Genomic DNA, 44,301 nt, shown 5'->3' with positions numbered 1-44,301 from the left:
ACAGCCGCTTGGACAACGCTTCGCGTTGCCCACATATCCACAGCCCCGACGACTACGCCGGTTTAATCTATTGAAAAATGGAGAGAAGGCGAGATCGAGAGAGCTAACTTTAAAACATTGAGATAGGCTATGAAGGTAGCGGATATCCAGCCGCTAGATCGGGCTATTGTCCCTCAAATTCCAATCAGGCCACGAAAGCTTCTTAATGTGGCAGTTGCTGCTTTTCTCGGCCTATTCATCGGTCTGGGACTGGCGTTCATAAGAGAGTTCATGGATGTTTCATTTAGGAGTCAGGAAGAAGTTGAAAAGGCGCTTGGACTCCCCATCCTGGGATTCATTCCAAGTATGAAGCGATTCCGCAAGAAACGAGTAGCAAGCAGCGGGGTGAGTTCCAGCATCTGACTTCACATTTGTTCTTGCGCTTTTGCAAACCTTCAGGTGGTGACTTGATTTGCCAACAAAGGAACACCCTGAGAAAACACTTATTGCGTATCATGACCCCAGATCGCCGGTCACCGAGGCATTTAGGACTCTCAGGACGAATCTGCAATTTGCGTCTTTGGACAAGCCCCTAAAGAGCTTGCTTTTGACGAGCACCGGACCCGGAGAGGGGAAAAGCACAGTAGCCGCAAATCTTTCCATTGCTTTCGCCCAGTCAGGAAAGCAGGTAATCCTCGTGGACGCAGACCTGAGGCGACCACGGCTTCATAGCCTGTTTTCCCTGAAAAATGATGTCGGCCTTACCAACATGCTTCTGGGCGGAAACGGTGTGGATGCCCTGCAGGATTCTAGGATTCGTGGGCTCCGTATCCTCACCAGCGGTCCCCTGCCGCCGAACCCGGCGGAACTTCTTGGATCGGGCGCCATGAATTCCGTAATTCAAGCATTGTCTCAAGAGGCCGATATTGTGGTCTATGATACCCCCCCTGTTATCGCAGTGACAGATGCGGCTGTATTGGCCCCCAGGGTTGATGGGGTCCTCCTGGTGCTAAAACTCGGAGCGACTTCCAGGGAGGCTGCTGTCAGGGCCAAGACATTATTGGAGAATTCCCGGGGTAGAATCCTGGGTATTGTGATCAATGACGTAAAGAATGAGGCTTCTTATGGGTATTATTACTATTACTACTATTCCAGCAACAATGAAGGGGCGCGAACTACGCGTTCGTCCTAATATCAATGGCCGGTGATTGAGATGATTGATATACACACTCATATTCTCCCAGGTATCGATGATGGGGCAGATTCAATTGAGACTTCAACGCTCATGGCTCATGATGCCGTTTCTGGAGGCACCGAAGTTGTTGTAGCGACACCTCACATTCTCCCGGGGGGAGCCCTGATAGGGCCGGACATGATCCAGTCTCATGTTAGGGATCTGGGACGGGAGATCTCTAGAAAAGGTATCTATCTCAAGCTGCTGCCGGGAGCAGAGATCGCAATTGATATAGATCTTCTTTCAAGGCTGAAGTCAGGTGAGTATTGCACCATCGGGGGAGCATCGCGTTATGTATTGATAGAGCTTCCCTTTCAAGATATCCCTATATATAGCCAGCACGTGATCTTCAGCCTAGCTTCTGCAGGATATGTTCCTATCATCGCCCATCCTGAAAGGAATGCCAGGATCATGTCTGATCCTGGATCATTCTATGAATTTTTCCAGAGCGGGGCTCTCGGACAAGTCAGCGCAGGGAGCATAACAGGCGAATTCGGTCCTCATGCGCGCAGGGCGGCGGAATTCCTCATCGAGAGCAGATTGGTTCAGATCATCGCCAGCGATGGCCATAATGCTCGTACGCGTCGTTGCAGATTGGATCGAGCCTGGGCCGTAGCTGCCAGGCTAGTGGGCAGGGAGCTGGCAAGGGAGATGGTAGAGGGAATTCCGCGCGCCGTAATCGAGAATAGTGAGGTTGATCGCGGCGAGGTCCGGCTACATCGGCACAGAAGACTATTCTCTTTTGGGTGGGGGAGAGGTTAATCAAGGGGAGCTTTTTGCTTTCACAGTGGCATGACTATCCATCCGGACATGCTTCTGGTATACTTGATGTTGAATTATTCTGTTGATAGCAGTCAAGGCTGGTGCGATACATGGATCATGATCTGGTCATAATTCTCGACTTTGGCTCCCAATACAGCATGCTCATCGCGAGAAAAACGCGAGAACTCGGTGTCTATTCTGAGATTGTAGGCCATGGGATTTCGGCTGAAGAGATAGAACGCAGGCATCCTAAGGGTATCATACTATCAGGCGGGCCGGCTAGTGTTTACCAGGAAGGAGCCCTCCGGTGTGATGGGAGGATCTTTCAACTCGGCATACCGCTCCTTGGGATTTGCTACGGGATGCAACTCATGGCAGTTGAGACCGGCGGCAAAGTTGCGCCTGCCTCCAGGCGCGAATACGGGAAGACGCGGCTCTACATTGATGATGCCTCTGATCTCTTTGCCGGCTTTGCCCCCGAGAATGGTGAATCTCCTTCGACAATATGCTGGATGAGCCATGGGGATTCGGTTATGACACTACCTCCGGGGTTCGAGATCTTGGCTCATACGGATAATACCCCTGCGGCCGCCATGCGGAATAAATCGCGCTGTCTATGGGGGATCCAATTCCATCCAGAAGTTGTGCATACGGAACGTGGCATGGAGATTCTCCGCAACTTCCTTTTCAAGATCTGTGATATCAACCCCACCTGGACTCCTGCGGCATTTGTGGATGAGTCTGTGAAAAGGATCAGGGAGCAGATAGGGAATGGCAGGGCGGTTGTGGCCCTGTCAGGAGGCGTGGACTCGTCAGTTGCGGCGCTTCTCGTTCATAAGGCCATCAAAGATAGGCTGACAGGCATTTTCGTAAATAACGGACTCCTGCGGAAGGGGGAACCTGAGCTAGTTCTATCTAGATTACGAGATCATTTCAAGCTCAACGTGATATATGTGGATGCAGAGGCGCGCTTCCTCTCGGCTCTCAAGGGGGTAAGGGACCCTGAGGAGAAGCGTCGGCGCATTGGTCATGAGTTCATCCGCATCTTCGAGGAGGAATCAGGGCGGCTCGGCGATGTAGAGTTCCTGGTCCAGGGCACGCTATATCCTGATGTCATTGAGAGCACCGCTACTGATACAGGTCCGGCGGCCCGCATAAAGAGCCATCACAATGTGGGCGGGTTGCCGGAGAGAATGAATCTCAAACTTGTAGAGCCACTGAGATATATGTTCAAGGACGAGGTTCGAAGGGCTGCCCTCGAGATAGGCTTGCCGGAGGAGATGGTGTGGCGTCATCCATTTCCGGGCCCGGGGCTTGCAGTAAGGATCATCGGGCCTGTGACTCGCTCGCGACTCAATATACTGAGGGAAGCCGACGCAATAGTAGAAGAGGAGATAAGGAAGGCTGGACTATACCGTGATCTATGGCAATCATTCGCGGTCCTTCCCGCCATACGGAGCGTCGGCGTCATGGGGGACCAGCGGACTTATGCCTATCCCATCGTCATCCGTGCCATCACCAGTGAGGATGGCATGACCGCCGACTGGGCGAGGCTGCCGTATGACCTCATCGAGCGCATCTCAAGTCGTATAATCAGCGAAGTTCCCCATGTCAACCGTGTGGTATATGACGTGAGCTCAAAACCTCCTGCGACCATCGAGTGGGAATAATCGAGATGGCTACCTGAAGTAAAACGATCAGGTAGCCATCTTATATCTTTCTGTTGTCCCCTCTGCACCAGTTTCTTCTAACGCATGATGATGAACCTTATGACGAAGAGAATGGCAAGAATCCACATGGTGAGGCTTACATCTTTCATCTTGCCTGCCAACGTCTTGATGATCACATAGGAGAGGACTCCGAAAACAAGTCCTTCCGCTATGCTGTAGGCAAGAGGCATCATGATTATGGTCAGGAACGCCGGTATCGCTTCTGTGTAGTCGGAGAGGTTAAGCTTTAGCACCGGCTCCATCATGAATAGCCCCACTATGATCAGCGCCGGAGCGGTGGCCGCAGAGGGGATGAGCTTCACAAGCGGCGCGAAGAACAGGGAAAGAAGGAAAAGCACAGCGACCACAGCCGCTGTAAGGCCTGTCCTGCCGCCCTCGGCCACGCCTGCCGCGCTTTCGATATAGGTTGTAACAGTGCTGGTGCCAAAGAGAGCCCCGCCAACCGAACCTATTGAATCTGATATCAGGGCCTGTCCGGATCTCGGGAGTTGACCGTCTTTATCTAAGAATCCGGCTTTTGTGGACACCCCTATAAGAGTGCCGACGGTGTCAAACAGGTCCACGAAAGTAAATGTGAAAATGATGGCAATCAGGCCTATGTTGAGGGCGCCCAGGACGTCCATTTTCAGGAATGTTGGAGCAAGACTCGGCGGCGCTCCGATGATATCTTTTATGCTGCGAGGAAACGGGGTAAGGCCGACTATCATGGCGACCACACTTGTGATCATGATGCCAAGCAGAAGCGCGCCTTTGACCTTTCTTGAAAGCAGGAGCCCTATTACCGCAAGCCCAAATAGCGCAAGCAACACGTTGGGAGAGCTTATTTTGCCAAGTGATACCAGGGTTGCGTCATTTTTTACCACGATGCCCGCCTCCTGGAGGCCAATGAATGCGATAAATAGTCCTATTCCAACTCCCGTAGCGAGCTTCAGTGTCATTGGGACGCTATTTATTATGGCCTGTCGAGCCCTGGTCAAGGTCAGCAGCAAGCAGATTACTCCATCTATGAAGGCGATGCCTAATGCGACTTGCCAGCTTATGCCCATGCCAAGGCAAACTGTAAATGCAAAAAAGGCGTTGAGCCCCATGCCTGGAGCCATGGCAAAGGGGTAGTTGGCATAGAGCGCCATGACAAAGGTCCCCAGGGCCGCGCCAAGACATGTGGCCACAGTGACTGCGCCAATGTCCATCCCTGCCTTGCTGAGGATGTTGGGATTGACTATGATGATGTATGCCATCGTCATGAAGGTAGTGAGTCCTGCGATAACCTCTGTTCGAACAGTAGTCTTATTCTCTCTAAGGTGAAAAAGGCTCTCGAGGAAATCCTCTTTTTTCGCTGCTACGGCGTTACCGTGCGCCATTACACTTCTTACCTCCTCATCGATGAAACCAGGCAAGAAAACAAGATCCAGGGGCTCCAGTCACCCGTCTCCCTATTGAACCCAGCCCCCCTTTCAGCGAGTGATGGCTAAAGTGCCCTGAAAGATCTCCCAAAACCTGGCATATGGATATTAGAAGGAGTCTAAAGCCTTTCTATTCGACATGGCGTATTGAAACCCTTCGATATTCTTTCCGTGCTCTGAAAAGCACTTTATAATAGCTTCCCCAATATATTCGATGTCACTTCTTGAAAGGCCCGGATGCACAGGAAGAGAAAGAATCATGTTCGAGACTTTCTCGGTGACCGGGCAGACCCCTTTTCTATAGTCATCGAGATGCTCCTGGCCAAGAATACCTGAGACAGCCTGTTTGAAATAAGGCTGCAGGTATATGGGAGTCGGGTAATGGACTGACGTTTCGATTCCTGCAGCCGCCAGCTCTCTTGATAGGTCGTCCCGTGTGAACCCCGCCTCGTCAGGATCTACCAGTATGGTATACTGGTGATATACATGCTTCACATAAGGTGGAGAATAAGGAGTTACTAGCCCTGGCAGTCCCTGGAGCATCCTCGTGAGACGAGATGCATTCTCCTGTCGTTTTGCTGTGAGCTTGTCCAGAATAGGGATCTGCGCCCTGCCAATTGCGGCCTGAACCTCCGTCATGCGGTAGTTGAACCCAAAGTGCACATGATTGTATTTTCCATTCTGGCCGATATTCCTGATCATTTTAAGACGCTCTGCCATCCTATCATTTTCGACCGCGATAAACCCCCCCTCCATTGTATGAAGATTCTTTGTGCAGTAAGTGCTGAAACACGCTGCGGTGCCGGATCTGGACCCTCCTATTTTTTCCCCTTTGTATTGAGCCCCTATGGCCTGGGCCGCATCTTCCACGATCCATAGGCCATATTTCGAGGCGATCCTCCTGATTTCATCCATTTCCGCAGGCTGGCCGTAGAGGTGAACTGGCTCTATGCCAACAGTCCTTGATGTGACGAGAGCCTCGATTGAGGCAGGGGAGATGTTATAGGTCCTTGGGTCAATGTCTGCAAACACCGGTTTTGCTCCACAATAGAGGATCGCGTTTGTGCTGGAAGCGAAACTAAAGGCGGTTGTGATGACTTCGTCGCCTGGTTTCAGGTCATATGCCATAAATGCAAGGTGCAACGCGGCTGTGCCGCTGCTTACCGCGACCACATGATTCGCTCCGAGATAGCTTGCGAGTTCGTTTTCAAAACTCGCTACGACCGGTCCGCAGACAAGTCGCTGCGAACGAATGACGGAGATTACAGCATCTTCAATTTCTTTACTATGGTACGGTCGCGCCATCGATATATGCGTATGCGGCCTTGATACTAAGGTGGGTTTTGACGCCATGGGCGGCTTAACTCCTTTCGCATGGTACTCCCTGGAGGCATGGCCATAGCAGACCATCTACATTGCATCACATAACTAAAGAGGCATGTCCCAAGGTACATGGATTCTCCACAGAGGAAACCATTCCTGCCCCTTGCCATTATGGCCTCTATGCCTATTATGCCCTAGCCCTTCATTTGCCAACGCGCCTTCAGGGAGTCAACAAAATAATCCCGTCACTGCAGGAATCTGGCTGACAATGTCCAATAGAATAATTCGTGGGGGCATCATCAAGTTAGCATACCACAAAACCTTTGTCACGAGAAGGGGGGATGTCAGGCCGCCTGGTGTAATTGTCTGCCATTTGGAATAGATCTCGGCAGGACGAGATCCAGTATTCATGTCCCATGAGTGATCCTGCAATTTCTCATTTCTACACTCCGAGATGCCACAGATGATCCTATAGTTCTGCAATCAGCGCCGTGTGGGGGAAGGGTCTCAAAGTGACCCTTTGAAGGGGGAAGAGCTATGATTAGCAGAAGGAGGGAAAGGATCAGGCATTCTGAGCCTTCATTGCGTTTTCAGTATAATAGGCAGTTTCAGAGTCGCGCCAACAGGATCATATTTTTTACTATCATTGGCTCAGCTGCCATTATTGCTTTCCTCACCAAAGCCGCGATGCGTTAGATTATCATATCTTGTATGTGGGTGATCACAATTGAATTGATGAGGCCGGAACTATGATGGAACATTCTGTTCCGGCAGGAGGCTCACTTGGCTCGTTGTGTCTTCCAGGCCTGATTGCACATATTGTTCATCGGGCCACGAACACTATTCATTATGATCCGAGAGGGCCTCCTTTATTTTCAGCATATCAAATTCTTGCAGAAGGGGATTATATGGCCTTTCCCGCCTTTACTTTGGGAGAAGGGCATTGGACGCTTTTTTCCACCTTGCCGATAAAGGAAAATGGAAAACTGTGTGGTATAGGTATATCAGGTGTTAGAGAATTTTAACGGGGTATCAGCTGGAGAGTTCCTCCCCTTATGAGACCGTTGATTGAATATATCCTCGCCAGATCCGATCTGGATTTGTTTGAGAAGGGAGTGCCATGGAGATTCCTCAATTATATGGATACATCAATAGCAGACAGAAGAAAGTTAACTCTGACTCGCGATCGACTAACGGAAATACTCCATCGATGCAAAGCTAAACGGGTGGCTGTTATAGGCGATTTTTGTCTCGATGCATACTGGTATGCAGATATGACGAAATCTGAGCTTTCACGAGAAACCCCGCGTTTTCCGTTGCCGATAGTAAAGGAGGTTTATTCCCCCGGGGGGGCTGGCAATGTCGCCTTGAATCTCACGGCCCTCGGTCTCCGAACCGTGCTGGGAATCACAGTATTCGGACTTGATTGGCGGGGCGAGCTTTTAAGAAAGGCGCTACTAGATCAGGGCATATGCCTTGATTTTAGCCTGAGCCTTCCCGGCAAGGTCACACCTGCCTACATAAAACCTATGCTCCAGGGATATGCCTCGATTCAGGAAGATTCTCGTCTTGATTTTGGGCCTGTTCCGCTTTCAAAAGAAGATGAGGAAGCCCTGCTAAAAAGCATAGGGGATTGCATTCCCGAGGCAGACGTTATAGCTATAGCTGACCAGGTGACTCCAGGAGTGATAACCCCCAATGTGCGCGCGATGCTCACGGAGCTTTCGAGAAGGTATCCGGAAAAGCTCTTTGTTGTAGATTCTCGCAAAAATGTGGGCGATTTTTCTAATATGATCGTAAAGCCCAATGAACTTGAAGCCCTGAAGGCATGCGGCATGGGATCGAATTCGGCTGATATTCCGACCATGCGACAGGCAGCAGCAAGGCTGCACGAGAGGACTTCAAAGCCCGTTTTTGTTACACTTGGTGAAAATGGCGCTCTCTTGATAGAGGATTCTATCTTCTACTTATTGCCTGGGGTAGCTGTTGAACCTCCCGTCGACATTGTCGGGGCTGGGGATACTTTCCTCTCAGCGTTGTGCGCGTCTCTTGCGGGAGGGGCTTCACCATGGGAAGCGGGCATGATAGCCAATCTGGCCTCTTCGGTGACAGTCAAGAAATTGAATACCACTGGGACCGCGAGCCCTGAGGAGATATTAGCGAGATATGATTCCATAAGATCTGAATGGAAAGCGGAGGTCTGGGATGAACCACATGTGCGATAAAGATTATCCATGGCTAGAGATAATCAATCAGGATATCAAACTCGGCAATATCAGACATGCTCTTTTCGATTTTGACGGGACGATCTCCGTTATCAGGCAGGGATGGGAGAATGTCATGATACCTCTAATGGTGGAGATGATCTGTGATGGGAACCCGCCCGATCCAGAGCTGATTAAAGAGGTTGAGGAATATGTAGATAGATCTACAGGGATCCTTACCATATATCAGATGAAATGGTTGGAAGATGCCGTGCGAAGGCACGGGCTATCACGCCATCCTGAGACCGCGAAAGCATATAAGAAGATCTACAATGAACGCCTTCTCAAGCCTGTTCGAGAGAGGCTCGCGAAGTTGGGACAGGGAGAGTCTTCCATTGATGATCTAATGATCATGGGGGCGAGGGCGTTCGTCGCGAGCCTTTTTGAACATGGGGTTACGTTATATCTGGCAAGTGGCACGGATCATGAGTATGTGATGGAAGAAGCCTCTGCCTTGCAGATTACTGAGTACTTCGGACCAAGGATATATGGGGCACTTGATGATACTGAAGAGCATACCAAGGAGCGTATCATTCAGAGAATCTTGGATGAATATGGGCTCAGCGGGGAGTCACTCCTTGTGGTTGGGGATGGTCCGGTAGAGATCAGGAACGCTAAAGAGCGGGGCGCTATAGCATTGGGAGTTGCATCTGATGAGGTGAAACGACATGGGCTCAACCCCAGAAAGAGGCAGCGGTTGCTCGAAGCAGGGGCGGACCTTATGATATCTGATTTTTCGCATCATAAAGAACTGGTCGATCTCCTGACCGGGAGTCATTGATTCTCCTGAATGAAGACAGGGGCATCCACATAAATGAAGATATGGACATCCACATAGTTGAAAGATGGTGATAGAATGCCTTATCCTATGATAGATCTTGGCAAGGTGAAAACTTATCCTATTGTGGAACGCAAGAATCTGGTGAAACTCAGTGACCTTATCCGGCCTGAGTCCCCGCCTCCGGCATTTGATAATCTTGAGCTCCATGAGGTGGCAGGATGGGTGGCATCGGCTCGAAAGAAGGGACGGCCTGTTATCTGGATGATGGGCGCGCATGTCATCAAGTCTGGCCTTTCCCTCATTCTCATAGATCTCATTGAACGTGGAATCGTAACCCATGTGGCCACCAATGGGGCGGGCTCGATTCATGATTTTGAACTGGCCATGATAGGCGAGACTAGTGAGGATGTAGCCACTAGCATCGAGGATGGGACCTTCGGGATGGCTGAGGAGACTGGGGCATTCATTCACCAGGCTCTCAAACAGGGAGTCAGAGATGGTCTGGGCTATGGAGAGTCCATCGGCCGCTTTATGAGTGAACACCCCGAGATCTTCCCTCATCGCGACGTAAGTGTGGCCTATAGGGCCTTTCGACTTGGGGTTCCGTTTACAGTCCATAAGACGATGGGCACTGATATCATAGACCAGCATCCCAAGGCGAATTTCGGGGTGGCAGGATGGGCAACCGGGCAGGACTTCAAGATCTTCTGTTATTCAGTATCTCAGCTACATAATGGAGTCTTCTTGAATTTCGGTTCTGCCGTAACAGGTCCTGAGGTATTTCTAAAGGCTCTATCCATAACCAGGAATCTTGGGTATAAGGTTGAGGCATTCACTACCGCTAACTTCGACCTTATAGCTCTTGGAGATTATCATTCACCGGTAGGCAAGGATCATCCTCATTATTACTACAGGCCCAGGAAAAATATCGTCAATCGACCTGTATCACTTGGCGGACAAGGCTACCATATTACAGGTGACCATGTCAAGACCATCCCCAACCTCTACCATATGATCGTAGGGCTCTTGGGGCAGCAAAAGATAGACCAGCCTCTCAGGGGGAGGGAGACCGGCCATCCAACCGGGAGCCAGGGGGGGTTGGATCTCCCTGAAGCCGCGGGTTCAGTGTTAAGGGGCTTCCTCGAGCGCAATCCTGAGATGTCAGGTCTCGAGCCGGAGCTTGCCAGGGTATACCGCGCTATGGCGAGGTGCGTGGAAGTCGGGGGATGTATCTATATATGTGGAAATGGTGGGAGCATGGCCGACGCGCTTCATATATCCGGCGAGCTTCTGAAATCGTACACCAGGAAAAGACCCTTGGATGAGAAGGATAAAGCCAGGTTCGCCGGATTGCCCGGCGGCGCGGAGGTCGCAGAACACCTCGAAGGCGGCTTCAGGGCGGTGGTTCTTGGAGCAAATCCCGCACTCTCGAGCGCGGTAGATAATGATAATCCATGTCCGCATATGGCTTATGCGCAGGAAGTCTGGGCTCTCGGAAAGCCCGGGGATATTCTCATCGGTATCAGCACGAGCGGCAGAGCCCAGAATGTGCGCTATGCTGTGACCGCGGCAAAGGCCAAAGGACTTACCACTATAGCGCTCACCGGCGCTTCAGGAGGGCCCCTTGCCGAGGTGGCTGATCTCGCCATTTGCGTTCCGGAAAACCGCACGGATCGCGTCCAGGAGCAGCATGTGAAGGTATATCATTGTCTCTGTGAGATGCTGGAAGCAACATTCTATTGCTGAGAGACTGCCCGGTGGCCAGTAGAAAAATCATTTTATTGAGGAGCCGCTTAGGAGGGGAAGGGATATTCAGGGCGAATTATTAATCTTTTGGAAGGATGATTTGCCCCTGGATATCTTTGCCTTGATCCAGGGACAGTAAAAGCTGATGGGCTGCTGTCGGAGGCTGACGATCTTGCGGGTATTATGGCGGGCCGTCATGCCCGGCAGTGTGCCTGCCGTGTCCGTCAGCATGCTATCGTACCAAAGGAAGTCACCAAAAGCCTTGAAGGGGAGTGATATTGTGATCGAAGGGAAAGCGACAGGGTCTGAAGGTGGCAAACTCCTATACGGAATGGTTGGGGGCGGTCCGGGCGCCTTCATCGGCGATGTGCACAGGAGAGCTGCAAGCTTCGATGGAAAGGCGCAGTTAGTAGCCGGAGTGTTTTCAAGGAGTTACGAAAACACTCTGAGCACTGGCAGGAGTCTCGGTTTGGATCCCGGGCGACTGTACAGGGATTTTGAAGAGATGGCCAAAAAAGAAGGCGCGCGAGAGGACAAGATCGATTTCGTCTCAATTGTTACCCCGAATAATGTCCACTATGCGGTTGCAAAGGCATTCTTGACCAATGGGATCAATGTAGTGTGCGACAAACCACTCACTGTTACAGTGGAAGAAGCTGAGGAGTTAGCCAAGATCGCAAAAGAGAAGGGCCTTCTTTTCTGTGTGACATATACATATTCCGGTTACCCTATGGTGAAGCATGCCCGAGAAATGATCCGCCGGGGCGACATTGGAGAGATCCGGGTAGTTATGGGTGAATATCTCCAGGATTGGCTTGCCACTCCCACCGAAAAAGAAGGGAACAAGCAGGCGGCATGGCGGACGGATCCCAAGCAATCCGGTGCTTCCAACTGCGTGGGAGATATCGGCAGTCATATTGAGAATACGGTCGCCTATATAACCGGGCTGAAGATAGATTCCCTCTGTGCGAACCTCGACATCTTCGGTGAGGGAAGGAAGCTCGATGACAACGCCGAGATCCTGGTGAAATATAATAACGGCGCCACCGGCGTTTACTGGTGTTCCCAGGTTGCAATCGGGCATGACAATGGGCTCAGAGTCCGTATCGTCGGCACAAAGGGATCGATCGAATGGGAGCAAGAAAATCCTAACTACCTGAAGGTCGCCTATCTTGGTCAGCCTGTCCAGATTCTTTCTAGGGGGACTGGCTACATATATCCGCAGGCTGCGAAATTCTCGCGTATACCTCCAGGACATCCGGAGGGCTATTATGAAGCCTTTTCCAATATCTATTCAGCTTTTGCCGGAGCTTTGCTGAAGAAGAAGGCTGGGCAGGATCTCACAGCTGAGGATCTTGATTTCCCGAGTGTTGAAGCCGGTGTAGATGGCGTGAGATTTATCAACAAGAGCGTGGAAAGTTCTCATAAGGGTTCTATTTGGGTTTCTCTCCGTTAGATCAGCAATGGATCAACTAGCCATTAGCCGTGGCTGGGCGGCTAGAAAATGGCGAGGATAGACTATATGTAGGTGCTGGCGGAGCCGTCAGCTATGATGGCAGCTGGCCAGGCCAAAAAATGACGAAGGTAGACTATATGGGCTTGTAGCCGGCAATTTCGGGAGGTGTGTAGCAGATGAGACCCATAACTTTGTTTACCGGGCAGTGGGCGGATTTGACCTTCGAGGAGATATGCAAAAAGGCGAGCGAGATGGGATATGATGGCCTGGAAATCGCCTGCTGGGGAGATCATATGGATGTAAGGAAAGCAGCAGAGGATCCCGATTATGTGGCCGAGAGAAAGGCCATCTTGAGCAAATATAACCTAAAATGCTGGGCGCTGGGGGCGCATCTCGCCGGCCAGTGCGTAGGAGATCTTTATGACAAGCGTCTAGACAACTTTGCGCCCGCGTCTGTGAAAGGCGACCCCGCTAGGATCCGTGAGTGGGGAATTGAGGAAATGAAGTATACGGCGCGAGCCGCCAAGAACATGGGGTGTTATGTGGTCACTGGATTCACAGGCTCTCCAATTTGGAAATTCTTCTACTCATTTCCGCAGACCCCAGACGAGATGATCGAGGCAGCTTACCAGGAAATCTTTGAGCTTTGGACTCCCATCCTGGATGAATTCGATCGCAATGGAATCAAGTTCGCCCTCGAAGTGCACCCCACAGAGATTGCTTATGACTTCTATACCACGCAGCGCCTCTTTGAGGTTTTCAATCATCGACCAACACTGGGACTCAACTTCGATCCAAGCCATCTCCTCTGGCAGGGAGTCACCCCACACCTCTTCTTGCGAGAGTTTAGGGATCGTGTCTATCACGTGCACATGAAAGACGTTGCAATTACTTTGGACGGAAGGGCAGGTATACTTGGTTCGCACTTGCCGTTTGGTGATAATCGCAGAGGATGGAATTTCCGCTCCCTCGGGCATGGCAATGTCAACTTCGAGGAGGTAATCCGTGAGCTCAATGCCATGGATTACAGTGGGCCCCTTTCTGTGGAATGGGAAGACAGCGGCATGGACCGTGAGTTTGGAGCAAAGGAAGCGCTGGAATTCGTGAAGAAGCTCTGCTTCACACCTTCAAGGATGGCATTTGATGAGGCAATGAAGAAATAGGCGAGATACGGGAGAATAGGCGAGATGCGGCGAGATGCGGGGGATGAAAATCCGGCATGCATGGGTGATCGCCGGAAGTCTGGTAAGGAGGAATGGCAGATGGCAAGGATACCGATCGGTCTGGAACTATACTCTGTCCGGCATGACTTGGAGAAGGATCTGAGAGGCACCTTGAAGGCTGTAGCGGACATGGGTTACGAAGGCGTAGAATTCGCCGGCTATCCAAAGCATCCTGCGGAAGAACTAAGGGCCCTGTTGGACGAATTGGGTTTGACATGCTGCGGTTGGCACACCCCGTTTGAATTGGTCCAGGACGTTAAACTCGAGGAGACCATTGCATTCAACAAAAAACTAGGTAATCGCTTCATCATTATCCCAGGAATTCCGGAAAACCTACGCACCTCGCGCACTGATTGGCTCAAACTCGCCGACTTTTTCAATCGTCTGGCTGATAAACTGGCTCCGCATGGGATGTTCACCGGGTATCACAATCATTATGTTGAATTCCAGCCCCTCGATGGTGAAGAGCCATGGGATACTTTCTTTTCCAACACCAAGAAGGATGTCATAATGCAGCTTGACATGGGGAATGCGCTATATGGCGGCGCTGACCTGGTGGCGATCTTGAAGCGATATCCTGGCCGAGGAAGGACCGTGCATCTCAAACCCTATTCCAAGCGACTCGGAAAGGACGATCCGCGGAATGGTTATCGCACCATGATCGGCGAGGATGACGTACCATGGAGCGAAATCTTCCATCTATGTGAAACACAAGGTAATACGGAATGGTATATTGTGGAATACGAGAGCGACCTTTATCCGCCGCTCGAAGCGGTGAAGGTATGCCTGGATAGGCTGAGGGCAATGGGGAAATAGGTCTGCTGGGAAAAGATCTGTATGGGACCCCTCGCTTCTATTGCGAGGGGTTCGGCGATTCATGTCAAGCCCCACGATCCCAGTATCCAACGACATTCATTCATCCGATGGAAGACTATCTATATCTTTAGGGGTGATCGGAAGATGGCGAGAGTGAAGCCTGATACAGTGGGCTATGCTGTCATAGGATTGGGAATCGGTAAACTGCATGCGAAGTGTGCGTCGCAGGCTGAGAACTGTAAATTAGTAGCTGTATGTGATATCGACGAGGCACGTCTTCATTCTGTGGCGGAAGAACTTGGTTGCGAGGCCTATACTGACTATAAGAAAATGCTTGAGCGGGACGACATAGATGTGGTGAGTGTGTGCACGCCAAGCGGAATGCATGCTGATATAGCCATAGATGTCGCTAGCGCCGGGAAGCATGTTTTCTGCGAAAAGCCTCTCGATATCAAGCTTGAAAGGATCGACGCCATGATAAGGGCATGCAGAGAGAATGGTGTGATGTTGGGCGCTGTATTCCAGAACAGGATGGCGCCGGCAAATCGGAAGATCAGAGAGACAGTGGCCTCTGGGCGTTTGGGCCGGTTGATTACAGGCAATGCGCAGGTTAAGTGGTACAGGACCCAAGAGTATTACGATGCCGGTGGCTGGCGCGGGACATGGGCAATGGATGGCGGCGGATCTCTCATGAATCAGTCCATCCACACCATAGATCTCTTTCAGTGGTTCATGGGGCCAGTGAAATCTGTCTTCGCCAAGACCGGCATCTTCGCGCATAAGATCGAGACCGAGGACCTTGGCGTGGCCCTGGTGACTTTCAAGAACGGTGCAGTGGGAACAATAATAGGCACCACATGCGCATACCCAGGGCTTGATACCACTGTCCAGATCCATGGTGAAAATGGCAGTATCTATATGACGAACAATAGAATAGTGACTTGGAGGATCAAGGGCGAAAGGGAAAAGGAGGAAGAGCAGGAAGTGCTCTCACAATATGGCACAGGTGGTGGAGCCTCTGGGAGTGCCGACCCAGGAGGAATCGGGAGCAACCTGCATTTTATCCAGATTCAAGATATGGTGAATGCTATTCGAGAAGGCAGAAGGCCTATGATAATGGGCGAAGAGGGTAGGGATGCAGTAAGGATAATCCTCGCCATCTATGAATCGGCCAGAACGGGAAGGGAAATAGAGCTTTCCTGGGCGGAATAGGGGAAAGCCGCTGCTATATGAGCGAGCCTTTCCCAGAAAGGGAGGAGGCAGGATGGCCGTGAGATTCGGGTGCTGCGTGAATCTGGGGCCATATGCGTCGAGAGCTCAGCGAGAACCGAAGGAGGCGGGGCAGGCGCCGGAATTCTCTTTTGAGGAGCAGCTTGACCGACTCAGAAGGCGGATTCTTCATCTCAAGAGGGTGGGTTATGACTTCGTGGAGTTTAGCGTCGGGACTGTTGCCGGTCCCATTTCCGACGATGAATACCAGAAACTCAAGGAAGTCGTCCATGAGGCCGGGCTTGTCCCTGAGGCTTTCAATGGCTTCATCCCCCCGTCCATCAGGCTGGTCGGGCCAGAAGTGAACGAAGAAAGCATCAGAGAATATCTAGAACGCGCAATCCGTCGAGTTGGCGAGATGGGTGGCGAGCGCATCGTGTTTGGAAGCGGAGGGGCGAGGCGGGTCCCTGAGGATTTCAGCCGGGAACGTGCGGAAGAACAGCTTGTCCACTTTCTCAACATGGCGGGCGATATAGCTGCCACTCACGGGATTGTCCTGGCTATCGAGCCGCTTAATAGAAGAGAATCAAACATCATAAATGGGGTCCTAGAGGCTGTTGAGCTTGCGATAAGAGTCAATCGACCTGAAGTCAAAGTGCTTGCTGATTTCTATCATATGGAAGAAGAAAAAGAAAGATTCAGCGTTCTGGAGGCTGCCAAAGGACTCCTGGCACATGTACATGTGGCTGACACCGGACGTCTGTATCCAGGAAGCGGTTCATACGATTACAAGGGCTTTTTCAGCAAGCTTAGATCCATAGGCTATGGAGAGCGGGTGTCCATAGAATGCAGGCTGGTTGATTTCGAGGGTGAAACGGAAAAGGCTATTGATTTCCTGAGAGAGGTCTGGGATTCGACGGCGCCTTGATTATGGAATATCACATGTTGGACAGGTGGCTCCCCTGCATTTATTGGAGCTGGTATGCCAGGTCAGGTGGATGTGAACGGAAAGAGGGACAAATGAGAGTGCTGCCAGTATCTCCTGCCAACCCCACAAGGGGCATTGCTCTTATCTTATCGATTGTCGCTTTATGCTCCCTTCAGTTGACTATAGGTTCTTCCTATCTCAATCGAGATATCATTCACTCACCTTACTCATTAGCTTATCTCGAGGACATGCCTCTTGCCGATAGCCCAGCCCTATCCAGGAATCAAAATCCCACATGGAGGTGGGCCCTATTCAATGAACATGCAGGCCTTCTGGCCCTGTGCATGGTGTCCGGCGAGGACCATCATGAGATCCACCTTTGCTCAAGGTCGGGTCCCTATATCTTGACAACTGCCATGTATTTCCTTGATTCGTATTTCAACCAGAGCAAATATAAACCCCCTGTTGCCGGTAATTCATCGATGATATTCCATCAACTCTATAGGGGGTTTATACAATGGCTAACAAAGACCGTCGGGAAAATAGAACCCGCGCGGAAGATCTTTCACGATCAGCGCAGAATTCCTCACGGTCCGGGGAGAATTCTTCACACTCCAATGAGGGAGCCCCGGATTGGGGAACGATCCTCTTCTTGTCATCCATATTGGTGGGCTTGGCAGGAGTGCTCTGGTGGCTTATAAGGGTCGCTTTCCGATAGTGCATATAAATGTATAGATTGCAGATCGAAAGGCAATAAGGTGCCTAATTGGCGCCACATATCGCTCTAGATATCCCAACGGTGCCGGGTAGGGTGGATCATTGCCCCCTACTCGGCTTTCTTGTTAAGATCTGGCATCGCCCGCTAGGGCTCCTTGTGAGTACTGGGAGCATCTGCTAAACTAATGAGTAGGATGACACTGCAAATAGCCAAATTCGACATCGAAAGATAGCGCCGCCTGCCATGTTTATCTCGTGCGGTCTCCCGGCAGGTTCCTCATATGAAAAATCGCCGGGCGGGCGAAGGACTCTCCACGCTCTCACGGGGACGAAGGGCATTGGCGGCTGGCATTAGGACTATCCCGAAAGGAGAACAGGATCATGGCGGAGCATCTCAAACGCGGCCTGATTCAGGTTTATACCGGGGATGGAAAGGGCAAGACCACGGCTGCATTGGGCCTTGCGCTCCGAGCGGCAGGGTGGGGCCTCAAGACCCATTTCATCCAGTTTTTGAAAGGAGGCAAGGCGACCGGCGAGATAAGAGCCGTTGAGCCTTTACAGCCGAACCTCGTAGTGAGCCAATTTGGGAGCGGGAGATTCATAATAGGAAGACAGCCGGACGAGGAAGAGAAGGCACTTGCCCGCAGTGGCCTCGCAGCTGCCGGTATGGATTTTGCATCTCATTCGTATGATCTCATCGTCCTGGATGAAATAAGTCATGCGGTGAATCTTGGCCTTGTCGGGCTCGAGGATGTGATGACGCTGCTGGCCCAAAAGCCCCCTAAAGTCGAGGTGGTGCTAACAGGGCGGAATATGCCTCCAGCGATAATTGAGCTTGCGGATCTTGTTACTGAAATGGTTCCCATAAAACATCCTATGGATAGGGGGATAGAGGCTCGACGGGGCATTGAGTATTGATATTGGGGTCCACCTTATTTATTCCGAAGTGCGAGCATACAACGAACGCTACCGTCTCGGCCTCTATCTCTTCTGTTCCCTGCTGAGGCCGCCGCTCTCAGGGCCCCGGTGCAGGAGCTCGTGGGCAAGCTCAGACAGGTAACATATCTCAGACTCTACACATATTCTATTAACGCAGAGTCCTGCTAGCTCTGTAACTGTCGCATCGACCAATCCCAGCGGCGTGGTCGAGAATAGAGGGGGATTTATACAATGGAAGAGGTAGAAGTAGGAAACACCGGAGTCTTCACCGAACCGTTACTCAGGGCAATCAAGGAACTCGAGTGTATTGAGGCCTTCGGTGATCCCTTCGATCAGTGCGTTGCCGTCGAATTTGAATGTGACGATTGCTGCAAGAAAGCCCTGAACGCAAGGATCCTGACGATAGTTGATGGGCTTCTGATCTTGGTAGGCTTTAATAATGGATGCATCTTGGTGAAGACAATAAGTGGCGGGGAATTGGTAGAAAAGGAAGTTGTCCGGGCAATTATCATCCCACTTAACAGAGTTTGCAGCGTCGAATTTGGCGCGGTACAGGTAGACCCATAGTGGCTGTCTATGCTGGACTGTAGTCCAGATAGACGCATATAGGTGGGGCGGAGACGCCCATTGAGACAACATAGCGGCAACGCCCTACCTTTTGCTTTAGGTAACGAGTTTTATGCCGATGGTCCTTACCACCAATGAATGGGGTTGACCATTGCCTGACAGGTCAGATACACCTTTGGATGCGTGGTATTTGGGGCAGTCCACCCGTATGGGCTGTCCCTTCTGAATGAGGCTTCAGAATCAAGGACTTTGCCGTGAAAGGTTCACCAACTACCAGGGCTTCTCTGGATCTGTCAAGATCCTCCCGCGAAGTGCAGTGCTGACGCCCTGGTTACTTAGTATAAAAGGCAGCACCGATGAGATATAGTCTTCATATGTAAATTGGAGAGTAAGGCGTGATCATTTGGCCAATAGACTACAAAGGGGGTGAAACCCTTGTCTAAGAGGCTATTCTATAACCTCTTTGCCACAGATGGTTTCATCAATCTCCCAACGGGTCCCACAGGGACCGAGCCGCGTAAGCGAATATATGTTTTCGGCTTCGTCGGCGGCCTGTTCAAGGTCCAACCGATACCCTCCGGCGTGCCTACAGGTCCGGCAACAACGGGCGTGCCTTTCCGGACACCCCGCTGCCAACGACTCTGCCCACATCGCTAGAGCCCGACTTCGGGTATAGCATTCCAGACGGATATGAAAGCTATGTAAAGGTATCAACAGGGGATCCCGCTACTCGTAGACCACCTGACAAATTCCTGCTACGCATGATAAACATCGGCTATCAACCGGTACCGTTCCATGTTCACGGCTGGCATGGTATGATAGTCGGCAAGGATGCCAACCCACGGACAGCCGGTGAGATGAACTTCACCACTTTAGTGGGATCGGGGGAGAGTTATGACATCCTTTATTCCGCTGACGACAAGAGGCCCATCTATGCAGATTACATCTTCTGTGGTAAAGCAGGCTTCCCGTCTTTAAAGCAGCAGATCGCTCAGGCTACAGAACAATCGATTGCGGCAGGTACTTTCATTCCACCATTTCCGGGCGCGACGGATCTATGGGCTAACATCATACTACAAACCAGCCTGGGCCAGGGGACCTTTATTCCCCCTAAACCTCTTCTTCTTCACCTGACATGGGACGAACTTTGCCTTGAGAGTCTGAAGCCCGGTCACTTTGAGGCCGGGCGCAATCTCATAGCCACCACATTGACCCAGGTGATACCAGCCGCTTTTGAGGGGTAGTAGCGGCCTTTCCGTTGGGGCCGCAGCGTCGCGTTTATCCCCTTTCTCGATATGGCAAGCGAGTCGTCATGAGGCGCCTTCCTGGGAAAGTCTCTTCAAGACAGGTGTCTGGGAGGCTGCACCGCCCTGGCGCCAAGCCGCTTGACATGGAACAGGCCCTGGCCCAGACGAGAAATACGCGGGCCAAGCGGTCGGGTTTTCGATGGAAGGTCAAGGAATACGGGGCATAGGGATGCATTTATTGTAGGCTGTAGTAACCATCTTTCCTTCCCTGAACAACGAAAGGCAGTCACCAGGTTGGGCAATTCTTTATCAGGTACACCACAACAGCCATACCGTTGACAATTTCTACACAAAGCCTTACTATAATCTTAAAAACTATATACACAAAATCTATAGCTACAATACATATAGTTGATAGCATGGCTCACAATATGAAGTATAGGCGGGAAGGAGGCTGTTTACTTGCGAGATAGGGACGGTCGGCGGTACGGGCCAGGTGCAGTAGGGCGGATGGAGAGGTTTATGGAACCCTGCCTGCTTCTCTTTTTGAGGGAGGAAAGGGCTCACGGGTATGAACTAATGGAAAAGCTCAAGGCTTTCGGGTTTGAAGGTATTTCAGCGGATATAGCGACTCTTTACCGGACCCTTCGCCATTTGGAGGAGCAGGGGATGGTTGTATCGGCATGGGAAGAGGGTTCCCAAGGTCCCCCGAAGCGGGTGTACGAACTGACGCAAGCAGGCCAAGCCCTCTTAGAGGATTGGGTTCGTACTATTAAGGCCAACCGTTCCCGGCTGGACAAATTCCTGGCTGCGTATGAAGGGCGTTGCCAGGATAGTTCTGATTAACTCAGCTGCTCAGGCCGCTCTTGCGGGCGCTTGCCCTACAGCTGAAGCAGGGTTGAGCTCTGCGCTGTCCAGGCTGGTTCCAGTTTGGTGATCAATGAAGTCTCATTCAGACAGGATGGCAATAAAGGAGGAAGAGGTGTGATACCGGTATATGGGCTAATGAAATTCCTGCACGACCTGGCTACAGTCATCTGGTTCGGAGGCTTGTTTACGACCGGCATTATACTAGTGCCTGTAGGCAGGACACTACTGGGGCCAGGCGCCGAGATGAAGAAGTTCATGGACATTTTTCAGCGGCGGCTGGCCAAATTTGTGTACGTGAGCATAGTGGTGCTCATATTCAGTGGAGTGTTCCTGGCCAGGCATAACCCGACTTTTGAGGGCCTCTTTCGTATGGGCAATACCTACTCTAAGATCCTGACCGTCAAACATATCCTGGTGATAATAATGATAGCAATAGGGCTGGTCAGGAGTCTTGTGATGGGAAGCAAAGGCCAACAACCGGATCGGACGCAGACAAAGCCGCTTCCCGAACAGACCCAGAAAAAACCTCAAGCTGAATTCGGTCAAGAAAAACTCAAGATGATCCTCTTGTATGGGAATATCTTACTGGGGGTTATTGTTTTGTTTCTGAGCGCTTACAACGCTGCCTTGCCGGGCTAAATCTAAAAAATACTCATGGCCATCGCCTCTTATATTATATCACCTCTTTCTTGAATCTGGCAGTAACTTGATGCCACCCGACTCGCCCTTAGGTGGGTGACACCCTCTTATGAGGGTATGGCTTGTCTTATCTTCCCCGTCAATATGCCCATGTGCCCCTTTTTGCCCTTCATGCCGCCGGGGTCCCATACTGATAGTGCTGCACAGGCGGCATGGACTTCTACTGGGCTATTGTGAAACCATCAAAAACGCGCCCAACGGTCCCGAACCCGTCCTTTTCAACGCTCGCCTGGATCCCCTGAGCCGTCATTCCAGTAGCCGGGTCTATGGACGCCAGCATAAAGGAGCGGAAGCGGTTTTCCTCTACCACAGGGTGATTACCATGAGGCTCGTACGGATCATCGGGGCTCCGGTAATTGTTCCCGATCGTGGCAGCCTCTATGTAGTGTACCCCATTTATGATATAGCGCTCATATACATGGGAATGCCCGTAGCTCACCGCATTTACCCCATAGCTCTCAAAGAGGGGCTTGATGTCCCGCTGGAGGCAATCCTTTTCTCCGGGATACTCCATGCGGCCGGGCTCGTTTACGGAGGGAGTTGGGTCAGTAAAAGGCACCTGCACGTCGGTCCCGCGGTTGAACATATGCCAGTGCATCGTCACCCATGTATATTTGGCCTTCTTTGATTCCAAATCAGCCCTGAGCCAGTTGTATTGTGGGCTCCCTGCCTTTATATCGTCAAAGAGAAACCAGCCCGGCGCTTCTTCCGGTTTCCACGCAAACCAGCGGAAAACAGAGAGTGAGACAATGTGCAGGTCACCATAATCCATGGAATACCAGTGCTTCCCGTTCGCCCGGTATTCCTGCTCCGGGTAAAGAGGCCGGAAGAGCTGCATGTAGATACTCATGCTCATTCGATCTCTATCTGCCAGTCTCTTATCCATGAGCTGCTCCTGTGCATCGATTTCATGGTTTCCGGGAGAAGGATAAATGGGAATATACTGTAGCAACTTACAACCATCGCCTGTCTGCTGCATCATATTGAACCACCGCAGCCCGTCTTCCTCAGGGGTCTCGGGGACCGAAAACCATTCCCCGGCTTTATATGGCGTATTCACGAGGTCGCCATTATAGATAATGAAATCAGCTTCCTGTTGCCCTGCGAGCTTTACCGTGGCTGGCGCCTGGGCCTTGAGCTGCAGGTCGGAGAGGAGGATGAATTTCACAGGTGTCCCGGGCCTTGGAGCCGTCTTGAAATAGTATCCTCGGCTCACCTTGCGGCGGGATCCCGTCTCGCTCACTATCCTGTAGTAATAGCGGGTCCCAGGCTCCAAATTCGTAATGTGGACAATTTGCTGGTATGCCTTGAGCGGGACGGTATATTTCCCATTCTCGTCTACAGTCTTTAATCCTTCCAATTCGTAGGTCTTTGCGCTTCTGGTATACCCATAAGAGCCGGTTGGGCCGTATTCAACATAGGAACGGGTTGTCTCCTCCGACGTAATCCAGCAGACATAAATTGAATTGGTGGTTGGAGCCAGCAAATAAGGTTCCGTGTACATCAGAGGGGCCTCCTTTGCCCAGGCGCCACAGGAACACAGGATGACTGCCAGGGCAACTAGACCTATAAGAGAGAAACCATGGGGTGCTTTCCCAGCTTTCATTGTCTGTCTCCTCCTTGCCCAGATTTAGGGATTTCTCTGCAAACCCACCATACCGGTGACAAGAGGTCGGGTGCGCCAACCCGGCGCGGGATGCAGGAGAGTTCCATGGGGGCAAGATAACGCAAAAGAGTTACTGGACGGTAAAGGCACCGTTAAAGTTGCATCAAATCTTGTCCACCATATGCCGATCATGACATCCGGCTAATCCGGTAAACCTCTAAAAACGCCGAACAGAATAACAGGATATCAGTTTCTGCCTCAATCACATTATTGTTCCGGCTATCCACTCAAGCAACAGTATCAATCAGGAATGGCTGGCGGTTAGCAAGATTGCTGACATCCTGGATACGGATCTGGTCCTGGTGGAGGAACAGCCTATTCAATATGCCTGGGTGATATTTGTGAGTCTCAACATAAGATCAACATGATGCTCGACAAGGTGAGGTCGGGCCAGCACAAGCTCCGCGTGGTGGCAAACTGCGGCAACGGCACGTCATCGTTCTTTGCTCCCGAGATCATCGAGGGCCTGGGCTGCAATGTCATACCTCTATACTGCATACTGCGAGTCCGACCCTTCATTCCACTTGCCGGGGTGGTCACGTGGTTATCACTCCGCACACTGAGACGGCAAATATTCTAGATTCTTGCCGTTTAGCCGTCCACCCCGCAGCTATATACCCCCGGCTCCTCCCGTCAACTATTGTTAACCTTTCTGAAAATCTCCCGTAACCTTATCACGGTACGAGGAGTCGGCTACAAGGCGTATACCCGGGAGATGCCGGGCACCGTCAGTGATGCCAAGCACCGCAAGTAACGCCCCGGGCTGCCAATGACACCCCGCGCCGTTAGTGGCGCGAACGAATGTGAATCCTCCTCATCCTCCTATCCAGAATCCGGGAGGTGCCCCCGAGCTGCCTCCCGTATTCCTACTACCGTGTCCACGCCGCACAGCTCCTCCGGCGTGAACTGGGGGTGGTCGGGCGCATAAGCCGCCAGGAGTGCGACGTGCCCACCGCTGGATGCTCCCATCAGGACCACCTTCTCGGGGTCGACCCCGTGGCTCGCCGCGTTGCTCTTCATCCAGGCGACCGCCCGCCTGGCGTCGGCCACCATGCCGCGCACGTCGACCTCGGGGCATGGCCGGTAGGCCACGTCCATGACGACGTGTCCCTGGGCGGCGAGCTGGCGGAAAAAGGAGCGCGTCAGGACATCCTTGTCGAGGAGATACCAGGCGCCACCGTGCAGATTACCATGCTTCGCTCCCCACGGACCCCTGGCCGACCTCATCGATAAGTTCTTCGGCACCCCAGCGGATGCCCGTGCGCGACTGCCCCGCCCGGTACCCGTGGAAGGCGGGGTCGCCGAGCAAGGCCCCGGTGGGATGGTATCCTGGGGCCGAGCCAATCTGCCATGCCCGGATCTCAATCATGGCGGCGCGCGTCAGGATGTGGGCGAGCGCAGGCGTCCACATGTAGCCCATCGCCAGCGGCCGTGCTCGACTCCGTTCCCATGTCCCGGTGGTGCCGGCCGAAGGTGGGTTGCCTTTCTCTTATCTTTCCACCGGTAGTCGGTCAGCACCTGATTTCTCTGCGCGTCCGCGGGAGTCCTTCACAGTGTTGCGCCCTGCTAGGGTCCCCTTGACACCACCGCCCAATATCGATATGATATATATCGGAACGATGTATTGCGGGTAGTGGGGAAGTGCAAAGCCATGGAGCACGTCATCCTTGGTTTTCTGACCATTGGAGACATGACAGGGTATGATATCAAGCGGCTTATGAGCATCAGCACGTCCTTTTTCTATGATGCAAGCTACGGGAGCATCTATCCTACCCTCAAGAAGCTAGAAGAAAGAGGGCTCGTGAAGTCGAGCGAGGCAATAGAAAGCGGGCGCCTCAGGAAGGTCTATTCTATCACTGATGAAGGGCGCGAGGAGTTTCTCCGGTGGCTCGGAGGGCCACCCGGCGAGAGCAAGTTCAAATACGACTTCTTGATGAGGATGTTCTTCTTCGCGCACCTTCCCAAAGAGAAGATTGAGGCGGCAGTAACCCAGCATCTCTCGGAGATAAGGGCGGTTTCGAGGAAGCTTGAGATGATTGAGTTCGCGGTAAGGGGCAAGGGAGATATATATCAGATGTACACCCTTCGATTCGGCAGGGACTTCTTCGCGTTCCTCCAGAGCTGGTTTGAAAGGTTCCTGGACGAACTCAAAAACGGTAACTCGGGCGACCCCGGGGTGAGAAAGGAGGATACCTTATGAGTGTGGGGAAGGAGCCCGGAATCCGGAAACAGCCCCGGATACCCGGTATGGTCTATATCCTCATCTCATTCATCCCATGGATACTCTATTGGACCCTGGCTGGCATGGGGAAGCCCTCGGGCGTTGCAGCTGGGTTTTTAGCGGCCATCCTCCTTGTGATTTCGGAGGCCATTAGCAGGAGTTTCAACCTCATGGACCTGGTGTCAGTGGCATTCTTCGGTGTCGCGGCTCTGGTCACCTTTGGGCTCGAATCGAGCCTGTTCATTGATAACAGCGGTTTCCTCGGATATCTTGCCCTCTTCATCATGGCGACTGTCTCTTTGATACTCAAACAGCCGTACACCTTGCAGGTTTCAAAGAGGGACTATCCTGAGACTTACTGGCGCGACCCAACTTTCCTCATGATCAATAACATCATCACTGGCCTTTGGGCATTCATATTCCTGGTGAATTCAGTGATATACATTCTCTCGCGGTTTCCTATCAACGTCGTGGCCTCAAATGCTCTGGTGGCTCTGGGAATACTCTTCTCCATTGTTTTCCCTCTGGCAGCTCCCGCCTATTTTGCCTTGAGAGAGTTCAAGGAGAATGACTGGCGGGTGGAGATCGGGCGCGAAAGGCGCGGGGAAGCGGAGCCCGGAAAAGCGAAGGACGAGGGGAAAGAATATGACGCGATAATTGTCGGCTCCGGGATTGGCGGATTGACCTGCGGGGCTTTGCTCGCCCGCGAGGGATACCGGGTTGCGGTCTTCGAGCAACACTACCTCCCGGGGGGTTACTGCTCGTCGTTCCGCCGGAAGGGGTTTACCTTCAATACCGGGGTGGAGGCCGTAAGCGGGCTGTGGGAAAACGGCCCTGTGAGCTACCTCCTGGATGATCTCGGGCTCAGGCAAGAGGACTTCTTCATAAGAAACACCTCGAGATTCATCTTCAAAGGCCAGAATATCGATGCCCCGCCGGATCTCGGAGGATTCATAGCCCTGCTTCAGGGAATGTTCCTTGAGGAAGCTCGCGGTATTGTTGACTTCTTCGGGATGGCCAGGAAGGCCTATGAAGAGGTCTACCGGGAGGCCGCAATGTATGGGACTCCGCTCCCTGCAGAACTCATCGCCAAGGTGTTCGGGGCAAAGGCACTCCTGAATTACCCTGGGGAACACTCGCATTTCTTCAGCTGGATGAATAAGACTTACAGGCAAGTCCTGGACGAGCATTTCAAGAGTGAAACTCTCAAGGCGCTGCTATCCGCCCTCATAGGCTATGTTGGGACGGAGCCGGACAAAACCCCGGCAGCAAGCGCCCTGACCGCCGTAGTATCCTATTACCTTCACGGGGGATATTTCCCCAAAGGAGGCGCGCTTCGATTCGCAGGCGCGCTAAAGCAGTATATCGAGGAACATGGCGGTCGGGTGCTGCTCAGGCACAAGGTTGACAGGATTCTAATGGAGAGAAGTGAGGCCAGGGCTGGCAGGGAGGTAGAGGTCAGGGGGGTTCAGGTGGGCGATATGACCTATGAAAGTCCCGTGGTGGTGGCCAACGTCAATGCTAAGACAGCTCTCCTGGACCTCGTGGGAGAAGAACACCTAAAGCCAGCATTTGCGCAGCATATCAAAGGCCTGAAGATGTCACCGTCGGTATTCATGGTATTCCTGGGGGTAGGCATGGACCTATCAGATTACCCGGTCCTCATCCACAATCTTGATGAGGGGTACGGGATCGTCATAGGCTCGAACGCAGATCCGGATCTTGCGCCCCCGGGTAGTGCCAGCGTCACGCTACTGGCCGGCGCGAATTACCGCGATTTCCCCCCGAGAGGAACCCCGGAATATCTTCAAAGGAAGGAGGAGCTCGCCCGCACGCTGATAAAGCAGGCGGATAAGGCGATCCCCGGTCTTTCAAGCCACATCATCGTAGAGGATGCGGCAACGCCGAGGACACTAGAGTTTTACACCGGCATGCCAGAAGGGGCGATCTATGCCTTCGACCAGTCAAAGGATACGAAAAGGCCATATTTCAAGACACCCATCAAAGGGCTGTATCTCGCCAGCGCCTCCACCTTTCCTGGTGGCGGGATTGAAGCAGTGGTGATCGCCGGAAGGATCTGCGCGAATGACATAATGAACTGGAAGATTCGAGGTTCGACATGAATGAAACAACATGTGATACGAGGGAGGTCTTAGCATGAATAACAGGTTGAGTAGAGTTGTCTCTTTATTAACATTGATGGCGATAATGGCCGTGTGCTCTACGATGGTGGTTTTCCCGCCGGCGACTCTGGCTGCCGATGCTGGAAGGATTCAGGAACTGGAGGCGAAACTGAAAGAGAACCCCAGGGACATAAAGTTGTTGATGGATCTCGGCACTATGTATCACAGCAAGGCGCTGGAGGGAGACAAACAAGCACTTCAACGAGCTGAGCAAGTCTTCAAGGAAGTGCTGAAGATAGAGCCTGACAACGCCGAGGCCCATGCATGGTATGGCAGCACGCTTACCATCAAGGGCAGGGAAGATTGGTTCCCGCTTGCAAAACTTCTCTACGTGAATCAGGGAATCCAGGAGATGGATAAAGCCGTTGAACTCGCCCCCGATGCCGTCATGGTCAGGCTGGTGAGGGCTCATACAAGCCTGGCCCTGCCTTATATGTTCGGGCGCACGAAGGTGGCTATCAAGGACTTCGAGTATCTTCTCACCTTAAGCCAGAACAGGCCCGAGCAATTCAACATAAATACCCTGGCCCAGATATACCTTGGCCTCGGAAAGGCCTATGCTAAAGACGGTGATAAGAGCAAGGCCAGGGAGAACTGGCAAAAGGTGATGGAGCTTGCCCCGAAATCCAGAGAAGCTCTGGAGGCAAAGTCCCTGTTGCAAGGGTAATCAATTCAGCATGTCAAAGGGGCGTGTTTGTCAATCGAAAACTGGTCTTTCTCTTTGTCATCTATTATGTCCTGATCAGGGTACCGGGCCTGCCGGTGTGGGTGTATTTCCTGCCGCTCCTGGCCATGGAGGTTGCGCTGGTGGCGGGCCTGCTCCTGGACGGGGTTCCCGCCCTGCCTTTTCTGGCTGCCGCCGTCTACCTGATCTACCGGGCGGGAAGGGGTGATCCGTGAACGTGTTGACCTTGAACCATCCGGCCCAAATCGTGCCGCAAGCAGGGGAACCCGTCCTGGAAGTGGACGGACTGGTGAAATCCTATGGAAAGGTTGTCGCCGTCCGCGGCATTAGCTTTCTGGTGCCCAAAGGACAGGTGGTGGGGCTGTTAGGCCCTAACGGGGCCGGAAAAAGCACCACTATCAAGGCTTGCCTGGGTCTGACGCGCCCTACCCGGGGCGTCGTGCGGGTGTTCGACAGTACGCCTGCCGCCGCAGAAGCCCGCCGGCGCATGGGCTACTCCCCGGAAACGCCCTACTTTTACCCCTTCTTAACTGCCGAGGAGATCCTCGCCTTTTACGCCGGCCTGCAGGGCATCAAATCCGTGCGTGCCAGCGTTGACCGGGTGCTACGCGCCACAGGCCTGGAGGCGGCCCGTCGCCGCAAAGTGGGGCATTTCTCCAAAGGCATGGTCCAGCGGCTCGCCGTGGCTCAAAGCCTGCTGGGAGATCCCGAGATTCTATTCCTCGACGAGCCCTCGTCGGGCCTGGATCCGGAGGGCCGGCTGGAAATGCGCCAGGTTATCCAGGAGCTGAAGCAAAGCGGTAAGACGATCCTGTTGAGCAGCCACATCCTGAGCGACATCGAGACAGTCTGTGACCGGGTTATTGTCATCAATGCCGGCAGGATCGTGGCCGACCGCCTGCTGGACGGTGAGATGCCCGCGCTGGAAGAGGTAGAAGTCGAAGTGCGCGCACTTTCGGATGAGGCCCTGGCCGCCCTACGCCGGATGGGCTGGGGCGTTCATTACGATGAGCCGCGCCTTTCGGTCGCAAACCTCCAGCCCGGTCAGGAGCCGAAACTGCTAGGCGTGCTGATGGAGCACCATGCGCAAGTCTACCAGCTGAAGCGCAAGAAAGCGACGCTGGAGGACATCTATATGGAAATCATGCACAAAGGTGGGCAGGAGAAATGAGGATCGCGGCCAACGTGGTGCGCGAAAATCTGCGTAACAAAGTGCTGTATCTGCTGGCACTCCTTGGGATCGCGGCCGTTGCCGCCTTGCTGCTGAGTGGTACGGTCCAGCAGCAAGGCGCGGGAGGCGGCCCGGCAGTCAACCTCATCGCGAGTTTGTTGGGCACCGTACAGATTGGCTTCACCATCATCGGGCTGTTCAGTGCCGTGGTGGCCGCAGTGCTGAGCATGAACACGGTTCCCCGGGAGTTCGAACGCAAGACCATTCATCTGCTATTGGTCCGGCCCGTCGAGCGCTGGCAGGTGGCGCTGGAGCTGCTCCTGGGGAACATCCTTACGGCCTGGGCCCTGTACGCGCTGCTGTCGCTGGGGCTGGTATTGGTCCTTGCCGCGAGAGGGGCCAGCGCACACTACCTCGTGTCTCTGGTGCCCGGGCTTTTAACCCTGAGCCTCAACGTGGCGTTCACGGCTTGCCTGACCACGCTTCTTTCCGCCCGGTTGCCCGGGGCGGTGGCCGGCTTCCTGGGCCTCGGTGTGTATGTGGCCGGCGCCTTGCGGGGAGTGCTCGATCTGGGGCTACAGATGAAGATTATTGGCACGCTGCAACGCGGAGCCAATACCACCTTTTGGGAGGCCCTGCGCTCCCTTGCCCTTTGGTTCCTCCCACCGGTGAACGAAATTGCGGCGGAAGCAGCCAAATTTTTCACCCCTGGGGCACTATTGGATGCAAAGGTCTACGTGTCCGCCCTCATCTGGCTTTACTTCGGCGTGTTGCTCACTGCCGTCAGCCTGTACGGAAAGGAAGTGTGATGGCGGATGAGGGGTACCGACAAGAGGATCGAACTGAAGATGAGTGTGGAAAAGACAAGGCCGGTTCATATGGTCCTGGCCAGGATGAGCGGGGCAACCCGCGTAGCTATCGCAGGCGCCCTGGCCGTGGGGTTCGCCCTGGTGGCGGCCTGGAATTGGCTGCCCGGGGGCCAGAATTTGCTTCCCCTGGATGCGGCCTATGTGCAGGAGGCGCAGCGCCTGGGGCGCGCCGTGGGTGAGGCAACCTTCAAGGACTTCGATCCTTCGAAGATCGCGTTTTTGATCATCAAGAAGGGAGGCCAGAACTACCTGGTAAACTATTCCGGGAAGGAAAAACTGCCCGGGAAGAAGCTGGTCGTGAATGGCATGGCTGCGTTGCACCTGCACAAGCCGGTCATCACCATCGATGTGGCTACTGTGCTTCCTGTGCGGCCGAACTTTTTGCGCCAGGCAGCGGACACCGCGATCTTCACCGTTCCGGCGTGGGAGATGGCGGCCGTGGCCATGGGCCGGACCTCGCTTTCAGGTCGTTTTGCCAGCGAATTGCAGGTCCACGATTTTAGCGCGGGACAAGAAGGACTGCTGCAGGCGGTGGCGGGTCCCCGGATCGCGGATGAGTCGGTTCCCAGCGACCTTTACGTAACGTTCCTGGTGCATGAGGCGTTTCATGTCTACCAGTGGGATCGGCTTCGCCTGTGGATGCAGAAAATGCATGAGAATTACAGCGACGGAAACGAAAAGGACGACGTTCCACTGAAGCGCGCTTACAAAGACCAGCAGGTACAGGAGCTGCAGCGCCAGGAGGGCAAATGGCTATCCAGGGCACTCGAGGCTACGGATCGGGAAAGCATAGTCCGCTATGCCAGGGAGTTTCTGCGGGTGCGCGCCGCGCGGCGCCAACGGATGGAGCACATTCTGGGTCCCGATGCAGCCTATGCTATTGAGTTGGAGTGCCTGCAGGAATGGACCGAAGGGTTGGCCCGCTATATTGAGATCCGGGCATGGCAGATTGGCTCGGCCCCAGGATACCATCCCACCGGGGCCTTGCTTAGCGACCCCGCCTTCCACGGGTACCGGGCGGGGCAGTCACGCACGGGCATCCGCTGGGGTGCCGAAGAACTTATCGATGAGGTCGGCCAGGGGTCCGCGGGGAGCGAAGCATGGTATACCCTGGGAAGCGGGCAGGCGCTGGTTTTGGACAGGCTGAACGTGCCCTGGCACAGCGAAGCCATGGGGCCTGTGCCCCTGGAGGACCTGCTGACGAAATGGGTGGGGGCTACGTCCTTATTATGGGTAACGGCCGTCTCAAATAAATAAGGAATAAGGGGAGTGCCTCCAATTTGTGATTTCCAGAAGGAGGAAACCACCATCAACGCGAGCATAAAGAATGGCCAATCACTTATCATTATCGGAGCCGCTATCGCCGGCCTGGCTACAGGCTGCTACGCGCAGATGAACGGGTACCAGAGCCAGATCTTTGAAAGGCATGACAAGCCAGGGGGACTCTGTACAGCCTGGCGGCGGAAGGACTATCCTGCCGGCCCAGATTATGCTGGACTTCCTCTATCTCGTTCCGGTAACCGTAACCGCAATGAATTCCCTGATGGAGGGCCTGGTGACCGCCTTGGCGGCGGGTTGCCTGCGCTTCTTGATCAACCCATTAATTTTTTTCCACCCCAGGGGCCAAAGATTATGTCAATCTCATGGTGATAACAAGTTTTTATCTCTTGGACCCGGTGATCGTAGAGTTTTTAGGGCGCCTGGTTTGGCAGCGGCAGCAATTGCAACACCATTTATATATAACTACGACGGCTCTGCTGGAGGCTCTGCAGTTGCGCGACCGTTATACCGGCCAGCACTCGCGCCGGGTGGCCGAATATGCCCGCCGGATAGCAGCCGGTTTAGGTTTATCCCTGAACTACCAGGACACCCTTTACCTGGCCGGTTTACCCCACGACGTGGGGAAAGTCGGCATCAAAGTCAGAAGGTTAGAGGATGGCTGCAGCCAGGCGGGCCAGGGGAGAGCGTTCTCCCTTGACCAGGGTTATATGGCCGGCTAAGGGCTGGCTTTTAAATTTTCCTACGGTATAGGCGAGGCCATTGCTGGCAGCATCCAGGTAGGGGTGGTCGATCTGCTCCGGATCGCCTAGGAGGACAATTTTGCTACCCTCCCCAACCCGGGAGATGACTGTTTTGACTTCATGTCGGGTTAAATTCTGGGCTTCGTCGATGATGATGTACTGCCCGGGCAGGGTGCGGCCGCGGATGTAGGTCAGGGCTTCCACCTGTACGTTTTTTAACCCCGCCAGGACCTCCTCCAGGGTACCTTTGCGCTTGGCGAAGAGGAATTCCAGGTTGTCGAAGATGGGCTGCATCCAGGGGCGCAGCTTTTCTTCCTTGGTTCCCGGCAGGTAACCTATATCCCGTCCCAGGGGGATCACCGGGCGGGCGATGAGTAATTTCTGGTAGGCGGCTTCTTCCTGGGTGAGGTGGAGGCCGGCGGCCAGGGCCAGGAGGGTTTTGCCGGTACCAGCCCGGCCGGTGATGGTGACCAGGGGGATATTCCTGTCCAGGAGGAGGTCCAGGGCCATTTTTTGCTGGACGTTGCGCGGGCTTATGCCCCAGATGCTATTGCCGGCCGGGGCTAGGGGGAGGAGCAGGCTGCGTTCATGATTATAGCGGGCAATGGCTGACTGGGGGGAGCCATAACTTTTCAGGATGATATACTGGTTCGGTTGCAGTTCCAGGGGCAGTTCCGCGGCGGGCAGTTCCCGGTAACAATAAAACCGGTCTATAAGGCCGGGTTCAACCTCCACCTCCTCGTAACCGGTGTAACTGTCGGGGATGATTTTATTATCCTGGGCCTGGTAATCCTCGGCCGCCAGGCCCAGGGCGTCGGCTTTGATGCGGACGATGGCATCCTGGGAGACCAGGACCACCTGCCCGGGGGGATCTTGCTGCCGGGCCTCCTGCTGCAGGTTTAAAGCTACGGCCAGCAGGCGGTTGTCGTTGTTGATTTCCGGGAAGTGATCCCGCAGGCAATCCAGGGAGCGGTGATTCAATTCAACCCGCAGGGTACCGCCGTTATCCAGGGGTACCGTTTCCTTCAAACTTCCGGCGGCACGGTAGAGATCCAGCTGGCGAGCCACCTGGCGGGCGTTGTAGGCAGTACCGTCGAGGCCGTACTTTTTGGCGTCGATTTCCTCGATGACCACGCCGGGGATGACCACCTCGGCCCCGGGAAAAGCATGGATGGCCTGGGGGTCGCTTAAAAGGACGTTGCTATCTAGCACATAGATAGTGGCCACGTTTTCAACCTCCCTAGGCAGGCTGCTATTCTTGGTTGTTCCTGCCAGATACACTCTGACAGTATTAATATAAAACGGGGCCATTAAGGAAGCGTTAAGGTGACGTTAAAATATTCTTAGATTTAGACAAAATTTCCTAATCTTAACCCATGGCTACCCCGCAGGACGGCATACCCGACATGACGGCTTTTGACTCCGTTGTTAAGGTGCTGCCTTCCTACACCCAATGAAGCAACCACAGTTCCAGGAGTTGATAGTGCGTGGACGCGACGAACTTGGTCACGTCGACGAATGATGCCCCTTCGTCCAGTCTAAAGCCTTCTTAGACGGTCTTTGGGTCGAGTGGGTTTATGTGCCGTCTATAGCACAGATCCTCCAGAGGAAGGAATCTGAGGGTTTATCCTCGAGTCATGGTATTCACGAAGGAATCGGTCAAGATTGAATACTTTACTTGCATAATCCCATATCTGCTTCATCGCGGAATTCCTGGTCCCGGGACACAGTGATAGCATCTATGTCCCCGTGGGATGGATGCCTCCCGTGGCTCGGGTTATGATTCGTTCACGGGATGTTTACTCCACTGATATGTTCTCTTAACGTTCATCCTTTATGTTCCTCTACAGAACAATTCTTCCCTGAAAGGAGCTGGTATTCAGTGTACAGGTCATCATTCAGAATGAGCGTTGTGTTGATATTGACCGCGCTCATGGTAGCCGTAGGTAGTCTCTATGCGTTTGCCGGTGAATGGATCACAGGAGACTTCCATACCCACACTTTCCTTACGGACGGAAGCCACACTCAGGCGGATGTAGTAGGTCATGCATTTGACACGTTCGGACTGGACTGGATGGCCAATTCGGAGCATGGAGGAGCCTTCGCGCGTAACCCCGAAGGCGCATACTGGGAAAACGTCACTCCAGCACCCTATATTATCGGTAATCCAGTTAAGGATAAAAATGGGCGTCTTCTTATGTGGCGCTGGCAGTCGCTCCGCGATTATTCGTATCCGTTGCTTCAATCTCTGCAGTCTCGATACTCGAACAAAACCCTCATCCAGGGTCTTGAATGGAACGTTCCCTCCCATGAACACGCAAGTGTTGCCATTGTCGAAGATGTCCCGACTGCGATAAGTGACTTTGAATATATGTTCGATGCCGGAGATAAGGATACAAGCCGCGCAAGGGAAGGCCTTGTCAAGCGGAATGTCACACATGCGGATGCCGTGGCAGGCGCTGCTTACCTCCAGGAGAATTACGCTGACACCAGTTATTTCCTGATAAATCACCCTTCCCGCGTTCTCAAGTACTCGGCTGCCGATATCCGCGACTTCAATAACGCAGCGCCGACAGTGTGTTTCGGTTTCGAAGGGTTGCCCGGGCACCAGAAGGAGGATGCAAGGGGCGGTTACGGAAGTAATCTCGGAGATAATACCTACCGTGCCCGCACCTATGGCGGGGCAGACTACATGGTAGCCGGGTGGGAGGGCTCTGGGATAGCCTACTCGGTGAGAAGCGCAGGTTCTGGATATTCGCGAACTCGGATTTCCATAGCACTGATGGTGGGGATTTCTATCCTGGTGAGTATACTAAGACCTATGTCTACGTTAAAGACCGGAGCCCGCGCTCCATAATAGATGGCATGAGGTCTGGAAATGCATTCGTGGTCCATGGAGACCTTATCAACGCCCTCGATTTTACGGCTTCTGATGGTAAGAGCAAGGCCACGATGGGCGGGGACCTCATGGTCGAGAAAGGTTCGACTGTTAAGGTCGTCATTCGTTTCAGGAGCCCTGCCGCGAACAATAATGGTGACAAGCCGGTTGTGGTCATGTGGATCTCATCATTGGTGACGTAACCGGCAAGATCTACCCGGATGACCCACGGTACAACAGTGATACCAATGAGAGTACCAGGGTGCTACAGCGGTTTACAAGCAAGGACTGGTCGACCGATCCTGATGGGTTTAACACCATAGCATTCGAGATTCCAAACGTCCAAAAAGATCAGTACATACGGCTGCGTGGTACCAACCTGGGCGTAGGTGTTCCCAATGAGACAGATGCTGATGGTAACCCACTTATAGATGACCTTGCGGCTAACCTTGGACTCAATGGAAGCGCTGAGGCGTACGCTGATCTCTGGTTCTACTCCAATCCGATTTTCATCACAGTAGCGAAATGAAAATCTGCGGTCACTGAGCCAGCACATCATCACTCGAATCATCAAGTAAGAGGGGGGCGTTTCGCCCCCTCACCTCATCGGACATGCGGTCGCGCATCCGGCCATTCGCCATTGCTTACGGATTTCCCGGTAATGAACGACAAGGTCAATTAGCCCCTGACTCTGCCAGCAGGCCAGCGTCAGGATGCTGTTGAGAGGACCATTAGCCATGCGCCATGGCCCTTTTGCGCGCGTCGGCAACCTCATGAACCTTCCATTCTGGCTGTCCAAGCCGCCGCAACTCTCTATACCGAGTGCGAATCCTTTTCCACTTATCCTTGACCCTCCGGGCCACCTGAGCCATGAGTATGTCATGATTGACCCGGTCAAAGAATTTCTCTATGTCCAGGTCCACTACCCAGGTGTATCCCTCCTGCATATACTCCCTCATATTCCTCGCCGGATAAGGATGATGACTTTCCTCCCTTGAGGTTTAGGAAAGCCTAACGAGAGATACGGCAACACTTGGCACGGGCATCCCTTGGGATAAACTCTCGCAGATAGTCACTGGTGTCATTCGCCCACTAAAAGTACTAGGATCTGATCCAGAGATCATCATTGAGATCAAGGCGGAAGCCATAAATGGTCTTGATCGTATTACATTGGATAGTAAGATAAAGGAGACTTTATTACAGTTGGGTTCGAACATAGTGGAATGGGAGGAAAACTGAGGTGGCAATATTAGTAGTCAATGGCGCAAAGGTCGCGCTATAGATTCCTGTGGTAAGCAGGCCCTCAAGGGCCCTGGATATATATGCCGCACCAACACTGTAACTTATGTATCTCTCTCAAAACCGACAAGGCCCGGCGACGTTGCTGGCCTCTTTCTTGTGGATCAGATTCATATTTTCATATAGGCCGTGTTTGCAGCGGGCAAGAAAGGGCAATGTTGGATGTCTTCCGCTGTGCGAATAAAAGGGAAAGGAAGTCTGATTTTTCCCAGCAGATGCGTCGTTTTCTTGCTTGTCCGCAGAGATTTGCTTGTCTTATTGCTTTCAATGAACAGCGGGAACCGGTCGCGTTGGTTGTATTTGATAAAGGAAACAAATATGGATTAGAAATTCCGGTAATTCGAATTCGACCGGGGCCTTTAGAGGGAACCATAGCGCGACATTTAATCTCCAAAGCAGTGACGCTCTCATCGAGGGAAAGGCGAGTTTTAATAAAAATTTGTGACCACTATAGCAGCGATGTCATAGTAGCCGCCCTTCGTGAAGGCGGTTTTGTTCAGGCTAATAAGGAATGGATAAAGGTGAATCTAGCAGTTGCGGAGACTGCTGCACGGCTCTCTGAGCGCCTAGCCAGTCTGGTTCAAATGTATGGACTCGAGCAAGAATGTTTCACCCGTCTAATAAATACTCTTGGCATACATGAGGCAACCATGGACCCTCAAACTGCTACACAGATCGAGCATTTATTGTGGCCTGCAAAGATCACTGATGCAGATATACCTACGTTTATCGTCCCTATTAAACCCAAATGGGCGCAACATCTATTCGACGAAGGCTTGGCTAGACAAACACTATTCGGGGCCATACCAGAAATCGCGCTGAACCAAGAGGCTGTATATTATCGTGCGGCTCGTCCGTCTGGCGGGCTAGTGGCACCTGGCCGGATTCTATCAAGCGGAGGGCCACCGGCTTAATCTCAACTATCCTGGATTTGGGTGGCTTCCTCTTGAAGCCAGCAAGCGGGTTTTTCTGCAGAATCTTCTCTTCTATGTACCAATTAAAGAAAACCTTCAAATAAATCAGTCTCAGGTTATAGGTGTTCGGCCCGATTTTCTGAGCCATATGCTGATATACGGAATTTGAGAGGTCTTCTTCGCTTTTGAAGGCGTCTGGAAACCTTCTGAAGAAAAGCGTCACGACTCTTCGGTAGTCATTTATGGTGCGCTCCCTGACCCCCTGTGCCTTCTTCATTAGGAGGAACCTGGCCAGGGCTTCCTCCCGGGAGATGCTTGCCAGGGTGGGAGTCTCCGGCTCCTGAAGCGATATGCGCAATTTGCTGTCTTTCGCTTTCGGCATAATCTTGCCGCGCATTACGGTAGGTTCTTTCATGCCGGTCCCTCCTGATGAGGGGCCCAGAGCGCTTCCGCCCGCGAAACGGCACAGCGGACGGTGTAGCTGGGCAAATCTCTTCGTACAAAAATATGGTGCCGAGACCCAGAATCGAACTGGGGACACGCGGATTTTCAGTCCTATCTGCTTTGTCCATCCATGTCCATCCCGTTGTACCGCAAGGGTTTGAGAGTCTACCATTTCTACCCAATACGCCTTTTTTTACTCTCATAGCTGTCAATTTAACTGTCAAAAATGGTCCCCTCTAAACCTTGGCAGACGGGGACTCCCACGTTTTCTTCTCTCCTTTCCCAGAGCCAAAAAGAGCATCCATAGTGCTGGCCACTTGCTTCTTCATCGAAGGCAACACATGGCTGTACAGCCCCAAGGTGGTTGCAATATTGCTATGTCCTAATTGCTCCTGCACGACTCGGGGATTAGTCCCTTCAAGAAGTAATAGGGTAGCGCAGGTATGTCGTAGATCGTGAATTCTTATTTCCCGTACCCCGGCTCTTTGAAGGATGGGCCTGAAGGATCTTCTATGGAGATTAGGCGGGTTTATAGGTGTCCCTATCTCTGTGCAGAACACCAAGTTGTTATCTTCCCATATTTCGCCGATTAAAAAAGCCCCCGAGGACGATCCTCTTGACCTGTTGAGCGGGACTACAGGATTAGCGGGTGCGGCTGATGGTATCTGGATACTAAAGCGTGACCGTGCCCGTGTTGACGGTATCCTTTTTATCACGGGACGCGACATCGAGGAGAAAGAACTTGCATTAGAACGGGACTCCCATGTTGGGGGATGGTGCTTACTCGGAGACGCTGAAGAATACCGGATAAGCCGCGAACGACAGGAAATCATCGAGGTCTTAAGGCAGGCCGGGGACGCGTTAAAGCCTAAGGATATTGCCTATTTTCTAGGGAAAAAAGAAGCGAACATCCGATTCCTCCTTACCAAGTTAGCCCAAGAAGGTGTAATCAGGAAGGCGGGATACGGTAAGTATACCATATCCACTCACACCACTAATGGTGCTTATACCGCTAACACTGCTAACACTGCTAACACCGCTAACACTCCAGAAGTGTTAGCGATGAAGCGAAGTGTTAGTGACCCTCCGCTAACACTTTTGAGCTCTCAACCCCACGTGGATCAAGGATTTTCAAAAAGTGTTAGCAGTATTAGCACTGTTAGTAAAGAGGTTGAGAATTTCCCACCCATGAGGGGGCAGGTGTTCGAGATATGACTGCCAGGGAATTGCTCGAGGAACTTTGGAGCCTTGGCGTGAACATATCCCTCAATGGCGACAAGCTCCACATAGAGGTTCCGCCTGGAGTGGAGATAAATGGATTAAAGCCAGAGCTTATCCAGCACAAGTCGGAGATCGTTACCCTGCTTCAATCCCAAATAGAAGAAGTGCAATTCGTGGGCAATTGCCCTGTCCTAATTGTCAATGGCGAGAACCCGCTGGACTACCCGGCGGGACCCGAAAACAGGCCGATGGATTCATGACCCTGGCTGGTGGAAGCAGATCCCGAGGAGAGGAGGGAACCATGACGAGCAAGGCACGGCATGAGCGTGAGACTGCTGCACGGGTGGGGGCGCAGATGTCCTCTCTGATATCAAGGGAGACATATCGCAAGATGATGCGGATCGGGGATGAATTGAAGAAAGGGAACCCTGAAGCGATAAGGCTCGTGGAATTGTTAGATAGCAGGAGAATTAGCCTGGACGCGGCATACCGTAGGCTATTCAAGCCGGATGATGACTCTGTAGGGATTTATGTGCGCCTTCCGCGCGGGTATCGCGATACTTTAGCGGCGTTATCAAAGGAGCGGGGCATAACGGTAAGCGAGATCGTGAGGCAGGCATTATGGAACTACTTTACCCAAATATTTGGGGAGGAGGAAGAAGCCGATGAAGCGCAAGACTGAATTTAAGCTGGTGCCCTTTCGGTGCGGCGAATGTGGACGACTTGTGGTATGGGCACTATCAGGTGCGCGGGCATGGTGCACAGGGTGCCGGCGGTGGGTTACGGCTGATGAAGGCCTTCAGAAAAAAGCGGCAGGAGGTAACGAGTATGGCCAAGTATTGGGAGAGTGAAAATCCTATCGAGGCGAAGAGCGAGAAGAATAGTCTCAGGTGGTATCCAAAGGCCGGGAAGCTGCAAATATCCCGGCCAGAGTGGACAGACAAAGAAGGCAGCACTCACCCAGGCAAGACCGTGACCCTGGACGTGGAGGCCCTGGGCGAAAGTGAGGACCGGGAGAAGGCCCGGAAGATATTCGCGGAGATCGTGGAGGAGCTAGGATAGGTATACACATATTGCGATTCGGTTGCAATGGTGAATTCCAAGTGCGCCAAGGGATTAAAGCTACAAAGGAGCAACAAAACGGGCAAGGTTGCCTAATGATTTCGGGGAAATCTGGGAGGTGTTCGGCTGCAGTGGGTGGCCGTGGATCAGGGAACTGGTATAGGCTGAGTAAGAAGGATACTGTAGAGGGATGCCGGAGCCTTGACGTGAATCGCTGGTACAGAGAAGGCCTTCTCCGGCCTGAACAATGGTTTGGGTGGGCGTGGAAGCGGGATGACGGGAGAGAAAAGGCGAGTATCGGGGTTACTGTCCTCCCTGATGCGATAGAGCTATCCTACACCATAAGGCCTGGGACGGAGGATGCAGAGAAGGTGCGCTATATCGTGCCTATCACCTGGACTGAATGCAATTACGGAGGCCGGAGGCCCTGGTTTGTGTGTCCTAATACAAGGTGTGGTCGGCGGGTAGGGAAGCTGTATCTAGGGGGCAAGTATTTCCTATGCCGGCATTGTTATGATTTAGCTTACGAAAGTCAGCGGGAGGACCGAGCCCATAGGCTAATGCGCAAGGCGCAGAAGATACAGGAGCGGTTAGGCGGGAGGGCAGAGCTGATGTATCCCTTCCCTGATAAGCCAAAGTGGATGCACTGGGACACCTACAACAGGTTGAAGTTAGAAGGGCTCAGGGCGAAGAATGAAGCCCTGATGGCCGTATTGGAGACATTCGGCCAGATAAAGAAGGTATTGGAGGCGTATAATTCTTAACGGGAGGGGTTAAAGGAATGGCGGAAGTGGCGAAAATAGGCAAAAGCCGACAGTTGACCATCGAGCAAGAAAACGCGATTGACCTGCTGCTGCAAGGGAAGAGTGATAGGGAGGTTGCCGAGGCTGTAGGGGTGAGCCGTCAGACCGTGACGGAGTGGCGCAACAGGAATGCTCTGTTTGTGGCGGAACTAAACCGCAGGCGGCAGGAAGTATGGGGCGGACAGACCGAACGATTACGGCAATTAGTGGCGCAGGCGGTGAGTGTCCTGGAAGAGGACCTGCAGCAGAAGCAGGACCTCAGATTGAGGCAGGCTGCGGCTGTGCATATCCTGCGAGCTGTAGGCCTGTATGGTGTTAACATGGCTCCCAAGGGCGCGACTGACCCGGAGGACGTGGAGGCGAACTGGCAGAATGACGAGGCCCTCAAACGGCTGACCCGGTTAGTGTGATGCTGATAAAGTTTTTGGGTCCTTCCAGAGGATAAACCGGTAGGGGTCACCGCAGGCGCGGAGTTTTCCTCTGTAAGGTCTTATTTTTTTGGGTTAAATCGTTAAATTCAAGGGGGATAGGCCCATAAAATCTCCAGGAGTTTCAGGCCTGGGACCGGGCGGGCGGCAGCGTGTATGCTGTCGCAAATTTCGCTAAGGGGGGTATGGTGGGGGAAGTCCTCTTTTTTATTGACTTCTTATACTAGTATGCTATGCTAATACTAGTAATCTTACTGCTATTAGTGCGGAATACTAGTATGGAGGCGCAGCCATGAAGAAGCGGGTAATGCTTTATCTCACCGATGATGACTCTCGCAGGCTATCCTCTCTGGCGAAAAAGGCGGGCACGTCTATGAATGCCCTGGTGGTATCCCTTCTGTGGCAGGCCGATATGCCAAGACGAAAGGCAGGAGAAGCCCTGGAATATGTCTGCAAGCGGTGCGGACGAAAGATCCTGGCCGATGTCGCTGATGTAATGCCTCCCGATGAATGCCCGTATCCTGCGTGCGGTGGCGTGCTGGCTCCCACAGGACGGGGGCTTACCCTCATAGTAGGGCGTATCGAATAGGCCTGTAACGCGCAGAAAGGCCTCTGGGATGGGCGATAATGCGCGGGTAGGTGGATTCATATATATCCAAGGATTTTATCGGCCATTGTAGGGCATTTTGACGCGTCCTGGTGCATGTGGAATACTCCCCTTATCGAGAATTCGGGGTGGCTGTCCTAGACCGGCGGCGCACCTCCAATGACCCCGGAAGGGTTTTATGCGCGACCGGGGGTAGCGAGCCTCCACGAGGATTCATGCTGGGTTAGCCAAGGGTGACGAGAGTGACAAAAGCGGACTTCCTACGATACGCAGGAGACCGTCTAGCATGTCCGTGGGGAACATGCAAACGGGTTGTATTTCCAAAAATAGGGCAGGCCGCTACAGGTAAAGGATAGCGCAGTGACGAATACTGACAGCAAAAAAGGGAGGTGTTCTTATGGCTAAGTGGGAGAGATACATAGTTTACCCGTTGCTATTTGTGGCACTGTTCTTCGGTGTGGCCCGTGAGACGCGGGTATTGCAGGCGGCGGAAAGCATCGTTGATGAGATACGGGCCAGGCGCATAGTCGTGGTGGATGAGGCCGGGCGGGAACAGGTGGTGCTTCGCAGTGCCGCACGGGATCGAGAGTGGGAGGCCGGTGGGCAGATCGAGGTGTTCAATAAAGAGGGCAAGAGGCAATTGGCACTAGGCGTGACAATAGGAGGTGGGGCAATTGATGTAGTTGATTCAGAAAACAAAGGGGGGGTGTATTTGCGGGCGACCTCGTTGCGGATGTATGATGCTTCGGATAAACCACGGATATTGTTATCAATAGATGAGAATAGGCAACCATGCATAAAACTCTATAGAGAATTTGGTTATCCTGATTACCCTGCACTGACAATTCATCAAGATTCCGTAGTGCCTGGGTATGAGAATTGGACGGCTCTTGAATTAACTGCTCGTCTTAATACAGGAGGATGAGCTTTAACACAGAAGTTAAACAAAGAGTCATTTACTGTTGTGCCATCTACTGAAGATGGACTTATTAGAGGCGCGGGTTAATACAACATGTCAGCCCTCTTGGAATTTTCATCTTGGGCAGGGTAGATTCTCGGTATCAGATAGAGAGGTTAGGGCGGCATATGAGGAAGCAGGTAACTATGTGTTTGAGGAATACATTCAGCCAGCGTTCTTCCCAGTATCTAAGAATGAGGTGAGGATAACGTTCTTCATTAACAGTTATGAGGTAGGCACTTGGCGTAACGGGGTTATGAAACTCAAAGGTGAATAAACTGGGAATTAACTGGTGCTGTAGATTCAACATTATGGCCTGTGGTAGGGCAAGAGTTGGGTGAACGTTAGGAGGAAAGGGGCCCCGGGAGCGCGTAGGAGGCCCGTAGATGCGAGTTTTGGGACAAGGCGATTATACCTTCCCTGGATGTAGAGGCCCATAGGAGCAAAACTGGAGGCCGGGAGATTGAAGGTCACTTTGACCCTGAAGCGGGTAGGGTTTTGGGGAGTTTCGGAGACATAAAAAAGCCGGGGGGCGGTCCGGGTATACGGGAAACAGGAGAGCACTTTTTGATAGTGCCCTTTATTTTGGTACAAAACCGAACAGTTTTATACGACAGAGAGGGATAAAAATGGACAAAAAAGTGTTGACATAGACGGCTGAAAGGTTTACAATATGGCTTGAGAGGGACAAAGAAGGGAGATAGCGGCATAGAGAAAGCCGTGTGCTACATAAGGGTTTCCACAGGGGAATAGGCTAAGGTGGGGTTTCCCTGACAGCCCAAACGGAAGTTATCCGGGAGGAAGGAGTTTCGGCAGCTAAACCTCTGGCTACCCGGCCTGGCGGAGAAAGGCCCTTGCAACTAGTAGCCCGCAAGAAGGTTAAGCATGTAGTGGCCCTGAAACTAGACCGGCTTTTCCGGGATGCTGAAGATGCACTGCACCAAACTAAGGCCTGGGATAAGGCCGGGATAGCCTTGC

Annotated in this window: 45 protein-coding genes and 6 pseudogenes; 43 read left to right on the top strand and 8 right to left on the bottom strand. The window is 52.8% G+C overall.

The genetic code is table 11. From position 1 onward, the window contains the following. Nucleotides 1-129: 129 nt before the first annotated feature. The 4 genes from HPY52_14815 (at nucleotide 130) to guaA (ending at nucleotide 3,645) form a co-directional block, all read left to right on the top strand. Nucleotides 130-402, top strand: coding sequence for a hypothetical protein (locus tag HPY52_14815; GenBank protein NPV81508.1), 273 nt, complete (start codon nucleotides 130-132; stop codon nucleotides 400-402). A 49-nt stretch (nucleotides 403-451) separates the two neighbouring features. Beyond that, nucleotides 452-1,171, top strand: a complete 720-nt coding sequence (locus HPY52_14810; GenBank protein NPV81507.1) for a CpsD/CapB family tyrosine-protein kinase — start codon at nucleotides 452-454, stop codon at nucleotides 1,169-1,171. Nucleotides 1,172-1,183: 12 nt separating this feature from the next. Continuing rightward, complete coding sequence (locus HPY52_14805; protein ID NPV81506.1) at nucleotides 1,184-1,975, top strand: tyrosine protein phosphatase; 792 nt, start codon at nucleotides 1,184-1,186, stop codon at nucleotides 1,973-1,975. Between the two features lie 110 nt (nucleotides 1,976-2,085). Beyond that, nucleotides 2,086-3,645: a glutamine-hydrolyzing GMP synthase gene (guaA, locus tag HPY52_14800; GenBank protein NPV81505.1), complete on the top strand. Its 1,560-nt coding sequence runs from the start codon at nucleotides 2,086-2,088 to the stop codon at nucleotides 3,643-3,645. Nucleotides 3,646-3,722: 77 nt separating this feature from the next. On the opposite strand, the gene HPY52_14795 is transcribed toward guaA, so the two are convergent. Then, nucleotides 3,723-5,066, bottom strand: a complete 1,344-nt coding sequence (locus HPY52_14795) for an NCS2 family permease (GenBank protein ID NPV81504.1) — start codon at nucleotides 5,064-5,066, stop codon at nucleotides 3,723-3,725. A gap of 150 nt (nucleotides 5,067-5,216) precedes the next feature. Beyond that, entirely contained in the window at nucleotides 5,217-6,413 is a 1,197-nt protein-coding gene (locus HPY52_14790; protein NPV81503.1) for a DegT/DnrJ/EryC1/StrS family aminotransferase, read from the bottom strand. A gap of 555 nt (nucleotides 6,414-6,968) precedes the next feature. Between HPY52_14790 and HPY52_14785 the strand changes: the two genes are divergently transcribed. From HPY52_14785 to HPY52_14710, 16 genes and pseudogenes are all read left to right on the top strand, one after another. Continuing rightward, on the top strand, nucleotides 6,969-7,127 hold the full coding sequence (locus HPY52_14785) for a hypothetical protein (protein NPV81502.1): 159 nt from the start codon (nucleotides 6,969-6,971) through the stop codon (nucleotides 7,125-7,127). Between the two features lie 53 nt (nucleotides 7,128-7,180). After that, complete coding sequence (locus HPY52_14780) at nucleotides 7,181-7,456, top strand: hypothetical protein (GenBank protein NPV81501.1); 276 nt, start codon at nucleotides 7,181-7,183, stop codon at nucleotides 7,454-7,456. Nucleotides 7,457-7,486: 30 nt separating this feature from the next. Continuing rightward, nucleotides 7,487-8,656: a sugar kinase gene (locus HPY52_14775; protein NPV81500.1), complete on the top strand. Its 1,170-nt coding sequence runs from the start codon at nucleotides 7,487-7,489 to the stop codon at nucleotides 8,654-8,656. Next, nucleotides 8,637-9,476, top strand: coding sequence for an HAD family hydrolase (locus HPY52_14770; protein ID NPV81499.1), 840 nt, complete (start codon nucleotides 8,637-8,639; stop codon nucleotides 9,474-9,476). Before HPY52_14775 ends, HPY52_14770 begins: the two co-directional genes overlap by 20 nt. Nucleotides 9,477-9,551: 75 nt before the next feature. Next, nucleotides 9,552-10,460, top strand: a pseudogene (locus tag HPY52_14765) (hypothetical protein). A 27-nt stretch (nucleotides 10,461-10,487) separates the two neighbouring features. Continuing rightward, nucleotides 10,488-11,222 carry an SIS domain-containing protein gene (locus tag HPY52_14760; GenBank protein NPV81498.1) on the top strand — a complete coding sequence of 245 codons (735 nt, stop codon included), beginning with the start codon at nucleotides 10,488-10,490 and terminating at the stop codon, nucleotides 11,220-11,222. Nucleotides 11,223-11,451: 229 nt separating this feature from the next. After that, nucleotides 11,452-12,678: a Gfo/Idh/MocA family oxidoreductase gene (locus tag HPY52_14755; protein ID NPV81497.1), complete on the top strand. Its 1,227-nt coding sequence runs from the start codon at nucleotides 11,452-11,454 to the stop codon at nucleotides 12,676-12,678. Nucleotides 12,679-12,854: 176 nt separating this feature from the next. Then, nucleotides 12,855-13,841, top strand: a complete 987-nt coding sequence (locus HPY52_14750; protein ID NPV81496.1) for a sugar phosphate isomerase/epimerase — start codon at nucleotides 12,855-12,857, stop codon at nucleotides 13,839-13,841. 99 nt (nucleotides 13,842-13,940) lie between these two features. Further along, the gene (locus HPY52_14745; protein ID NPV81495.1) at nucleotides 13,941-14,717 is read left to right on the top strand and encodes a TIM barrel protein; all 777 of its coding nucleotides are present in this window, start codon (nucleotides 13,941-13,943) and stop codon (nucleotides 14,715-14,717) included. 144 nt (nucleotides 14,718-14,861) lie between these two features. Next, nucleotides 14,862-15,929: a Gfo/Idh/MocA family oxidoreductase gene (locus HPY52_14740; GenBank protein NPV81494.1), complete on the top strand. Its 1,068-nt coding sequence runs from the start codon at nucleotides 14,862-14,864 to the stop codon at nucleotides 15,927-15,929. Between the two features lie 52 nt (nucleotides 15,930-15,981). Continuing rightward, a complete protein-coding gene (locus HPY52_14735; protein NPV81493.1) occupies nucleotides 15,982-16,854 on the top strand; it encodes a TIM barrel protein in 873 nt (290 codons plus the stop codon). A gap of 1,098 nt (nucleotides 16,855-17,952) precedes the next feature. Continuing rightward, the gene (gene cobO, locus HPY52_14730; protein NPV81492.1) at nucleotides 17,953-18,489 is read left to right on the top strand and encodes a cob(I)yrinic acid a,c-diamide adenosyltransferase; all 537 of its coding nucleotides are present in this window, start codon (nucleotides 17,953-17,955) and stop codon (nucleotides 18,487-18,489) included. Between the two features lie 252 nt (nucleotides 18,490-18,741). Further along, nucleotides 18,742-19,077 (top strand): hypothetical protein, encoded by a 336-nt coding sequence (locus HPY52_14725; protein ID NPV81491.1) that lies wholly within the window; start codon nucleotides 18,742-18,744, stop codon nucleotides 19,075-19,077. A 435-nt stretch (nucleotides 19,078-19,512) separates the two neighbouring features. Continuing rightward, nucleotides 19,513-20,189 (top strand): annotated as a pseudogene (locus HPY52_14720) (hypothetical protein). A gap of 645 nt (nucleotides 20,190-20,834) precedes the next feature. Next, entirely contained in the window at nucleotides 20,835-21,170 is a 336-nt protein-coding gene (locus HPY52_14715; GenBank protein NPV81490.1) for a PadR family transcriptional regulator, read from the top strand. A 138-nt stretch (nucleotides 21,171-21,308) separates the two neighbouring features. Continuing rightward, a complete protein-coding gene (locus HPY52_14710) occupies nucleotides 21,309-21,833 on the top strand; it encodes a hypothetical protein (protein NPV81489.1) in 525 nt (174 codons plus the stop codon). Between the two features lie 220 nt (nucleotides 21,834-22,053). On the opposite strand, the gene HPY52_14705 is transcribed toward HPY52_14710, so the two are convergent. Beyond that, nucleotides 22,054-23,499 carry a metallophosphoesterase family protein gene (locus HPY52_14705; protein NPV81488.1) on the bottom strand — a complete coding sequence of 482 codons (1,446 nt, stop codon included), beginning with the start codon at nucleotides 23,497-23,499 and terminating at the stop codon, nucleotides 22,054-22,056. 424 nt (nucleotides 23,500-23,923) lie between these two features. On the opposite strand from HPY52_14705, the gene HPY52_14700 reads away from it, so the two are divergent. Further along, entirely contained in the window at nucleotides 23,924-24,139 is a 216-nt protein-coding gene (locus HPY52_14700) for a hypothetical protein (protein NPV81487.1), read from the top strand. A 242-nt stretch (nucleotides 24,140-24,381) separates the two neighbouring features. Here the strand turns inward: HPY52_14700 and HPY52_14695 are convergent, their stop codons facing one another. After that, entirely contained in the window at nucleotides 24,382-24,786 is a 405-nt protein-coding gene (locus HPY52_14695) for an alpha/beta hydrolase (protein NPV81486.1), read from the bottom strand. Nucleotides 24,787-25,210: 424 nt separating this feature from the next. Here HPY52_14695 and HPY52_14690 point away from each other — a divergent pair, with 424 nt between their 5' ends. The 9 genes and pseudogenes from HPY52_14690 (at nucleotide 25,211) to HPY52_14650 (ending at nucleotide 32,604) form a co-directional block, all read left to right on the top strand. Next, nucleotides 25,211-25,759: a PadR family transcriptional regulator gene (locus HPY52_14690; protein NPV81485.1), complete on the top strand. Its 549-nt coding sequence runs from the start codon at nucleotides 25,211-25,213 to the stop codon at nucleotides 25,757-25,759. Further along, complete coding sequence (locus tag HPY52_14685) at nucleotides 25,756-27,903, top strand: NAD(P)/FAD-dependent oxidoreductase (protein ID NPV81484.1); 2,148 nt, start codon at nucleotides 25,756-25,758, stop codon at nucleotides 27,901-27,903. Before HPY52_14690 ends, HPY52_14685 begins: the two co-directional genes overlap by 4 nt. Nucleotides 27,904-27,937: 34 nt before the next feature. Continuing rightward, nucleotides 27,938-28,630, top strand: a complete 693-nt coding sequence (locus HPY52_14680) for a hypothetical protein (GenBank protein NPV81483.1) — start codon at nucleotides 27,938-27,940, stop codon at nucleotides 28,628-28,630. 23 nt (nucleotides 28,631-28,653) lie between these two features. Beyond that, nucleotides 28,654-28,863: a hypothetical protein gene (locus HPY52_14675; protein ID NPV81482.1), complete on the top strand. Its 210-nt coding sequence runs from the start codon at nucleotides 28,654-28,656 to the stop codon at nucleotides 28,861-28,863. Then, nucleotides 28,860-29,819 carry an ABC transporter ATP-binding protein gene (locus HPY52_14670; GenBank protein ID NPV81481.1) on the top strand — a complete coding sequence of 320 codons (960 nt, stop codon included), beginning with the start codon at nucleotides 28,860-28,862 and terminating at the stop codon, nucleotides 29,817-29,819. Before HPY52_14675 ends, HPY52_14670 begins: the two co-directional genes overlap by 4 nt. Continuing rightward, nucleotides 29,816-30,628: an ABC transporter permease subunit gene (locus tag HPY52_14665; protein ID NPV81480.1), complete on the top strand. Its 813-nt coding sequence runs from the start codon at nucleotides 29,816-29,818 to the stop codon at nucleotides 30,626-30,628. Before HPY52_14670 ends, HPY52_14665 begins: the two co-directional genes overlap by 4 nt. Nucleotides 30,629-30,634: 6 nt before the next feature. After that, nucleotides 30,635-31,945, top strand: a complete 1,311-nt coding sequence (locus HPY52_14660; protein NPV81479.1) for a hypothetical protein — start codon at nucleotides 30,635-30,637, stop codon at nucleotides 31,943-31,945. 63 nt (nucleotides 31,946-32,008) lie between these two features. Then, nucleotides 32,009-32,161, top strand: a pseudogene (locus HPY52_14655) (NAD(P)/FAD-dependent oxidoreductase). Beyond that, a pseudogene (locus HPY52_14650) lies at nucleotides 32,115-32,604 on the top strand (HD domain-containing protein). The pseudogenes HPY52_14655 and HPY52_14650 overlap by 47 nt, the downstream one beginning before the upstream one ends. A gap of 12 nt (nucleotides 32,605-32,616) precedes the next feature. On the opposite strand, the gene HPY52_14645 reads toward HPY52_14650, so the two are convergent. After that, complete coding sequence (locus HPY52_14645; GenBank protein NPV81478.1) at nucleotides 32,617-33,936, bottom strand: PhoH family protein; 1,320 nt, start codon at nucleotides 33,934-33,936, stop codon at nucleotides 32,617-32,619. A 655-nt stretch (nucleotides 33,937-34,591) separates the two neighbouring features. Here HPY52_14645 and HPY52_14640 point away from each other — a divergent pair. From HPY52_14640 to HPY52_14630, 3 genes are read left to right on the top strand one after another with little or no spacing between them, the layout of a single operon-like run. Then, nucleotides 34,592-35,566: a hypothetical protein gene (locus HPY52_14640; protein NPV81477.1), complete on the top strand. Its 975-nt coding sequence runs from the start codon at nucleotides 34,592-34,594 to the stop codon at nucleotides 35,564-35,566. An 8-nt stretch (nucleotides 35,567-35,574) separates the two neighbouring features. After that, on the top strand, nucleotides 35,575-35,790 hold the full coding sequence (locus HPY52_14635; GenBank protein NPV81476.1) for a hypothetical protein: 216 nt from the start codon (nucleotides 35,575-35,577) through the stop codon (nucleotides 35,788-35,790). Then, the gene (locus tag HPY52_14630; protein ID NPV81475.1) at nucleotides 35,766-36,116 is read left to right on the top strand and encodes a hypothetical protein; all 351 of its coding nucleotides are present in this window, start codon (nucleotides 35,766-35,768) and stop codon (nucleotides 36,114-36,116) included. The genes HPY52_14635 and HPY52_14630 overlap by 25 nt, the downstream gene beginning before the upstream one ends. Nucleotides 36,117-36,414: 298 nt before the next feature. Here HPY52_14630 and HPY52_14625 read toward each other — a convergent pair. From HPY52_14625 to HPY52_14615, 3 genes and pseudogenes are all read right to left on the bottom strand, one after another. Then, a pseudogene (locus tag HPY52_14625) lies at nucleotides 36,415-36,543 on the bottom strand (group II intron reverse transcriptase/maturase). A 1,123-nt stretch (nucleotides 36,544-37,666) separates the two neighbouring features. Beyond that, nucleotides 37,667-38,215 carry a hypothetical protein gene (locus HPY52_14620; GenBank protein NPV81474.1) on the bottom strand — a complete coding sequence of 183 codons (549 nt, stop codon included), beginning with the start codon at nucleotides 38,213-38,215 and terminating at the stop codon, nucleotides 37,667-37,669. A 265-nt stretch (nucleotides 38,216-38,480) separates the two neighbouring features. Next, nucleotides 38,481-39,077 carry a site-specific integrase gene (locus HPY52_14615; protein NPV81473.1) on the bottom strand — a complete coding sequence of 199 codons (597 nt, stop codon included), beginning with the start codon at nucleotides 39,075-39,077 and terminating at the stop codon, nucleotides 38,481-38,483. 378 nt (nucleotides 39,078-39,455) lie between these two features. On the opposite strand from HPY52_14615, the gene HPY52_14610 reads away from it, so the two are divergent. From HPY52_14610 to HPY52_14565, 10 genes and pseudogenes are all read left to right on the top strand, one after another. After that, nucleotides 39,456-39,725 carry a hypothetical protein gene (locus HPY52_14610; GenBank protein ID NPV81472.1) on the top strand — a complete coding sequence of 90 codons (270 nt, stop codon included), beginning with the start codon at nucleotides 39,456-39,458 and terminating at the stop codon, nucleotides 39,723-39,725. Between the two features lie 41 nt (nucleotides 39,726-39,766). Continuing rightward, nucleotides 39,767-40,147 carry a hypothetical protein gene (locus HPY52_14605; protein ID NPV81471.1) on the top strand — a complete coding sequence of 127 codons (381 nt, stop codon included), beginning with the start codon at nucleotides 39,767-39,769 and terminating at the stop codon, nucleotides 40,145-40,147. Then, nucleotides 40,131-40,316, top strand: a complete 186-nt coding sequence (locus tag HPY52_14600; GenBank protein NPV81470.1) for a hypothetical protein — start codon at nucleotides 40,131-40,133, stop codon at nucleotides 40,314-40,316. The genes HPY52_14605 and HPY52_14600 overlap by 17 nt, the downstream gene beginning before the upstream one ends. Beyond that, a complete protein-coding gene (locus HPY52_14595) occupies nucleotides 40,294-40,527 on the top strand; it encodes a hypothetical protein (protein ID NPV81469.1) in 234 nt (77 codons plus the stop codon). The genes HPY52_14600 and HPY52_14595 overlap by 23 nt, the downstream gene beginning before the upstream one ends. A 131-nt stretch (nucleotides 40,528-40,658) precedes the next feature. Continuing rightward, nucleotides 40,659-41,291, top strand: coding sequence for a hypothetical protein (locus tag HPY52_14590; GenBank protein NPV81468.1), 633 nt, complete (start codon nucleotides 40,659-40,661; stop codon nucleotides 41,289-41,291). Between the two features lie 17 nt (nucleotides 41,292-41,308). Next, nucleotides 41,309-41,740, top strand: a complete 432-nt coding sequence (locus HPY52_14585; protein ID NPV81467.1) for a helix-turn-helix domain-containing protein — start codon at nucleotides 41,309-41,311, stop codon at nucleotides 41,738-41,740. 310 nt (nucleotides 41,741-42,050) lie between these two features. Further along, a complete protein-coding gene (locus tag HPY52_14580; GenBank protein NPV81466.1) occupies nucleotides 42,051-42,347 on the top strand; it encodes a hypothetical protein in 297 nt (98 codons plus the stop codon). A gap of 415 nt (nucleotides 42,348-42,762) precedes the next feature. Further along, a complete protein-coding gene (locus tag HPY52_14575; protein ID NPV81465.1) occupies nucleotides 42,763-43,290 on the top strand; it encodes a hypothetical protein in 528 nt (175 codons plus the stop codon). Nucleotides 43,291-43,345: 55 nt separating this feature from the next. Continuing rightward, nucleotides 43,346-43,600, top strand: coding sequence for a hypothetical protein (locus HPY52_14570; GenBank protein ID NPV81464.1), 255 nt, complete (start codon nucleotides 43,346-43,348; stop codon nucleotides 43,598-43,600). A 431-nt stretch (nucleotides 43,601-44,031) separates the two neighbouring features. After that, a pseudogene (locus HPY52_14565) lies at nucleotides 44,032-44,301 on the top strand (recombinase family protein).

The sequence above is a fragment of the Bacillota bacterium genome (assembly GCA_013178415.1).
Classification (GTDB): Bacteria; Bacillota; SHA-98; order Ch115; family Ch115; genus Ch115.
This window is presented reverse-complemented; position numbering and strand designations above follow the sequence as displayed.

Coding starts and splice junctions, on each gene's coding strand:
- HPY52_14815 (NPV81508.1), top strand. CDS start 130: ATGAAGGTAGCGGATATCCAGCCGCTAGATCGGGCTATTGTCCCTCAA.
- guaA (NPV81505.1), top strand. CDS start 2,086: ATGGATCATGATCTGGTCATAATTCTCGACTTTGGCTCCCAATACAGC.
- HPY52_14795 (NPV81504.1), bottom strand. CDS start 5,066: ATGGCGCACGGTAACGCCGTAGCAGCGAAAAAAGAGGATTTCCTCGAG.
- HPY52_14790 (NPV81503.1), bottom strand. CDS start 6,413: ATGGCGCGACCGTACCATAGTAAAGAAATTGAAGATGCTGTAATCTCC.
- HPY52_14785 (NPV81502.1), top strand. CDS start 6,969: ATGATTAGCAGAAGGAGGGAAAGGATCAGGCATTCTGAGCCTTCATTG.
- HPY52_14780 (NPV81501.1), top strand. CDS start 7,181: ATGATGGAACATTCTGTTCCGGCAGGAGGCTCACTTGGCTCGTTGTGT.
- HPY52_14775 (NPV81500.1), top strand. CDS start 7,487: ATGAGACCGTTGATTGAATATATCCTCGCCAGATCCGATCTGGATTTG.
- HPY52_14770 (NPV81499.1), top strand. CDS start 8,637: ATGAACCACATGTGCGATAAAGATTATCCATGGCTAGAGATAATCAAT.
- HPY52_14760 (NPV81498.1), top strand. CDS start 10,488: ATGATCGTAGGGCTCTTGGGGCAGCAAAAGATAGACCAGCCTCTCAGG.
- HPY52_14755 (NPV81497.1), top strand. CDS start 11,452: ATGCTATCGTACCAAAGGAAGTCACCAAAAGCCTTGAAGGGGAGTGAT.
- HPY52_14750 (NPV81496.1), top strand. CDS start 12,855: ATGAGACCCATAACTTTGTTTACCGGGCAGTGGGCGGATTTGACCTTC.
- HPY52_14745 (NPV81495.1), top strand. CDS start 13,941: ATGGCAAGGATACCGATCGGTCTGGAACTATACTCTGTCCGGCATGAC.
- HPY52_14740 (NPV81494.1), top strand. CDS start 14,862: ATGGCGAGAGTGAAGCCTGATACAGTGGGCTATGCTGTCATAGGATTG.
- HPY52_14735 (NPV81493.1), top strand. CDS start 15,982: ATGGCCGTGAGATTCGGGTGCTGCGTGAATCTGGGGCCATATGCGTCG.
- cobO (NPV81492.1), top strand. CDS start 17,953: ATGGCGGAGCATCTCAAACGCGGCCTGATTCAGGTTTATACCGGGGAT.
- HPY52_14725 (NPV81491.1), top strand. CDS start 18,742: ATGGAAGAGGTAGAAGTAGGAAACACCGGAGTCTTCACCGAACCGTTA.
- HPY52_14715 (NPV81490.1), top strand. CDS start 20,835: ATGGAGAGGTTTATGGAACCCTGCCTGCTTCTCTTTTTGAGGGAGGAA.
- HPY52_14705 (NPV81488.1), bottom strand. CDS start 23,499: ATGAAAGCTGGGAAAGCACCCCATGGTTTCTCTCTTATAGGTCTAGTT.
- HPY52_14700 (NPV81487.1), top strand. CDS start 23,924: ATGATGCTCGACAAGGTGAGGTCGGGCCAGCACAAGCTCCGCGTGGTG.
- HPY52_14695 (NPV81486.1), bottom strand. CDS start 24,786: ATGAGGTCGGCCAGGGGTCCGTGGGGAGCGAAGCATGGTAATCTGCAC.
- HPY52_14690 (NPV81485.1), top strand. CDS start 25,211: ATGGAGCACGTCATCCTTGGTTTTCTGACCATTGGAGACATGACAGGG.
- HPY52_14685 (NPV81484.1), top strand. CDS start 25,756: ATGAGTGTGGGGAAGGAGCCCGGAATCCGGAAACAGCCCCGGATACCC.
- HPY52_14680 (NPV81483.1), top strand. CDS start 27,938: ATGAATAACAGGTTGAGTAGAGTTGTCTCTTTATTAACATTGATGGCG.
- HPY52_14665 (NPV81480.1), top strand. CDS start 29,816: ATGAGGATCGCGGCCAACGTGGTGCGCGAAAATCTGCGTAACAAAGTG.
- HPY52_14660 (NPV81479.1), top strand. CDS start 30,635: ATGAGGGGTACCGACAAGAGGATCGAACTGAAGATGAGTGTGGAAAAG.
- HPY52_14635 (NPV81476.1), top strand. CDS start 35,575: ATGAGGTCTGGAAATGCATTCGTGGTCCATGGAGACCTTATCAACGCC.
- HPY52_14620 (NPV81474.1), bottom strand. CDS start 38,215: ATGAAAGAACCTACCGTAATGCGCGGCAAGATTATGCCGAAAGCGAAA.
- HPY52_14615 (NPV81473.1), bottom strand. CDS start 39,077: ATGATTTCCTGTCGTTCGCGGCTTATCCGGTATTCTTCAGCGTCTCCG.
- HPY52_14610 (NPV81472.1), top strand. CDS start 39,456: ATGACTGCCAGGGAATTGCTCGAGGAACTTTGGAGCCTTGGCGTGAAC.
- HPY52_14605 (NPV81471.1), top strand. CDS start 39,767: ATGACGAGCAAGGCACGGCATGAGCGTGAGACTGCTGCACGGGTGGGG.
- HPY52_14600 (NPV81470.1), top strand. CDS start 40,131: ATGAAGCGCAAGACTGAATTTAAGCTGGTGCCCTTTCGGTGCGGCGAA.
- HPY52_14595 (NPV81469.1), top strand. CDS start 40,294: ATGGCCAAGTATTGGGAGAGTGAAAATCCTATCGAGGCGAAGAGCGAG.
- HPY52_14585 (NPV81467.1), top strand. CDS start 41,309: ATGGCGGAAGTGGCGAAAATAGGCAAAAGCCGACAGTTGACCATCGAG.
- HPY52_14580 (NPV81466.1), top strand. CDS start 42,051: ATGAAGAAGCGGGTAATGCTTTATCTCACCGATGATGACTCTCGCAGG.
- HPY52_14575 (NPV81465.1), top strand. CDS start 42,763: ATGGCTAAGTGGGAGAGATACATAGTTTACCCGTTGCTATTTGTGGCA.
- HPY52_14570 (NPV81464.1), top strand. CDS start 43,346: ATGGACTTATTAGAGGCGCGGGTTAATACAACATGTCAGCCCTCTTGG.